Source organism: Flavobacterium sp. XS2P24 (genome assembly GCF_030010285.1).
GTDB lineage: Bacteria > Bacteroidota > Bacteroidia > Flavobacteriales > Flavobacteriaceae > Flavobacterium > Flavobacterium algoritolerans.
The window spans coordinates 57,672-102,060 of the sequence record NZ_JASCRU010000010.1 but is presented as its reverse complement, the minus strand read 5'-3'; the positions used below and the strand labels follow the sequence as shown (position 1 = coordinate 102,060).

Here is a 44,389-nt window from a genome sequence, read left to right as displayed (position 1 = left end):
ATCAAAGTAAATTTGCAGCCTAAAAAAAGCGGCTTCTTAAAAGGCCTTATTTGAATTGTGGTATCGTGAAATTTGAAGATTATATTAGAAAAAAGAGGTTTTTTCACTGCCTGACGTTCCCGCGCTACACGCAGTTTGGGACTAAATTAAGCCCATTCTTCGGATTTGCCAAATTCTCACAAATACAAACCAATTTTTCCATTAAGCCAAATCCCCAAATTGCTTGTAGCGTGTGTTGTGTGAGGTTATTTTATGAGATTGGTCTAAAAGTAACACCGCCCAACCCATCTTCTTCGGCTTCAATAAATGTCAAGTTTAAATTTATAATATTTTCATATTTTAGAATTATTACGTGACCATTAACATCTTTATATCTTCTCTTATCTATTTGTTTTCTTTGAACATCTTTAATTATTAAAAAATCAAGATGTCCTTCTGTGGCTAATTGATAATCCACCAACATTCCATTATAAATAAAAACTTTTTCACCTACTGCAACTAAGGCATCAACATATGTAATATCTACATCTTCTACTGTGTTATTATTAAGCGAAATTTGGGAACGTTCAAAATTTATGAATTTTGCAGATAATACATAATGCCAAATATTTTTATATCTAAAAAATTCAATTCTAGAGTCTAAAGATTTTCGGATAAAGTAGTTTTTTAATTGATACCCAATAAAAAAGGATATCGAATTAATTATAAATTGAAATAATAAAATTTCATTTTGAAATTTACCAACTTTATCTACAGACTGAGCGAAAAGCTTATCATTTGAAGAAATTAAACCTATCAGTGTTGTTAAATTGTATATGTAACCAATATAAAGGATTATTGGTAAGGCTATTAGATATAAAATTATGCTTGGAATAAAAGTATTTACAAATAATTGAAAGAAATCTTTTATTGTGTATTGGTTTGAGAATTCTTCAGAAAAATAGCCTTTTCTAAAAGAAATTCCTGGAAGTAATAAAATAATAATTATTAAAGCTCCTAAAGCAATTTCCATCTATTCTGCTTTAGCTAATTCAATATGCTTTAACGTGTCATCGGATAATTTTACTGTCTATTTTTTTCCTTTAATAGACGCTCGTACAGCAGTTGCAACTGCTTTTGAATCAACACTATTTATTAGTATTTTGCCAAAAGGACTACCAACAGATACAGAAGAACCTGAAAATTTTCTAACAAATATGTTTTTTGAAGTTTTCGCCATTTTAAGTAAAGGTTTTATTATATCAAATATACAACAAATTCTATTCCAAACAGATTTTTCTTCTGTGCTCATTTTTTCGTGTTTTTAGCACGTTGGTTCTTTATAATCTCACACAACTTGTATATAGGCGCTACAAAATAGCGCATATACATCTCATTTTGGGTGGATAGGCGCTACTGTGTAGCGTATTACTTTCAAATATACACTTTAATTATTATCTTACAAATCATCAAATGGACTTTTTATTTGTTGGATACTTTTGGTACTCACATGGGTGTAAATTTCTGTAGTTTTACTGCTATTATGGCCTAGTAATTCTTGTATATAACGCAAATCGGTTCCGCTTTCTAGTAAATGAGTGGCGTAACTATATCTCAACCAATGTAGTGTAGCTGGTTTTGTAAGTTGGGCTTTATGTAATGCTTGTTTGAGTACTTGTTGTAAACTCCGACCATCATAAGGAACTCCTGCTACTTGCCCTTCAAACAAATATTTTTTTGGTTTATATAAGGAGTAGTATTCTCTTAGCATATCGAGTATTTTTTGGCTTAAGGGTACAATTCTATCTTTTTTTCCTTTTGCGTTTTTAAGTAATACAATATTCCTTTTTGAGTCAATATGAACGGGCTGAAGTGCTAATAATTCACCACAACGCAATCCACAACTGTAAATTAAACACAACATCATTTTATGTTTTATATTACTGTGTGCGTTCAAGATTAATTTTACTTCCTCTTTGCTCAATACGTTAGGTAATAGCTTTGCTCTCTTAGGCCGATGAATTGTATCGATGTCAATTTTGGTTCCTCTTACTGTCATAAAAAAAAGCTTTATTGCATTAACCGTTTGGTTCTGGTAGGAAGCCGAAAGGTTATTTTTTAATATATACTCGTTATTGTAGATAATTACATCCTCGTTATTGATTTCTGTAGCGGGTTTTTCTCGGTAGAAAACCAAGAATGATTTCAAAGATTCGCTATAGGTACCAATGGTGCTTTCACTATAGCGTTTAGAGCGAAGCCATTGCTTGAATTTCTCTATTTGGGCTATCCCCTCGGGTGAAGGAATCAAATTTGCAAATGGTTTTATCTTGAAACGTTCTCTGTTTTCGATTGTATCTGGGATGTGCCAAACCGTTTTTTGCTGGCTCCATCGTGCTCCTTCTATTTGTTTTATACGGGCAATCAGGTCTTGATTTTTTTCAAAATAAACGGCAATTCTATTCTCGCTATTGTGCTTTATCAGTTTTGCTGCCCAAATCATAATGTGTTGGTTTTGTGATTGAAAGATACTGATTTTTTTACAAATATTGTTTTGTTAAGCGAAAGGTTCTCATGGTAATGAGGCTTTTTTGCGTGAGGGATAAAAGTGGAAATCCTTTTATGAAGCGTAGCGGAATAAAAGATTAAAACGGATAGCCCGACCCCATTTTTCAGCGGGTCACGCCCAAAGTTTGAATTTTAGAAAGGGAATTGGAGTTTTTGTATTACTAATTTTTAAATAAAAAGGTAGTGGACTTTGCGAAAAACTTTGCGAACTTTACGGTCAAATAAATGAATATGAAAATAAATCCAAAAAACGGAATTGATAAACTCATTTTCGGAATGAAACAAAATGATGTTACCGCTATTTACGGGAAACCAGACAGGAATTACAAGGACGAGGATGATAATGTGATTTTTGCCTACAACAAACTAAAAATGCGTTTGACTTTCTATGTGGAGGAAGAATTCAAATTGGGTTATATCGTTGCTTCGAGTCCTGAAATGGAGTTGTTTGGTAATAAAATTATCAATAGAAAAATCAGTGATGTCAAAAAAGATTTGGTAGCCAAGGGAATCACTAAATTCACACAAGAGGAATTCGACACGTTTGAAAACTATTTCAATGAAGAAAACTGGATGATTTTTCAAACGGAATTTGATGAAGTGGTGAAATTTGAGATTGGTGCAATTATCAATCAAAAAGATGAATTTGACTGGAAATTTGGAAAGAAATAATTGAAATGCCGATAACACTGATAAAACGGATTAACACCGATTTCTATTGGTGGGTCAATACGCTTCCCAAATAAACTATAAAAATAAACCCGACAGATTTTGAAGTCTGTCGGGTTTTTTATTTGTGATTTTTTTGATTTACTGTTTTGGAGCTACTTGTTTTTCCAGCATTTCTAATTCGAAAACAAGTGTTGTATTAGGTGGTATAACGCTACCGGCGCCTCTTTCTCCATACGCCAGATTTGAGGGGATGAAAACGACTGCTTTGTCTCCAAAGGACATGTTCTCTAAACCTTCAATAAATCCTGGAATCATACCGTCTTTTTTTCCGGCTTCAAAAGGGAATGCCTGATATCCGTTTTGTGAGGCACGGTTTGCATCATATTTTCCGTAGTTTTTACAAACGTCTTCATAACTGCTGTCAAAAAGGGTTCCATCTTCAAAATAACCGGCATAGTGGAAATAAAATGTAGTTCCGTTAGCAGGTTTTACGCCTGTTCCTTTTTGTGTTATTTTGTATGCTAATCCTGATGGAGTAGTGGTTGCTGTTGCTTTTGTAGCGGCTAAATACGTTTTTTTTGCAGCTACTACTGGACCGTATTTTTCAGTGTATGCTTTTTTGGCTTCGGTTTCAATTGCAGCTTGTTTTGCTTTGTTTTCAGCGTTGATTGCATCCTGTTTCTTTTGATCTTCAGATTTATTGTTGAAATAATCCGAGAACACTTTTGGGGCATCAAATTTCTTGGCTAAAACGCCTTTTCTAACGATAGTAACTTTAGTAATCACATCATTTGCAGCAATAGAGTTCACCACATTCATTCCCTCAGTAACATGACCAAAAACAGTATGTTTACCGTCTAACCAAGGCGTTTCTTTATGGGTAATGAAAAACTGGCTTCCATTGGTAGTTGGTCCGGAATTAGCCATAGATAGTATACCTGGTTTGTTGTGTTTTAAGTCGGTAATTTCATCCTTGAACGCGTAACCCGGTCCACCAGACCCGTTTCCAGAGGGATCTCCTCCTTGAATCATGAAGTCTTTAATCACACGGTGAAACTTTAAACCATCAAAAAATGGTTTTCCTTTTAGTTTTTCATTGGTTACAAAAGTATTTTTACCTTCAGCAAGCGCAATAAAGTTAGCTACGGTAACCGGAGTTTTTTTGTATGCTAATTCAAGCACAATATCTCCTTTGTTTGTGGAAATTGTTGCAAAAATTCCTTCGATTACTGCTGGTGCTTTTACTACTGGTTTCACTGCTGGTTTCACAGCAGCTTTTGCTGTTGTCACAGGTTTTTTTACCGGAACAGTTTTCTTTGTAGTTTGAGAATGCAGGTTTAACATTCCCACAAATAATAAAAACAGAATTTTAAATTTCATTTTTTAAGTATTTTAAGGTCTAACTTTTTTAATCGGTTATTGTTGAGGCATTGTTTCCAATAATTCAATTTCGAAAATGATATTGGCACCCGGAGGAATTACTCCACCAGCTCCTGCTTCACCATATCCTAATCGAGATGGGATAAAAAGTATCGCTTTATCCCCAAAAGATAATTGCTCCAATCCTTCAATGAAACCAGGAATCATGCCATCCTTTCTTCCGAATTGAAAAGGGATGGGTTGGTACCCATTTTGAGCTGCTCTGTTTTCGTCGTATTTACCAAAAGTTTTAGAAACACTTTCTACACTGGCATCAAATAATTCTCCGTCTTCCAGAAAACCAGCATAGTGTATGAAAACATTGGTACCATTAGCAGGTTTTTTGCCGCCTCCTTTCTTAGTGATTACGTATTGCAATCCAGTAGGTGTTTTTGTTGCTTTTGCTTTTAAAGTAGCAAAATAAGCAATTTTTTGTTCGCGAACTTCTTTGTATTTAGCGTCGTAGATTTTTTTGTTTTCAGCATCAATCGCTGCTTTTTTCTTTTGATTTTCAGATTCTACTGAAAAATAATCATTGAATGTTTTTACGGCATTAAACTTTTTGGCCGCTTCACCGTTTCTGATGATGGTTACTTTAGTAATGTAATCATTTTGTACAATCTTGTTCACAACATCCATTCCTTTGTCTACCACATGACCAAAAATAGTATGCTTTCCGTCTAACCAAGGTGTTGCAAGATGCGTGATGAAAAACTGACTGCTGTTAGTTGTAGGTCCGTTATTGGCCATTGCCAAAACACCGCCTTTGTCAAATCTTAAATCTGAAAACTCGTCTTTAAATTTATAACCGGTATCTCCTGATCCTGTTCCTAAAGGATCTCCCGTTTGAATCATGAATTCCGGAATTACTCGGTGAAATTTTAATCCGTCAAAAAACGGTTTGCCTTTAAGTTTTTCATTGGTGACAAATTCATTTTTTCCTTCGGCTAAAGCCACATAGTTGGCAACGGTTATAGGTGCTTTTTCGAAATCTAATTGTACAATTATTTCCCCTTTATTGGTTTCTATTTTTGCATATAAACCATCAGGAAGATTGTTGTGCTCTTCTTTACAAGAGTAAAATGAAGCAATAACTAGGAATGCGAATAGGATCTTTTTTTTCATTTCTAAATTTAATTTTTATTGGGTTATAGTGTCTTTGGGTTTTATTACGGCTTTGGTTTCCTGCTTGGCAGGAGCAGGGATTGCTTTTAGTTGGGCTTCACTTTCTTTCTTATACACTGCTTCCGACTTGAAATCACGTAAAGTTACCGTGCAAATCAAAGGTTGATTGGTGCCAATTTTTTTGTCGTCACCATGATAGCCATATCCCATATTTGATGGGAAAAGGAAACTCACTTTTTCGTTTTTTCGCATTAATTTGATACCGTCACGCAATCCCATCATGATGTTTTGTTTGTCTACATAATAGATTTGAGGCCTTAATTCCAATTCAGAATAGATAACGGCACCTTTTAAATCTTTTATTTCGTAGTCAAAAAAAGCGACATCACCTTTTTTTGGAGTAAGGGAATCAATCTCATTTTTCGTCTCATAAGTATACCAATATCCTTTTTTGGAAGCGATATATTTTACATTGGGATTGCTTTTGATTAAAGCCTCAATCTCGGTTTCTTCACTGGCAACCAGTTTTTTATTGCGCGCGATTGATTTCTTCATAAAGCTTCCCGAAGTCTGTGAAATAGGCTTTCTGGCATCCTGATGCTGCTTACAGCTTGAAGCAATTATGGATAAAAAGAATCCAAATACGATTAACGTACTAAATTTTGACATCTATTATATTTTTAGCTTTGTTACTAAATCTTCAAATTTTCGAATCGTTTCTTCCATCGATACTTCTGATTTTCCACCGGCAGCATTACGATGTCCGCCACCATTGAAATGATCTCTGGCAAATTGATTGACATCAAAATCACCTTGTGAGCGGAATGAAATCTTGATGATTTTTTCTTCTTTATTTTCGATAAATATAGCAGTAAAAACGATTCCTTTTATACTTAATCCGTAGTTTACAATTCCTTCTGTATCGCCTTTTACATAATCAAAGGCATTTAACTCGTCTTGAGTAAGCGTAGTGTATGCGGTTTGATGTTCTGTTAAGACTTTCATGTTTTGAAGCGCTCTGCCCAATAACTGTAATCTTCCAAAAGAACTGTTGTCAAATAATAAGGTTGGAATCTCCGTATTTTGAACACCTAAATCAATTAATTCAGCAATAATTCGATGGGTTGTTCCAGTTGTTTTTGGAAAACGAAAAGAACCTGAATCAGTAAGAATTCCGGTATAAATACAAGTTCCTATAGTTTTATCGATATCCTCTTTTTTTCCAAGAAATAAAATGAAGTTGTAAATCATTTCACAAGTAGATCCAAACGAGGTGTCAGAATAGGTAAATGTGGCATAATCATCTGGTTTTTGATGATGATCAATCATGATAAATGGCGCTTTTAGCTTGGCTAAAACATGCTCCATTTCACCGGTTCGGTGTAAAGCATTGAAATCTAAAGTGAAAATAAGTTCCGCTTCTTCCAGTATTTTAGTGCAGTTTTCTTTATCTTTTTCGTATATTTTTACGGTTTCTGAGCCGGGCATCCACGCCAAAAAATCAGGAAATTCATTGGGAGAAACCACAACAGGTTGGTGATTGTTTTTTAATAAAAAATGATATAATCCTAAGGTAGAGCCCATAGCATCTCCATCAGGACCTCGGTGCGGGATTATTGCAATTTTTTTTGGAGTTGATAATAACAACTGAATCGCTTGAATGTCTTGTATTTTCATAGATTGCGAAATTACATTTTTTTAATGTAATGTTGAAATCATTTCTGTAATTAACAAACTTTTACAATGTCACAAAAGTTCCATTTTTTTTCTTCTTACTTTTTGATACAGATGGTATTTTGCTCCTTTTACTATTTGAGCATTATAAATCCCCACTGACCCCGAAGAAAAATATGCGATAATACAAGCAATGCCAATAAAAACACCACTTTCTATCCCAAAAAGTTCCATTCCCATGACCGTACAAGCAATAGGAGTGTGGGTTGCTCCCGAAAAAACGGCTACAAATCCCATTCCTGCTAAAAGTGCAATAGGTAAAGGAACTACAACCGATAAAGCGCTTCCCAGTGTAGCACCAACGAAAAATAGCGGAGTCACTTCGCCACCTTTGAATCCTGCTCCGAGCGTGAATCCTGTGAATAGTATTTTTAAAATAAAATCATACGAAGCATTTGGATTAGAAAAGGAATCAACAATCTCCGGAATTCCTAAGCCGATGTATTTTGTAGTTCCAATGCAGTAAATAACCACCGCAAGAATTATTCCTCCAACGAAAGGTCGAAGCGGAGGAAAGGATATGTTTTTTGAAAATAAATGACCCCAAAAATGAGTGCTTCGAGAAAATAACATGGCTGCTAAACCAAAAAGAATACTGACTGGAATTATCCAAAATAAGGTGGTAAAACTCATTTCGGGGATAATTGGAATACTATAATGGGTATGTTTTATGTGCCAAAACTCAACAGTGAAATAAGCGATGTATGCTGTCAAAAAGGACAATGGAATGCTTTTGTAACTGATTCTGCTAAAATAAAGAACCTCCAAAGCAAACAAGGCTCCAGCCAAAGGAGTTCCAAAAACGGAAGCAAAACCTGCACTTATTCCCAGAATGATTAATGTCTTTCTGTCGGTAGTATCAAGTTTATCTCTCGACTGCGCTCGAGATGATAGTCTTGTGAATTGATCGGCGATGGCACCACCCATTTGTACTGCGGTTCCTTCACGACCCGCTGAACCTCCAAAAAGATGCGTGATTAAGGTGCCAAAAAGTACTAAGGGAGCCATTTTTAAAGGAATTATTTTTTGAGGATTCTCGTATTCTTCCAGCAATAAATTATTGCCTTTAACTACAGATTTACCCCAATAATAATAGAGCAATCCTATTATCAGTCCGCCTATTGGCAAAAGCCAAATCATCCAGTTGTTGTGTTCCCTATATTTTGTAACCCAATCCAGTGCCACTAAAAAAAAGGCAGATGCCGATCCAGAAAAAATGCCTGTCAATACACAAATGAGAATCCATTTGAGTGTGACAAGCATTATTTTTTTAGTATTTTCTAAATTCATTACCTTAATTAAAGAAGTATTTTTTACAAAAGTATTATAATCCTTCCTGAATTAATGGTTTTTCAGAAGCTATAGCTGTAAATTCGATTTCAACTAAATATTCAGGTGCTACGAGTTGATTAATTCCGTAGAACCCAGTGGTTGGTTTTATGTCTTTAAAAAACTTGGCATGAGCAGTTGCAACAGCTTCAAATGTAGAAACGTCAGTAGTAAATATGCGGGTACGAATGACATCTTTCATGCTTACATTCAGGTCTTCCAGAACTTTTTCTACGCGCTCTAAAATGTTTAGTGTTTGGGCATGAGCATCGTCAGCTTTTACTTTTTCACCATCAACAATGGCTACCGTTCCTGATACTTCAATGATGTTTCCAATGCGTACTGCACGGCAATATCCCATTTTGTCTTCCCAAGGTGAACCTGTCAATATGTTTTCTCTTTTCATTTTAATTGTGTTTAGGTATTACTTACATTGTTTAAATGCAATTTTTGGTGTGGCATAATATTTGCAATTTATAAAAAATACTGAAATGAAAAACAGTAATTTTTAATTAAAAACTTCAATTTTTACTGAGAATTGTTAGAATATTTTAGGTTCTAAAAGGCAATAAATTTAAAAATTGAATGTTATAAATGAAAGTTAAATTATGCCATAATTAGTCATTTTATATGATTAGTTTTTTATTTTTAAAATTTTACAAGCACTGATAAATTAATCTAAAAAAGTTATGAAAAGGATTTTATTTTTAATGATTGCAATAAGTATGTCTTTAAGTGGATATGCTCAGAATGAATTTAGTTCAAAATTTACGCCTATTCCACTCAAAAATAATGCCCCTAAAATTAAAAAAGTAACTCCGCCAAAAGCAGAGATTCCTCCTATAAAGACTCCGAATGTATTTAAAAATCCAGAACTTTTAAACCCGAATCCGAATCCTTCACTTTCGATTACTCCGACCACTAATTTTTCAATGACTCCGAAAAATGAATTTATTAATCCGGGAGATGTTTACAGAGATAAATTAAACAAAAAGGAAGACAATTCTGAAGGTATCGTTTACAGAAAAAATCAAAATTTAGGAAATTTTACAACAAGTTCGCTTACTGCAAAAGTAAGATACAGAGATGCGGCTTATGTGGATGGCGATAAGATTCGTGTGTACTTGAATGATAAAGTCGTTGAATATCAAGTGAATTTAGACAGTAATTTCCAGGGTTTTGAAATAGTACTGGAAAAAGGATTCAACAAGATAGACTTTGAAGCCTTGAATCAAGGAAGTTCTGGTCCAAATACTGCTGAATTTCAGATTTATGATGACAATGGCGGTTTGATTTCGGCCAGTCAATGGAATCTTGGAACTGGTTTTAAAGCAACTATTATTGTTACAAAAGAATAATTTAGCACCGCTGATTTCTTAAAATGGATCAGCGGTAACTCTGAATTTCATATCAGATTTTACACTGATGTCTTGTGTTAAACTTTCTTTGATAACAGCTTTAGTTCTTATTTTGTAAGAAGATGCTTTGATGTATTTGTCTAATTTTTGAGAAGTACACGTTAGATTTATAGTATTTGAAGTCGAATTGATTTCATCTAAATAAGCCAATTCTATTTCGTCATTTGCATCTGTTGAAATGTATAAATGAATCGATTTTAAAAAACTGAATGACTTATTGCTTGGATCTGTGATGGTCAATTTCAACTCACTTAATTTTACATCTTTTACTAATTCAGCTTTGGTATTGTTGTTTTCAAAAGTGGAACTTGAATTTGTCGTGACATCTGGAGTTACCACATTAAATGCAGTACCAAGAGGAAATCCACTTTCAATTTTAAAAGTTGTTTGATTGTCTATTGAAAAAGTCAATAAATCATCAATCACATTACATGAAGTTATTAAAAGCAGTACAGTTACTATTGACACATAAATTTTTGTTCTCATTGAAATGTTGTTTTGTCTTAAATTATTTTTTTAGAATGTATAAGTTCACTTACGAAAATTATAGGATTCGGGTTTTTTTAGGATTATTTTAATTTGATTTTAGAGGAATAATCCAAGTGAGACAAATAAAAAGAATATTTTTCAAAAATCAATTTTTCAATTCAAAATATAAAAAGTATTTTTGCGCATGCAACACAACGTACTTATTTTAGATTTCGGATCGCAATATACACAGCTTATTGCGCGTAGAGTTCGCGAATTAAATATATTCTGCGAAATTTTCCCTTACAATCATTTTCCGAGTGATTTATCATCTTATAAAGCAGTAATTCTTGGAGGAAGCCCTTTTTCTGTTAGAGGAGAAGATGCGCCGCATCCTGATTTATCTCAAATTAGAGGAAAACTACCTTTGTTAGCCGTTTGTTACGGAGCACAATATTTATCTCATTTTAGTGGAGGTGAAGTAGCAGCTTCGAATACTAGGGAATATGGTAGAGCTAATTTGTCTTTCATAAAAGAGAATGAAGTTTTCTTTGAAGGTGTTTCAGAGAACAGCCAAGTTTGGATGAGCCATAGTGATAGTATTAAGGCATTACCAACTGATGGTGTGAAAATTGCAAGCACACATGATGTGGAATTTGCAGCGTATAGAATTGAAGGAGAAACCACTTATGCAATTCAATACCACCCTGAAGTTTTCCATTCTACGGATGGATCAAAAATGCTGGAAAACTTTTTAGTGAAAATTGCAGAAGTTCCTCAAAATTTTACACCAAATGCTTTTGTTGAAGAAATGGTGGCAGAATTAAAAGAAAAATTACAAGACGATAAAGTAGTTCTTGGTCTTTCTGGTGGAGTAGATTCTACAGTAGCGGCAGTTTTATTGCATCAAGCTATTGGGAAAAACTTGTACTGTATTTTTGTAAATAATGGGTTGCTTCGTAAAAACGAATTCCAAAACGTATTAGATCAATACAAAGGAATGGGTTTAAACGTAAAAGGAGTAGATGCCGGAGATCGTTTCTTATCTGAATTAGCAGGTGTAAGTGACCCGGAAACCAAACGTAAAATTATTGGACGTGTATTTATCGAGGTTTTCGATGATGAATCACACCTTATAGAAGATGTAAAATGGTTAGCACAAGGAACAATTTATCCTGACGTTATTGAATCAGTTTCGGTAAAAGGACCTTCGGCGACTATTAAATCACACCATAATGTAGGAGGTTTGCCTGATTACATGAAATTAAAAATTGTGGAGCCTTTGCGTATGCTTTTTAAAGATGAAGTGCGCAGAGTAGGAGCTTCATTAGGAATTGACCCAGAATTATTAGGAAGACACCCTTTCCCAGGACCAGGATTGTCTATTAGAATTTTAGGAGATATCACGCCGGAGAAAGTTAGAATTTTACAAGAAGTAGATTCTGTTTTTATCGAAGGATTGAAATCTTGGGGATTATACGACAAAGTTTGGCAGGCAGGAGCAATTTTGCTTCCGGTTAATAGTGTAGGTGTAATGGGCGATGAGCGTACTTATGAAAAAGTGATTGCGCTTCGTGCAGTAGAATCTACGGATGGTATGACCGCTGACTGGGTACATTTACCGTATGATTTCTTGATGAAAGTATCTAATGATATCATCAATAAAGTAAAAGGAGTCAATAGAGTGGTGTATGACATTAGTTCAAAACCGCCAGCAACTATTGAGTGGGAATAATAATTTAGATTGTAATCTAATCTTTTGAACATCATTGTTTTTAATGTTCTCTATAAAACGGTATCAGATTTTTGGAATAAAATTTGATACCGTTCCGTTATTAATTATTGAATAATTTTATAAATAAAAATGATGAAATATTTTTTTGCGATTTGTATAACGGTTTTGTTTTTTAATTACAGCGTTTTTTCACAAGAAAAAACGACTACGCACAAAGTAGAGAAAGGAGAGACAATCAGTCAGATTGCAATAAAATACAGCGTTACTCCGTATGATATTTACCAATTAAATCCAGATGCACTAAGTGGTTTAAAACCCAATAGTGTTTTGCTGATTCCAAAAAGCAACGGGAGACAAAAAGTAGCGGTTCAAACTAAGTCAGTTGGGAAAACGGTAACCCATGAAGTAGCACCAAAAGAAACCTTGTATGGAATCGAAAAAAAATATGGTGTTTCTGACGAAGCGTTAAAACAAGCAAATCCTTTTTTGGAAAAAGATGGATTGCAAATTGGTCAAACCCTTACTATTCCTTCTGGCATTGGACAAAAAAATACTACTCCAGTGCAAACAAAAGTAGTGTATCATGATGTTCTTCCAAAAGAAACCAAATATTCTATTGCCAAGAAATATGGCATTACCATTGAAGAATTAGAGAAAAAAAATCCTGAAATAGTTTCGAATTTGCCTGTTGGGTATAAATTAGTTATCAAAGGAAATGCTCCAAAAGTGGATAAAACTGCACCGGCGGTTGAAGCTAAAAAAGAAATTGTAAAAGCCAGTCCCGAAAAAGTTTCTACTGCAGTCAATTATTTAAATTATACGGTAAAACCAAAAGAAACACTTTATAGTTTGTCAAAAATGGCAGGAATGAGTCAAGAAGGATTAATTGCTCTTAATCCTGCTTTGTCTCAAGGTGTTGTGGAAGGTATGATTTTGAAATTTCCGGCAACGATTAATATCCCACAAGAAACTAAAAAAGAATACGCTGTAATCTCAAAGAAAAGTAACGGTAGAAAGAAATTAGTGCTGCTTTTGCCTTTCAATATTTCAAAAATTGAAGGAGATACGGTCAATTCGACTGCAATGCGCTTGAAAAAAGACAAGTTCTTGAACATGACTTTAGATTTTTATGCAGGAGCTTTGGTGGCGATTGATTCTGCTAAACAACTCGGACTTGCTATAGATGTGAGTATTTTTGATTCTCAAGAAACTAAAAATACCTCTAATGTTGCTGGAATAATCAAAGAAAATAATCTCGAAAATTCAGATGCTATCATTGGACCTTTCTATCAAAATAATGTGGAGAGAACAGCTGAACTATTAAATGCAAATCAAGTGCCGGTGATTTCTCCTTTATCAAAAGATACAGGTAATTCGTTTAGCAATATGCTTCAAACGATTCCTACTGCCACAGCAGTTAAAAATGCGATGTTCGATTTCATGAGAGCAAAAAATGGGAATATTATAGCGGTAGTGGATAAGAAAAAAGAATCGGTTATTCAGTATATTAAAGAGAATCATAAAGATGTAAAATTTTCAACGCTTACTGCAAATGGTGGTGTATCTGCTGAAAATTTGAAAAGTTTATTTGTAAAAGACAGAATAAACTATGTGGTGATGGAAACTGGAAACACCGGAATGATTAAATCAACAATGGCGACTATGTTAGGTGCTATGGCTGCTTATAAAGTGCAATTGGTTATTTTGGAACCAAATGAAACATTAGATACTGATGAGATTAGTTTTGTGAATTTAACAAAATTGAAATTAATGTATCCTTCTGTTACTCGTGAAAACGAATCTCCTGAAGCTTTAGTTTTCGAAAAAGAATTTAAAAAGAAAAACAAAATTTATCCTAGTGCATTTGCAACTCGAGGTTTTGATATTACTTTTGATACCATGATGCGATTGTCACAAGACAAGAAATATCAAGAAACGATTGAAACTACAGCTACGGAGCAAGTAGATAATAAGTTCGAATTTTACAAAAAAGAAGATGGTGGCTATATTAATAAAGGAGTGTATATCTTATATTATGACACTGATTTAACTATAAAACAAGCAAACTAATGACATCAAAAGTGACATATTTAGGGGATTTAAGAACCTCTTCCATTCATTTACAATCAGGAAATGAAATTATTTCAGATGCTCCAGTAGACAATAATGGAAAAGGCGAGGCTTTTTCTCCAACGGATACCGTAGCCAATGCTTTGGCAAGTTGTATGATGACGGTTATGGGGATAAAAGCACGTGATTTAGATGTTGATTTGAAAGGCTCCACTGCTGAAGTTACTAAAATCATGAATGCCGAACCAAGACGCATCGGTGCAATCGAAATTACTTTTGAAATGTATGGAGAAGCGGATCAAAAGAATAAAACTATTTTGGAAAGAGTTGCCATGACTTGTCCTGTTTTTCTGAGTTTAAATAGTGAAATCGAAAAGCGTATTATTTTTAACTGGAAATAAAGAGGTTTGAGGAGCAAGAGGTAAGAAACAAGAAGTATTAATAGTTCTTGTTTCTTATCTCTTGCTTCTTTTTTATTAAAAAAATGGATCAAAATCAAAAACAACTCATCAAACTTGCTCATACTAAAATGCCTTTTGGTAAATACGAAGGAAAGTATCTTATTGACTTGCCTGAATATTATGTGGTTTGGTACAGCAATAAAGGATTTCCGAAAGGCGAGTTAGGGCAGCAGCTTCAACTGATTTATGAACTAAAATTGAACGGATTAGAGGAATTGATACGAAATATTAAAAAAAGATACCCGAAACCACTTTAATTTATGAATTCAATAATGTTCTGAATTTTAAATTAGAACGTTTACCAATTCTTAAATTTCCAAATTATCTCATTTTCAAATTAGCTTTTTCTCAATTTATAATTGTATTTTTGCCAAGTTTTTTACACAACTACAACACAAACAACAACAGAATGAATCAAACGAAATATATTTTTGTCACTGGCGGTGTGACTTCTTCTCTGGGGAAAGGAATCATAGCAGCATCATTGGCAAAATTGTTACAAGCCAGAGGGTATCGTACAACTATCCAAAAGTTTGACCCTTATATTAATGTAGATCCAGGAACATTAAATCCTTATGAACATGGGGAATGTTATGTTACTGATGATGGAGCAGAAACAGATTTAGATTTAGGACATTACGAGCGTTTCTTGAATGTTCCTACTTCTCAGGCGAATAATGTTACTACTGGAAGAATTTATCTTTCGGTTATTGAAAAAGAAAGAAGAGGAGAATTTCTTGGTAAAACGGTACAAGTTGTACCTCATATTACCAATGAAATTAAAGATAGAATGCAATTGCTTGGTAAATCAGGTGATTATGATATTGTAATTACGGAGATTGGTGGAACGGTAGGAGATATTGAATCTTTGCCTTACATAGAATCCGTTCGTCAATTGGTTTGGGAATTAGGGGAACACAACGGAATTGTGATTCATCTTACTTTGGTACCTTATTTGGCTGCTGCAGGAGAATTAAAGACTAAACCAACGCAACATTCCGTTAAAACTTTGATGGAAAGCGGTATTAAAGCGGACATTTTAGTTTGTAGAACAGAGCATGAAATTTCTGAAGAATTAAGAAATAAATTGGCCTTATTCTGTAATGTAAAAAGAGAAGCTGTTATTCAGTCTATTGATGCTTCGACTATTTATGAAGTACCAAATTTAATGTTGGAAGAAGGACTTGATGTAGTTGCATTAAAGAAATTAGATTTACCTAAAAAAGCGGCTCCGGATTTGAAGAACTGGAATACTTTTTTACGCAGATTGAAACATCCAAAGCATACAGTAAACATCGGTTTGATTGGTAAATATGTAGAAATGCAAGATTGTTACAAATCTATTTTGGAAGCATTCATTCACTCAGGTGCAGCAAATGAAACCAAAGTTAATGTGATTTCTATTCATTCAGAACATATTGACGCAACAAACATAAACGAGAAATTAGCCGGTTTAGACGGAATTCTTGTTGCTCCTGGTTTTGGAGAAAGAGGAATTGAAGGAAAAATCGAAGCAGTTCGTTATGCCCGTGAAAATAAAGTGCCGTTTTTCGGAATTTGTTTGGGTATGCAAATGGCAATTATCGAATATTCAAGAAATATTGTAGGCTATGCTGATGCAAATTCTACTGAAATGAACGAGCATACTTCCCATCCGGTTGTAAACCTTATGGAAGAGCAAAAAACGATTACTGATAAGGGAGGAACAATGCGTCTTGGTGCATGGAAATGTGATATCAAACAAGATTCATTGGCATATAAAATTTACGGAAAAGAGACTATTTCGGAACGTCACCGTCACCGTTATGAGTACAACAGTAATTATGTAGCGCAATTGCAAAATGCAGGATTAATAGCTTCGGGTGTGAATCCAGATACAGGATTGGTTGAGATTATAGAAATAGAAAATCATCCATTTTTCATTGGGGTACAATACCATCCGGAATACAAAAGTACGGTAGCGAATCCGCATCCTATTTTTGTGAATTTTGTAGCAGCAGCGGTTCAGGCAAAGAAAAAATAACTGGAAATGATTTGGTTCCAATAAACGGTACACTTTAAACTTTTAAACTTTTTTTAATTATAATGGAACAAAAAAAATTTGATCTCAATTCGATTATAGGTTTTGCATTAATTTTTGGTATTTTGGTTTGGATTATGTACCAAAATCAGCCAGATCCTAAAGTGGTTGCCGCTGAGAAAGCCCAAAAAGAGTTTGCAATTAAGCAGGCTAAAGCCAAAGAATTAGAGGCGAAAACTGTTGCAAAAGCTACTATTGCCGTTGCAGCGACTGGAGATTCTACACAATTGGCCCAATTGCAAAAAACATTAGGGAATTTTGCTTATTCTGCTACGCTTCCTTCAGCTACAGCTGGTTTTACAACTATTGAAAACGAATTGGTTAAATTAAAAATTGCCAATAAAGGGGGATTTATTGTTGAAGCTACTTTGAAAAAGTTTGAAAAATTCAAGAAAGGTTCTGGGCAATTAGTTGAATTGATAAAAGACAATAATGCTAATTTAAATGTACAATTGCTAACCAGCGATAACCGTACTTTAAATTCTAAAGACTTGTATTTTGAGCCTACTTTGACAAAAGTTGGAGCAGATCAAGTGTTGTCCATGAAATTAAAAGCGGGAGCTAATGAATTCTTGGAATACAAATACATATTAAAACCAAACGATTACATGATTGGTTTTGATATTCGTTCTCAAGGATTGAACAAAGTTTTAAATACAGCTAAACCGTTGGATTTAGAATGGAACTTGAAAACCTTTAGAAATGAGAAAAGTGTATCTTACGAAAACCGTTATACTGAAATTTATTTTGAGCATAAAGAAGGAAAAGTTGATTACGCTGGTTTAGGTCAATCAGAAGAATCAGGTCTTGAAAAAGCAACTTTCGTAGCTTTCAAACAGCACTTTTTCTCAACGATACTATTGTCAAAAACTCCTTTCGAAACAGCTAAAGTGAAGTCTGATAATTTGGTAAAAGATGATAAAATCGATACCACTTTTACGAAACAATTTAAAGCAAATATCCCATTAGCTTTTGAAAATGGAGAATTAGATCATAAAATGAGTTGGTACTTTGGTCCAACAGATTACAAGACTTTAAGTCATTATGATAAAAATTTAGAAAAAATCATCTCATTAGGTTGGGGAATTTTCGGATGGATCAATAAAATTATTTTTATTCCATTATTCGGATTTTTAAGTACTTATATAGCTTATGGAATTGCTATTATTATTTTTACAATAATTATAAAATTAGCAATGTCGCCTATTACATTCAAATCTTTCTTGTCACAAGCCAAGATGAAAGTATTGCGACCTGAGATTACAGAATTGGGAGAAAAATTCAAAAAAGACCCAATGAAGAAACAACAGGAAACTATGAAATTGTACAATAAAGCAGGAGTAAATCCTATGGCAGGATGTATTCCAGCCTTGATTCAGCTTCCTTTTATGTATGCCTCGTTTCAGTTTTTTCCATCAGCTTTTGAATTAAGACAAAAGAGCTTCCTTTGGGCAGATGATTTATCTTCTTTTGATGAAATAATACGTTTGCCTTTCTATATTCCTTTTTACGGAAATCACATCAGTTTGTTTCCAGTGCTTGCTTCGATTGCTATTTTCTTCTATATGAAAATGACTTCTGGTGACCAACAAATGGCGGCTCCGCAACAAGAAGGAATGCCGGATATGGCGAAGATGATGAAAATCATGATTTATGTATCGCCAATCATGATGTTGTTTTTCTTTAATAGTTATGGTGCGGGATTGAGTTTGTATAACTTTATTTCCAATCTAATTACTATTGGGATTATGATTGTCATCAAAAGATACTTTATCGATAGTGATAAGATTCATGCTCAAATTCAAGAAAATAAATTGAAAGAGCCGAAAAAACAAGGTAAATTCCAGAAAAAATTGCAGGAAGTTATGGAACAAGCCGAAGCTCAAAAAGCACAACAAAAGAAAAAGTAATAAATAAAAAAATCTCGATATATTTCGGGATTTTTTTATTTACATATAATTTAAGCGATCCAAATTCGTTATTATAAAAAAGTAATTATGAAGACATTTTGTAAAAAAGGACTGTTAGTTTTAATGTTTTTGAATGTGTTCTCTTTTTATGTACAAACAGATTTCAATAAGCTAGATGATAAAGGGAAAAAGCACGGAGTATGGAAAGGGTTTTATGAGGAATCAAAAAGACCCAGATATGAAGGGACTTTTGATCACGGAAAAGAAATTGGAGTTTTTAATTTTTACGATGATACCAAAGCTAAATCCATAATTGCCACAAGGGAATTTAATGCAAAAGACAATTCAGCGTATACCATTTTCTATGACCAGAATAAGAATAAAGTAAGTGAGGGTAAAGTGGTTAATAAATTATTTGAAGGACAATGGAAGTACTACCATCAAGCTTCAAAAAATATTATGACTACAGAAAATTACGTAAATGGTAAGCTGGAAGGTTTGCGTACCGTTTTTTATATCAGTGGAAAGATAGCAGAAGAAATCAGTTATAAAAATAATTTGAAAAACGGTTTTTATAAAAAATATACTGAAAAAGGAATTTTATTGGAAGAGTCAATTTTTAAGAATAACATCTATAGCGGTTTAGCAATTTTTAGTGATACAAATGGGAATGTAGTTTCTAAAGGACAGTTTGTAAATGGTAAAAAATCCGGAATTTGGCAGTTTTTTGAAAAAGGGAAATTAGTAAAAGAAACGAATATGAGTTTTCCGGAGAATGCAACAAAATCCAAAAATAATTAACTTTATAGTTAACAAATACTGTTGTAAATCTTTTGTAACTTTGCATCCTTGTAAAATTATAATTTTTTGAAGATGAAGCGTGTTGTTGTAGGACTTTCTGGAGGTGTAGATTCAAGTGTTGCTGCTTATTTATTGCAACAACAAGGGTATGAAGTCATAGGACTTTTTATGAAAAATTGGCATGATGATTCGGTTACTATTTCTAATGAATGTCCGTGGCTTGAAGACAGTAATGATGCTTTATTAGTTGCTGAAAAGTTAGGAATTCCTTTCCAAACAGTTGATTTGAGTGAAGAATACAAAGAGAAAATCGTGGACTATATGTTCAACGAATATGAAAAAGGACGCACTCCAAATCCTGATGTGCTTTGTAACCGCGAAATAAAATTTGATGTTTTCATGAAAATCGCTTTAAGTCTTGGTGCCGATTATGTGGCTACCGGACATTATTGCCAAAAAAGTGAAATCGAAGTAAACGGAAAAACGGTTTATCAACTGAAAGCCGGTGCTGATACTAATAAAGATCAATCGTATTTTTTGTGTCAATTATCTCAAGAGCAATTGGCAAAATCATTATTTCCTATTGGCGAATTGACAAAACCGGAAGTTCGTGAAATAGCGGCTCAAATGGATTTGATTACTGCCGAAAAGAAAGATTCACAAGGATTATGCTTTATTGGAAAAGTACGTTTGCCAGAGTTTTTACAGCAAAAATTGCAACCAAAAGACGGAATTATAATTCAAATTGATAAAAACGATCCTGTTTACAGTTTTGAAAAAGACGGCGAATTAGCTTTGGAAGATAGTTTGATGTCTGATGCACGAAAGATTCCGTACACTCCAGACATGGGTAAAGTAGTGGGAAAACATCAAGGTGCTCATTATTTCACTATTGGACAACGTAAAGGACTAAATGTTGGAGGAACAACTGATCCGTTGTTTATTATTGCCACTAATGTGGAAACCAATACTATTTATACTGGATTGACCAGCCAACATCCTGGATTATTCAAGAGCGCCTTATTTATAGAAAAAAATGAAGTGCATTGGATTCGTGAAGATTTGGCTTTGGCCAATGGAGAAACCATGGAAGTAATGGCTAGAATCCGATACAGACAACTTTTGCAGAGTGCTACCTTGCATCAATTTGAAAACGGAATGTACGTTGCCTTTGACGAACCGCAATCTGCAATAACAGAAGGGCAATTTGTGGCCTGGTATTTAGGGGAAGAATTAGTTGGTTCGGGAGTAATTTCTTAGTTTAGTACTTTATTTATAAAAAGCTCTAAAAACAAATGTTTTTCTGGGATTAAAACATCCTGAAAATCAATAATAATGATTCAATCCCAGCGATAGTTGAAGTTTTTAGGACTAAACAAATAAAGTTACTATGAAAAAAACCTACATATTTCTTTTTTTACTGATTACTTCAGCTGCTTTTTCCCAACAAGATGCTTGGGTATATTTTAATGCAAAACCCAATTCCCAATTTTATTTAGATACACCTTTGGAAATGCTAACCCAAAGAGCATTAGATAGAAGGACCAATCAAAATATTGCTATAGATTTTAAAGATGTTCCAGTTGAGGAATCCTTTATTGATCAAGTAAAATCAGCAACGGGAATTACTGTTATGGCAAAGTCCAAATGGATGAATGCGGTCCATGTTCGTGGATCACAATCAAATATAAATGGATTGGCAATGCTTTCTTTTGTCAGTAAAGTTGATTTTGCAAATAAAACACTGAATCAAACTGCAAAAATAGCGAAGCTGTCAAAAATAAAGAGGGTAAATAAAACTAAGAAAACCAAAATTGACTATGCTTATGGTACTTCATCGAATCAAATTCAGATGCTTAATGGGCATCAGTTGCACCAACAAAATTATACAGGTTCCGGTAAAATAATAGCGGTTTTAGATGCTGGATTTCCGGGAGTGAATACCATTCAGCCTTTTCAAAGATTAAGAACAAATAACCAGATTTTAGGAGGTTATAATTTTGTATTAAGAAATCCTGATTTTTATACTGGAGTTTCACACGGAACTTCGGTACTTTCTTCAATGGGTGGCTACAAAGAAAATTCGTTAGTGGGAACTGCACCAGATGCATCTTATTATTTATTCATCACCGAAGATGATACCTCAGAAAATCCTGTTGAAGAATCGCTTTGGGTTGAAGCAGCAGAAACAGCCGATAGTTTAGGAGTGGATATTATCAATACTTCTTTGGGGTATTTTGATTACGATAATGATGCGTATAGTCATACATATAGTGAAATAAATGGTACAACTGCATTCATATCCCGTGGGGCTGAAATTGCATTTAGCAGAGGTATGATTATAGTGACATCGGCTGGTAATTCAGGTGGTACATCAGATCCACATATTGCGGTTCCTGCAGATGCAGCTTCGGTAATTGCTGTTGGTGCAGTAAATTCTTCAGAAGTATTAACTTCGTTCAGTTCAGTAGGACCTTCATTTGACGGAAGAATAAAACCGGAAGTTATGGCACAAGGTCAAGCGGCAATAGTGTCAGATGCTGCGGGAAATATTGTGACTGCTAATGGAACATCTTTTTCAAGTCCTATAATGGCAGGAATGATTGCTTGTTTATGGCAGGCATTTCCCCAAAAAACAAATCGGGAAATTAGAGAATTAGTATTAAAATCAGCGGATAAATTTTCCACTCCCAATAATCAATATGGATTTGGAATTCCTGATTTTGCATTGGCCTTAAATAACCAGTTGGCTTTAGAATCCTTTTCTAAAGATGATTTTATTCTTTATCCCAATCCAGCAAGTGATACCGTTTCGGTTTCTTTACCTGCAAAATTTGATATGGGTACAGTATTTATTTATTCCATTTTAGGACAAAAAGTTTTAGAACAAGAAATAACGCCACAGGCATCTATTATTTCATTGAAATCTCTGAATGAAGGAGTGTATCTTTATAAAATGGAATCAGATGGTTTTTCTAAAACGGGAAAAATAATTAAAAAATTATAGCAGCAATAGTACATGAATAAAATCACAGAACTTTTTAAAATTAAATATCCAATTATTCAAGGAGGAATGATTTGGAATAGTGGTTATAAATTAGCAAGTGCAGTGAGTAATGCCGGAGGTTTAGGATTGATTGGCGCAGGTTCCATGTATCCTGAAGTTTTACGGGAACACATTCAAAAATGTAAAAAGGCCACTTCAAAACCTTTTGGAGTAAACGTCCCGATGTTGTATCCCAATATCGAAGAAATCATGAAAATTATTGTTGATGAAGGTGTAAAAATCGTTTTCACTTCGGCTGGGAATCCAAAAACATGGACTTCTTATTTGAAAGAAAATGGCATAACTGTTGTTCATGTAGTAAGCAGTTCTGTTTTTGCATTAAAAGCACAAGACGCAGGTGTTGATGCAGTTGTTGCCGAAGGTTTCGAAGCCGGCGGACATAATGGTAGAGAAGAAACTACTACGCTTACGCTGATTCCGATGGTAAAAGAAAAAATTACCATTCCGTTGATTGCCGCTGGTGGTATTGCAACCGGTCGTGGTATGCTAGCAACTATGGTACTGGGAGCAGATGGAGTTCAGGTAGGAAGTAGATTTGCAGCATCATTAGAATCATCGGCACATGATAATTTTAAGGAAACGATTATAAATCTTAAAGAGGGCGATACACAACTGACTTTGAAAGAACTCGCTCCTGTTCGATTGATTAAAAATAAATTTTATCAGGATGTTCAGGAATTGTATGAAAAATGTCCAACCAAAGAAGAATTAATAGATTTGCTGGGAAGAGCAAGGGCAAAACGTGGTATGTTTGAAGGCGATTTAATCGAAGGAGAATTAGAGATTGGACAAATAGCAGGATTGATTCACGATATAAAACCAGCCGCAACAATCATTCAGGAAATGATAGCCGATTTTGAAACAGCCAGAAAAGAAATAGTTAATTTTGATTTTTAATTTATTAGGAATGACAAAGACAAAAATATATATAGTATTACTTTTTTTAGTAATGGGATTACAGCATTCTTTTGGTCAAAATTATAAGTTTAAAACTTCGGGTTTTAGCGTTTTAGAAAAAACAGAAAAAGGAAAATGGGGGAAGTGGTCTGATCTAGATTTAGTCAATATTTTAGTCACATTGGATACCGATAAAAATAGAATAGTGGTGTATTCCCAAATCATTCAACTGTTTGAAATCATAGATTATCAACCTATTGAAGAGAATGATACTGATATTGTTTACTCTTTTACCTGTAAGGATAATGAAGGATTAGATTGTACCGTTTCTATCATCACCAGAAAAAAACAGGATAATAGGAAGCAATTGTATATCAATTATGAAGATCGGATTATTGTGTATAATATTTTCAATATGTGATGAATTGTGATTTATATTTTTCTTAAGTCTATAGTTTAATAAAAATAGAAGCCCAACGAATTGTTGGGCTTCTATTTTTTATTTAGTCACAATTAGAACAATTTTATTGAAATCTGCAGCGGCATTAATTACTGCTTTATAAGATTCAAAAGTAGATAAAGGATAATTTATTATATTATAAAATTCTGTGTTTTCAACTGTTATTTCTTCATTTTCTTTAATGAATTTACTGTTGAAAGCAGCTTCTGTTTTTCCATTTATATCAGTTTTGAAATCCATAACGAATTTATCTAGATTTTTGACTGACGCTCCTTTAGGGAGTATAATCTTAATTGTTCTAGTATAATAATGAGGATAATCAATTTCTACAGGTAATACCCTTTTGTTTTCCTGGTAAAATTCCATTTGTCTTCCAATGGTTTGTCCCACAGAGAATAAATAATTTTCACCTGCTTTTTGGATAAGGTCTTTTCCTTCGAAAGTTACATTCATTATAAAAGGTTTTTTTCCTACAAAATCGGTTCCGTCATTTTCAGTCGTCAAGGTTTGATATTCGGTTTCTACAGTGTAGTTTTCAGCTACGCTTTTCAACATCGTTTTGTATTGTTCTGCTGAAGCAAAATCTTTAATAGGTTGAAAATTTAAACCAGCATATCCGCCAAAAGCAATACGACTGTTTACACTAGGATTCTCTATGTCTTTAGTGAAATCAATGGTTATGTCCATAAAATCATGAGTGATTTCTGTACCTGGAATTTCGATAAAACCGATTTCACTAATTCCCATAGGTACTCCCGAAAATATTTTTTCTTTTAGAAATAAACCATTGTTATTGGCTAGTCTTACAGGAATAAGAGGAATACGATATTCAATTTCTGTTGGAGTTAAATACTTTTTGATTGTTGGGAAATAAATTAAAAGGTCACTCAGGTTTTCATAACTCTCAAAATCTTTATCAAATGGAATTTTATATCTGTTAGAAGTAAAAACAACGTTATTTTCTATCTTAAAATTTTTAAAAACTGCTAAGTAAAGTTTTAGAATATCAATTTCGCTTGCTTGTTTAGATGCAATTACATCAGATAGGGTTGTTTTTTGGTCTATATATTTACCATAAGCAATTGTTTTTTTGATTTTGTTTTCAATATTCCAAATCTGTTCTTGTAGATCGTTTGATTTGGCAATACTTTTGCAAAAATCATCAATCGCTTTTATTTCTTTTTTATCCAATGTAGGATTCAGTCTTTCGTGTAAATTGGTTGCAAATTCTTTAAAATTATATAAATTATTTGCTCCGCTATAAGTGTTCCCATCTAGTTTGTAACGGAATAATTTTAACTTAACATCCCAATTAGAATATTGTTCATCGTCATTTAAGGCAATTATATTTTTTTCAGAAATACTAAGTACCGATTTTTTTTCAAATTTTTTGCTGTCTATTATTGGTTCAGCTAATCCATTATAATTTTTTGTTTTGAAAATTAAATGTTCTGGATAAATTAATTCAAAATTCAAGTTTGCTATTGGATATTGGTCTTGCATTTTGTAAGTTTTCCCATTTAGGTCAGGTGTCTCCTCTAATAAATAAAACTTTTCTATAACTGCTCCTTTTTCTAGCCCGTTAATGGCAAAGTAGTTGTATTTAACTCCTTTCTCTTCATCATTTTCTTCTTTTATGTCGTTCTTGTCTAAAGTAATAATTTTGCCATTTTTCAGGATAACTCTCGCTTTATTGGCAATGACATTTTCATTTTTGCCAAACGGAATGTAAATTTTATTATTTCGTTCTATCGCATCATCAGAATTAATGAATATTTTTTCATGTAATAAGCGATATTGTTTGACATTTTTGCCAGCTACCGCTATTTCAATCTTCATAATACGATCCAGAATTACCTCTTTTTCATTTTTGTACTGTTCTGGGATTTCAATACTTGCTTTTTCATTCCAATCATAGTTTTTGAAAGTGTATTCATGTTCTTGGGCATAAAACATGCTACAATTTAGTATTGTTGCAAAAATAAAAATTCTTTTTAGGATGTTTTGTTTCATTATTTTTCTAATAAAATTAAAGTTTCGGTATAGTTGTTTTTTAGTTTTTTGATGGTTTCATTCCAAAGCTGGAAATCAGTGTTTTCAAGTAGGATTTTCTTTTGTTTCAGTTGAATGTTTAACAATAATGTGTTGTTTTTTATTTCATAGATAAAGTCGGCCTTTAAAAGTTCATTATCTAAAGTGAAGTTTTTTGGAAGGTATTTTATACTGCAATTTTGAGGGATTTCTAATTCATATCTCGTATTGAAATACGTTAGAAATTCAAATTCATATTTTGAAATACGACCTTTCTCAATAATCATTTTGTCATAAATCTTATCTAAAAAAAGATTAATGTATATTTCTTTATCAACTTTTACAATATAATTATCTAAATCAAAATTGAAGTTGATTACATAGGGTTTATCTCTTTCTTCTTGGTTTTCTTCGGAATATTCTTTTAGGTTGAATTTATTATTACCTTTTAAAACCATCTCTTTAATCATTTCAAAGCGGGTTTTATTTGATGCATCACCTATTCTGGACAACGTATGGCTTCGGTTATATCCTTGAAGTTCTAATTTTCCGGAACCTATTAGTTTATTTTTTTCAATAGCCAATTTGACCACTTCTTTGATTTCATTTTTTTCGGCAGCAACAACAGGTACAGATATAATTTTATAACTTCCGTTTTCATTAAGCATAGCTTCTTTTCCTTGGATAAAAGCCGTAGGAATACCATATCGGGTTTCTTTGTCTGTTGCGTCTAAAAACAAATAATCTTCGCCATCCTTAAAAATAGCTATCATATGATTGTCTACTGATGGTGTTGGTATTTCTGCATAGGAATATGGAATTGTTCTTGTGCCAATCCATGCAAGATTCACATTTTTAATGTTAGCATATTTTGCCATACTGGATATGATACTCGCCATGTCCTTACAGTCTCCAAATTTTCTTTCGAAAACAAAATTAGCTTCTCGAGGGATAAAACCTTCGTAACCGTTCTCAAAAGCAATGTATTTAATGTTGTTTTTTACCCAATAAAAAATGCTTTTAATTTTGTCAGCATCATTTATATGGTTTTTTGTGAGGTCTAATGACAAAGCTTTTAAATCAACATTTTCTTTTTGGTTCAAATTTTTCACAAAACCTTTGTAATACTCAAATAATTTGTTTTCATTGCCTAATACTTCAATTACTTTGTTGTCTATTATATAGTCTTTGATGTAGATATTGATATGGGGTACAATGTATAAGAACCCAGGAGAATTATTTTCAAATTTTAACGGTGTTATATTTTTCAAAGTCCATTTATAAATCCATTTTCCTTTTTTTTCTGTTTTTGAAAAAATAATATTGTTGTTAGGATCATTGAAAATTTTGTAGCCAATAGTAATTTCTTTATCCGTTTTAATTTCTAAACTGGAATTTTGGATGGGGATATTGTTGCCAAAAATAAATTTGTGTAAAAGATAGGGATCCATAAATTCTGTTTGATAATCGTAAACTTTTTTAGATCCTGCCTCTAGATTTGGGAAGGTAAGTACCCGTTCCTTTACATCATTATAAAAAACGGAACTTTCTTGAGCTTGTTTTTCAGTAGTTTGAGTAACTTTAATTTTTCTTTCTTTTCCGTTTTCATTGATAATAGAATAGGCATCATAACTTTTTAATTTTATTAATTCTGAATAGGAAAAAGATTCTTTATTATTCTGTATCCCATTCGCTGTTAAAATGATAGATTCATAATGATTATCCTGAATGATTTTTAGCTTTTTATCTTCAATAGTTATGTTGTAATTTTGAACATCATTTACAACGAGTTCATTATAATTAGGGTAGATGTTTTTATATTCTTGTAGTGTATTTTGTGCATTGGTAGTGAAAAGACAAAAACTATAAAGCCCCATGCAAAAAAAAGTTTTATTTAATAATTTCAACCAATTCATCTGAATCATATTTTTTTGTTAGTACTAACTTTCCATCATTGTAAATTAAAGTGTTTCCGTGTAATTCATCATTTTTATACATTGCAGTCAGCCATGGTTTTTTGTCTTCTTTGAAGTATTCTTGAGAACCTTCATAGTTGTTTTTGATGAAATGTTCTTTTTTATAAATAGCGCCATTTGCATAATATTCTATTCGTTCTCCATTCAATAAATTAGTCGTATAAGCACATTCAAATTCTGGTTTCCCTTCGTTGTTGTTAATGATAAATTCCCCTTCTAAACTCCCTTTTACAAACTGCATTTGAATGGCTGTTTTTCCATTTGGATACAAAGAAATAATTTCAGCAGTTTCTCCAATAACTTCTATCTTTTCATCCAACGCACCTGTTTTACTTTTACGAATATAATATGAAAGGTTATTGCTATTATATCCCAAAATTAAAATAGCATCCCCTTTTTGATTGTAATATACTTGTTCACCTTCGACAACTCCATTTATTATATTGTATTCTGTCATTTTTGATTTTGTATGATAATAACGGGTAGTCTTTCCGTTTTCTTCACCAAATGTATTCTCGTCACTTAATCGTATATTGCCTACCAAGTCATTTTGTTTATATGTCCCATTAATTTTTCCGCAATAGTAAATTCTTTCTGAATGTATAGTTCCAAGCGGATTGTAGGTTTTGTAAGTATTGTTTAATAAGCCATTTGCATATTCGTATTCAGCAATTGGCATATTGAGCTTGTCTTTGATTGTATACTTCCCATTTAATTTTCCGTTTACCATATTACAAACTTCTATAATTGTCCCATTATTATAGCTAAAGGTGAATTTTCCTGTTTTGTTTTTGTAATTGAAATCATTTTCTAATTCTCCCTTTGTGTTATAGCTAAGAAGCGACGATTTGTAATTATTGATGTAATTTTCTTTTTTGGCTACAGAACCATTTTGCCAATATGTCCTTTTTTCAAAATTCAAATTACCATCTGTAAAATATCCTTCTGTTTTTATTCTTCCGTCCGCATAAAAGGTCTTGGACGGACCATTCTGATATCCTTTGACATAGTTAAAAGTTTGATCTAATAATCCTTCTTCATACACTTCATATGTTCCATTAATAGTATCATTAGTGTAGTTTTTAATACTGTTTAACAAGCTGTTTTTGTAGTAATCAGTACTAAGTCCATTTCGTTTTCCGTTACTGTAAAATTCTTTTAATCTCAATACCCCTGATTCGTAATTATGGTTCCATTCATTAGCTTTTTTACCTTTTTCGAATGTTCCGGAAACTAATAATACCCCTTTGAAATTGTTTAGTTCAAAGGTGTTTTTAGTTAAATTGATTGCTACAGGTTTTAGATTGCTTTCAGAAAATTGAAGTCCGGATTTTAATTCTCCAGATTTATATTTTTCCTCAAAATATTTATTGTTATCGGTGTCGAAATAACTGTAGGATTCCAGTTCTTCATTCTCATTGTATAACGATTCGGTCGATTTTTTTCCATTTGCAAAAAAATCAGTTGCAGTTTTTATTTTCCCGTTTTCAAAAGTGTTTTCTTTTTCTAAAATGCTATTACTGTAAAAACTTTTATAGGAATTTTTATTTTTTCCATTGCTATATGAAGATTGTGTTTTAATCGTTTTTCCATCGTAATATTCAAAATAATCTCCTTCGATTTGATCGCTTATGTAATTAGAACTATCAATTAAATCGCCTAATTCATTATAGTTCAAAACGGCACCGTTCAATTTGCCTTTTGAGTACAGCATATTTGATTTTTGTGTTCCGTTTTCATACAGACAAATAAATTTTCCGTCCCGCTCACCATTTGTGAAATTAATTTCACATTGTTTTCCACCATTTGGGTAATACGATGTGCTAATTCCTTCCAATAAATCGTCTTTGTAATTTTCAATTAAATTAACTGAACCATTAGAGAAATAGGTAGTCCTTGTTCCGTTTAGTTTATTATTAGAAAAAGATTTTTCTTCCGTCAGATTTCCTTTTTCGTCATAATATTTTTGTATTCCCTCCAAAGCATCATTTTGAAAATTCAGATCCCCATTTAGATTACCATCTTCATTCAGGTATTTATATTTTCCTTCTTTTTTACCGTTTATTTGCGCACCAATAAGGTATGGTTTGTTGTTTTTTAAACTGACAATAACTTCTTGAGAATTTCCAAAAAGATTCAGGGTTCTTTTTGCATAAAAAGACCAAAATTCTTTCAACACATAATCTTCATTAAAAGTGTTTATCTTTTTCTTTTGCTCGCTAAGTTTTTTTCCTAATTTACTTTCCATTGAAAGGAGCATGTAATATGAAAATCCTTCAAATTGATTTCGCTGTATGAGATTTTTGACCCAAGGAATGTAAGTCGTTTCAAAAAAACCGTCTCCCATTTTATGTTCTAAGGTATATTCTGCGACAGCTTGTACTTGACGAATAACAACATCATCAATTTTTGATTTTATTTTATAAGCGCTTTTTAAAGGCAATTGATTTCTAAGAATAGTTTCTATTTCTTCAAAATTATCACCTGATTTAGAAAAAACTAATTTGTTATCTGCTAAATAATTTTCACCAAATTTAGCATTCAATTTTAATATTGCTTTTTCTGCATTACGCCCATTAGGAGCAATAATTAAATAACTCATTAAAGCTAATGTACCTTCTGTTATTTTTCCGTTATCAAATGCAATTAATCCTAATAGATAATGTGAAGAAGCATGATTTGGATCATTTGTTATGACACGTTTTAAAAGATTGACGCATTTTTGATTTTCTTCTTTTCTAAGATATAAAAGCGCAAAATTGTATAGAAAATTAGAAGAATTTGAAAGGTATTTTTCTCCTTCTTCAAAGATTTTTTCTGATTTTTCGTATTCTTTTTCATCGCTCAAGAAGCTTCCGTAAAGGGTGTAAAGTGAAGGAAGTTCATGCATTTTATCCTTTTTGTACAGATCTTCTAAAAGTACTTTTAATTCCTCTTTTTTTTCTAAAGCAGAAAGAGATAATATTTTTTCATATTGTGCATTGAGAAATTTAGGATCAATTGACATGATTTTATCAAATTCAATTATTGCCTCATTGTATTTTTCTGTATCGTAAAGTGTAATGCCTTTATTTATTATTGCATCATTATCGTATACAATGGAGTAGTCAGTTTGAGAATACGTTTTCGAAAAATAGCCGATAAGTATGGCAAAAAATATTTTTTTCATTTAGGATAGGAGTTTATCAAATATAAAAAAAATACTGACATTTGTAAGAAAATAAATGTTTTTATAAAGGTGTGTTACACAATATCCTTTATAAAATCATCATACTCTGAATAAAACAATTCCAGAGCATTCATTTTTTCATTGTAGAAGTCAAATATTTCATCCCAATAGTTGCGATTACTCACACCGACTCCTAGTTTCTCAACCCAAATTCTACTGATTGTTTTGCCACTTTCCAGTGTGTATTCTTTTTCGAAAACCAAGTCTTTGATGAAATCCTCGTCGAGAATAGTTCTTAGCGCTTCCAGTTTTTCAAAATAAGCAATTCTTTTTTCATCACTTCGATGTTCAATATCTATTAAAACTTGAGCTTTTTTATTGTCTACATAAAATTTAAAAGAAAAATCCTTGATTTTAGTATCGTATAATACCCATTTTCTAGGATATTTCTCTGCGAATGCAACCCAGAATTCTCGTTTTAATCTTTGTGTTTCTTCTTTGCTGTACATTTGTAATGACTTTTTGGTTATAGAAAAACTTGTGCAATTGTATTTTCTAAACTATATTTATATGCTGTTTTATATGCAAAAATAGACTTTGATTATGGATTTTCAAGAATTTTTACAGTATGTTCCTAAATTAATTGAAGCAAGGCTTCCAGCTTTTGATGCACATGTAAAAATGGCGCCTTTAGAACGATTGGAAAGCTTAAAGAGTATTAATATTGAAGATAAAAAGCCAAGAATTGCAGCAGTAATGATGCTTTTTTATCCTAAAAATGACACGACACATTTGGTGTTAATCGTCCGAAATTCCTATAAAGGAGTTCATTCTGCTCAAATTGCATTTCCGGGAGGTAAGTACGAACTGGAAGATGAAAATTTTGCTAAAACGGCACTTCGGGAAACGCATGAAGAGGTAGGAATTCATCCGGATAAAATTGAAATCCTTAAACCGTTTACAGAATTATATATTCCGCCAAGTAACTTTATGGTACATCCTTTTTTGGGTATCAGTAAAGAAGAATTGGTGTTTATACCGCAACCTTCTGAAGTGGCAAATATTATCGAGTTGCCTTTGTCAGTTTTTTTAGACGATGCACTTGTAGTAGATACAAATTTGACAACTTCTTACGCTGACAACATCAGTATTCCGGCTTTTAAAATTGAGGAGCATATTGTTTGGGGCGCTACAGCGATGATGTTGAGTGAGTTAAAAGAGGTGTTGAAAGAGGTTCTTGGAGAGTAAATTTTAATATTCTGCGTTAGAAAAGAGCGAATTAATTGGTTGGGTTTTTCAAATTGTTCTGTTGAATTCAAAGACCAACTTCAAATATAAATTTCGTAAGTTTGTAATCCAAATTCACAAAAAAATACACAATTTTATGGGATTGTTGAAGAGAAATCCTTTCGGACACATATTATTTATAAAAAAATGGCTAATCCGAATCTTTGGAGCCATGACACATAGACGCTATAGAGGATTTAATGAATTACAAATTGAAGGTTCGGAAATTATTAGAAATTTACCAGACAATAACGTACTTTTTATTTCCAATCACCAAACCTATTTTGCTGATGTTGTTGCTATGTTTCATGTTTTTAATGCAAGTTTGAGTGGCCGCGATGATACGATTAAGAATGTTTGCTATTTGTGGCAACCTAAAATGAATATCTATTATGTTGCTGCCAAAGAAACTATGCAGGCGGGATTATTGCCAAGAATCATGGCGTATGCCGGAGCAATTTCTGTAGAGCGTACTTGGCGTGCTAAAGGAGTTGATGTCCAGAAAAAAAAAGATATTAACCCTAACGATACTGAGAATATTAAAATTGCTCTAGCGGATGGTTGGGTAATCACTTTCCCGCAAGGGACAACAAAATCGTTTAAACCGGTTCGTAAAGGAACTGCTCATATTATCAAACAACACAGGCCTATTGTGGTGCCTATCGTTATTGACGGTTTCCGTCGTTCGTTTGACAAAAAGGGATTTCGTATGAAGAAAAAAGGAATTCTGCAGTCCTTTATTATCAAAGAACCTCTTGATATTGATTACGATAATGATACAATCGAGGAAATTGTAGAAAAAGTAGAATATGCAATTGAGCAACATCCTTCATTTTTAAAAGTTATTCCATCTGAAATTATAAAGGAGCAAGAAGAATTGAACCGATTAAGAAAATGGGAATATTAAAAATTTAGTCATAAAGTCAAAAGTCTTAAAATTCAATATTATATGACGTTGAATTTTAAGACTTTTTCTCTTGGACTTAAAGATCTATTTTCTTTAGTTCCTTATAATTGGTATACAAACGACGTAGTAAAGTGCCATATAATACTCGATAAAACAACCAAAGTAAGCCAAATAACGCAATACTAAAAATACTTAAAACTCCAATTGTAATGGCCATAATCTTTGCACTACTATTTATTTGCTGCTTGAAAGCATCCATTTCAGGATTGTAGGCAAAAGCAATAATAAATCCTACGATTAAACTAAACACTAACATTCCTAAATTATACCAAACATAATATTGAACTGTTTTTCTGGTCTTCAGGATATCCTGCATCAATTGTTTGGTTGTGGCAATTGTAGATATTACTTTATATCTTTTATAAAAAGAATAAATAAAAATCAAAATCACAGCATAATTGGCGTAATTTAGTAGCTCAAAATAGCTAATTAATTCAGAATGTTGGATGTTTTTTAAGTACCCATCTGAGTCAAAACAAAAACTCAAACACGTCCACAATAAAACCTCCAAAATACTTATAATCAAAATCCACTTCACAATCGAAGATGATTTTTTATGGATCATTTTGTAAATCTCGATTTCCGAAACTTGCTCAAAAGAATTAGTACTCTTCTGCCAGTCTTTTTTTAATAAATCCAACTCTTTCATACGCCTAATGGATTTAATATTTTTTTTAATTTTCCTTTAATTCTATTCATTTTCACCCTTGCATTTACTTCACTAATTCCCAATGTTTCTGATATTTCCTGATAATCTTTATCTTCCAGATACATAAATATCAACGCTTTTTCAATATCATTCAGCTGGTAAACTGCTTTATACATTAATTTTAATTGTTCTTCCTCCTCATAATCATATTCCACATCATTCAGGAAATGTTGTCGCCCTTCAAATTCAATAGTATTTATGGATCGTTTTGTTTTTCGGTACAAAGTAATCGCTGTATTCAGCGCGACTCGATAGGCCCATGTAGAAAATTTACTGTCGCCCCTGAATTTTGGAAAAGCCTTCCATAACTGAATCGTAATTTCCTGAAACAAATCCTTATGAGCATCATCGCCATTAGTATACAACCTACAAATCTTGTGGATTATATTCTGATTTTCCTGCAACTGCTTTACAAAAGAATGTTCTAGATTATCACTCATATATACGTTAGTAAGCCAATACTGGTTTTTGTTACAAAGTAGCACTTTTTTTTGAGGAGCACACCACTATTCATTTCATAATTAATACTCGTCCCGCTGTACCTTGCAATCTTTATTTTCTGAAAAAACCAGAAAAATAAAGGATTTCCATTACCATCGGGGCTAATTTACATGTTTATTTTTTCTAAGGAACTTTTGCAAAAACAAAAATTTCGATACTATTTGATGAAATTCAAAAGTAGAAAACATTGTATCTTTGAGTATCAACAATTCAGAACTTTTTTAAATATGAACATCCCAAATTCAACTTTACCCAGAATAGTAATCATTGGCGGAGGTTTCGCAGGAATCGCATTAGCGAAAAAGCTAAAAAATAAAAAAGTGCAGGTTGTTCTTTTAGACAAACACAATTACCATACTTTTCAGCCTCTATTATATCAAGTTGCTACAGGCGGGCTCGAAGCAGGTTCTATAGCGTACCCAATCCGAAAAGTAATTCAAGAATACGATGACGTTTACTTTAGGCTCACCAATGTCCAGGAAATCGATACTACAAATCAAAAAATAATCACCGAAATTGGTGAATTAAAGTATGATTATTTAGTCATTGCCACTGGTTCTAAAACTAATTATTTTGGTAACAAAGAAATTGAGCGTAACAGTATGGCCATGAAAACCATACCGCAATCGCTCAATATTCGAAGTCTGATTCTTGAAAATTTTGAACAAGCTGTTTTAACCACCGATGTAGCCGAACAAAATAGCCTGATTAATTTTGTATTAGTAGGTGGCGGACCAACAGGAGTAGAGCTTTCCGGCGCATTGGCCGAAATGAAAAAAGCCATTCTGCAAAAAGATTATCCAGATCTTGATATAACCAAAATGGAAATCAATCTGATTCAAAGTGGGGATAGAATTCTAAATACGATGAGTGAAGAATCCTCTCAAGCTGCCGAAAAATTTCTAATCAGTTTAGGTGTAAAAATCTGGAAAAACGTCCGCGTCACTAATTATGATGGGCGCACCATAACCACAAATTCCGATTTATCTTTTGAAACCGCCACAGTAATCTGGACTGCGGGTGTTCAAGGTGCTCTTGTTGCGGGATTAGATGCAGAATCTTTGGTTGAAAAAGTTGAACGCATTCGGGTAAATGAATACAATCAGGTTGCAGGATATAGTAATATTTTTGCCGTAGGCGATATTGCTTCTATGGAATCTGAAATGTATCCACAAGGACATCCCATGATGGCGCAACCTGCAATGCAACAAGGGGAATTATTAGGAGAGAATTTAATAAAATTAATTGAAAACAAACCCATGCAAGCTTTTGAATACAATGATAAAGGTTCTATGGCAACCATAGGAAGGAATAAAGCGGTAGTAGATTTACCTAAATACCATTTCAACGGCGTTTTCGCATGGTTTGTGTGGATGTTTGTACACTTGTTTTCACTTATTGGATTCAAAAATAAAGCTGTAGTTTTCTTAAATTGGGTCTATAATTACATTCGTTTTGATCGTGAAGGGCGTTTGATTATCAGGCCTTATAAAAAGAAAAGTTTCACCACATTTACAAGTGATGAAGTTTAATTAATTTTTAAAAAGCAGGAAAATTTATACTTTAAAAACAACAGCTCTAGTGTTGTGTTTTTATTCTTACATACTTGATAATCAGTGGTTAATGATTGTGTAGAGTAATTCTTATAACTGTATGGTATTCAGTTTTTTAACAAAATTATAATATACATAAGTAATTGTAAATCAATTACTTATGTATTTAAAAAATTGCATTTTTATTAATTTGATTTTTTTGAATGATTTTTGATTTAATTTTATATTTCAATTAAAATTCAAAAGTTAATGAAAAGCGTTATACTTTCCAATTTTCATCCAATTTTAGTGGGTAAATTGATAGATCAAAAAAAGCTAAATCAATACACAAAATTCCTGTATTATCATTTTCAAAATCTTCCAAAATCTAGTGTAACTGGAAATGGAGCTTATGATAATGAACCTATTACTTTTGAACTTATATCTGATCAAGTGGATAAGTATGCCGTTTCTTCCGAAAATATAAATAGTAGACAAAGTATTATTTTTGAGGAAGTGGAGGATTTTATTGAACATATTATGGAAGTTACGTCGCCTTCAGGATATCATTTTCCTGCTGGTTTCGAAGTCAAATCCGGAAATCTTTATGGGCCTAAAATTGAGGTTCGGATGGAATGGTTCAAAAGGAAAATGGGATATGTTTTCGATCAATTTTATTTAAAAACAAATACAAGTCCGGAAAATTTGATACACGTCACTTGTTCCGGATATTCTTCGCCAAGTGTAGCTCAAGAAGCCGTTATAGAAAGAGATTGGGAAACAGTACAAGTCACACATTCCTATCACATGGGTTGTTATGGAGCTTTTCCTGCAATTCGTACAGGAAGAAGTTTACTGTGTACCAGTGCAACTAAAGGTAGAGTAGATGTAGTTCACACAGAATTATTATCGGCGCACTTAAATCTGACCGAATTTTCGAATTCAAATATTATGATTTGCTCTCTTTTTGCAGATGGATTTATTGGTTATTCCTTATTTGATGAAGAATCTTTCCTGAATGATGATTCGTTTCCTGAGAAAAAAGGACTGCGAATTATTGCCTCTCATGAAGTCATTATACCGGATTCATTAGAGGATATGTCTTGGGATTTAGGGGAATATAATTTTTTGATGACCTTGTCTAAGAGAGTACCTGTTTTCATACGTAAAAATATCAAACCTTTTTTGACTGCACTTTGTAAAAAAGGGAATGTTGATCTTGAACAGCAAAAAGGGAATATGCATTTTGCTATACATCCGGGCGGACCAAAAATCATTGATTATGTTATAGATGCAATTGGATTGGCTAAAGAACAAGCGAATTGGTCTTATGAGATTTTACGCCGTCAAGGGAACATGTCTTCGGCCACGATTCCTCATATTTTTAACGAAATTGTAAACGATCCAAACATTGAATCAGGCAAGAAAATTGTAGCAATGGCATTTGGACCTGGACTTACAGCTACAGGTTTGTTACTGGAAAAAATATAATTTTTTAAGAGTTAAGCTAGGCTTTAAATGGTATGAAAATTTATAACTCATAATCCATAACTCATAACTTTTTTTCCTGATAATAATTCACCATCAAATTTACAAATTTACTATAGCCTTCTAAACCGTCTTTTTGCTGGTTTATTTTCAGAAATCTATCGTAAAAAGCATGAAAACCTTTGTCTATTATAGTGTCATACTGTTTCCAAAAATGCTCACTTTCTTTATAGTTTTTCAAAATTCCTGGATGAATTGTTTTTAGTAGTTCTTTGAAAATTTTTTCGTCTCGAACTTGCCAATTACCCAAACAATACCGCAAAGCCATGCTGTAGCCTGAATATTGAATGTAAGCATTTTCATTTTTTATGGAAGCTAAAAAACCAATAAAGTTGCATTCACTTTCGCTGGCAAAACCCATTTGATGCGCCATTTCATGATTGGTAGTCATGGGGAAACTGTACATTGGACCCAGATAATTAACCTGTGCTTCATTGGTAAACGGATTTAGATAACCACCAAAACCCATGTAGGTCAAAGGCAAACTGATAAGTGATTTCTTGGTGCTTAAATGGTTATAAGTGAAATACGAATATTCTTCAGCTAGTTTTTTGTAACCATTCAAATTCATCTTAAAAACCTGATCTTGTGTGTATGGGAATACTACTTTTAAACTATCATTTTTTGTAATCTGTTTTTGAATAGCGTTTGTTTTAGCGATTAACTTTTTGGTGAAAACCAATAAATCAGTATCTGAATAGTCTTTTTTAATCTCCATTTTTTCAAAAAGAGGTTGGCGGTAATAATTAAATGCCCACAGTGAATGAAACAAGAAATAGAACACTGAAACAAAACTTAATATGGATAATATATTGCTTTTCCATTTTGACTTCCAAGATTTTCGTTGGTTCCAAAACCATTTTAAAACAAAAGCAATGACAATAATATACATTACATCTCCCAAAGAAAATGGAATGCTTCCCAACGCTAATCTTGAGAATTTTGAAAGTATCGGATAAAAACCATTACTGTAAAACTGTTCTACTTGTAGCGGAAAATAAGGTAGTACCTGCAAAATTAATATTTGGACAAAAAGAAAGAAAGAAAGGAAATATTTTGTTCGCACAGCATGAATTTTAGTAGTGTAAATATAATTACAATATCAATTAGTATCGATAAAGAATTTAAACTTTGTAACTTTGGGCTTTGTAAATGTTAAACCTCAAACAAAAATAAATGAGTCAAGAAATAAGAAATCTGGAACCAAAAGCACTTTGGAATAAGTTTGCCGATTTAAACGCTGTACCGCGTCCTTCTAAAAAAGAAGAGCGTGTGATTGAGTTTATGAAAAACTTCGGAAATAGCCTTGGATTAGAGACTTTTGAAGATGAAATTCGCAACGTAATTATCCGTAAACCGGCAACTGCTGGAATGGAAAACCGAAAAGCAATTGTGCTTCAAGGACATTTGGATATGGTGCATCAAAAAAATTCGGATACCGTTTTTGATTTTGACACACAAGGAATCGATATGTATGTAGATGGAGATTGGGTTCGTGCTCGTGGAACAACTCTTGGTGCTGATAACGGTCTTGGAGTTGCTGCTATCATGGCAATCTTAGAAAGTACGGATATTCCACATCCTGCTATTGAAGCTTTGTTTACTATTGACGAGGAAACAGGAATGACAGGAGCGTTGAACTTAAAAGGAGGTATTTTACAAGGTCAAATTCTTTTGAATTTAGATACCGAAGAAGACGATGAGATAGATATTGGTTGTGCGGGAGGAATTGATGTGACGGCTACTGCTGAATATGATGAAGAGGAAACTCCGGAAGGTTCTGTAGGATATACGATTACTGTAAAAGGCTTGAAAGGTGGACATTCCGGAATGGATATTCACAAAGGGTTGGGTAATGCCAATAAAATCATGAACCGATTGTTATTTGATGGTTTTGATAATTTTGGTTTACAAATTTCTGAAATAAAAGGTGGAAGTTTACGTAATGCGATTCCACGTGAAAGTCAAGCAAAAGTAATTATTGCCGAAGTGTATGATGAGGCTTTTGTTTTTGACATGCAGCAAATTGTAAACGAAATCAAAACGGAGTTAAAAACGACGGAGCCTAATTTAGAAGTTGTTTTTGAAAAAATGGATGCAACTCCTGCTAAAGTAATGCCCTCAATTGCTCAATTTTACTTTGTAAGAGCAATGTATACAGCTCATAATGGCGTTTATAGAATGAGTGCTGATTTTGATAACTTGGTGGAAACATCGAATAATATTGCTAAAGTAATTGTTGGCGAAGGGCAACTTTCGGTACAATGTTTAACACGTTCTTCGGTAGAAACCTCCAAATTTGATTTGGCTAATGCTTTGCGTTCCGCTTTTGAATTAATGGGTTGTGAAGTTGAGTTTTCGGGAGCATATCCGGGTTGGACACCAAATTCTGAATCAGAGATTTTGGATGTTTTAGTTCCAATTTACGAAAAACAAAACGGTGAAAAACCAAAAGTAGTGGCATGTCACGCAGGATTAGAATGTGGAATTCTGGGAACGAATTATCCTGATATGGATATGATTTCTTTTGGACCAACGATTCACGGAGCACATTCCCCTGATGAAAGAGCCAGTATTTCTTCTTCTCAGAAATTTTGGAAATTTGTATTGGAAATTTTAGCTAACATTCCTGTGAAATAGTATTCAGTGTTCAGTGTAAAAAAAATAGTGTTCAGTTATAAACGAAACTGAACACTATTTTTTTTGGATACTGAATACTAAATTTTTAGTCTCTTTTAGGACTGTTTTTCTTATCTCTTTTTTCTTCTTTCTTTTCTTTAGCCGTTTTTAAAGGTTCTTTTTTTACGGTCTTCTTAGCGTCTTGACTTTTTGCCATGATATAGGTATTTAATTTTGTTTTTAATTTTGATGTAAGTAAATGTATATAATATTTTGATTGATTTTAAAGATTATTTCAAAAAATCCCCATCTATGATTAATAATTCAACTCCATTAGTGGATATAGAGCGATGGGAACTTGCGTCATCTGAAACTACATAAGTCATTCCTTTTGAAAGCTGGACTTGTTCTCCTGATTCTAATTCACTAATAAAATCACCTTCAAGGCAATGCACAATATGTCCTTTTTGGCACCAATGGTCTGCCAGATAATCTTTGGAATAGGTTACTTTACGAATTCTAAGTCCACCTAATTGAGTTGTTTGCCAATGCGCTATTCCTGTTGTTCCGATATGTTCAGTTTTTTCTATTGAATCCCAATTAATAGTTTGAAAAGGTATAGTAGACATAGATTTTACTTTTAGAGTATTAAAACTTAAATTTAACTGCTTTAAAATAAAAATCCCCAACTACTTTCGGAATCGGGGATTAAATTATTTTTTTTATTCCAAAATAACTAGTTGTTTGAGTAATGGAATATTGGGTTTATTTTTTCTTCAAGACTTTGTATTCCTCATAACAGCCACTTATAGCATCCATAATTTGTAAATCATTAGCCGTTTTTATAAACGATTCAGAGTAGTTACAGCGTTGCAGAATTTCGGCAATTTCATTTTTGTCAACACCTAAAAGAACTGATATTGTTTCTCTGTCAAATTTAGATTCCAAAAGATTTCGTACCGTATCATCTTTCTTCATTTCTTTTAGTTTCTTGAGCTCTTTTGGATTCTTCCCAAAGAAATTATAGAGCATGTCCGCTGGATTGAATATAGAACCAAGTACTCTTCCAAAAGCATTTGGAGAATATTCCCCTGCTTCATAACCTTGTGTTAAACCGGAAATACTATACCTGTAGTTTTCTCTAACGGGGATAATTTTAGTGTCTACTTCAAGATATCCTGTTAGATTAAAGGGTCTGATTACCACTTCTTCAAGTGCAATTGCTTTTTCAGTAAGTTGAATTTTGGTGCTTTTGTTTTTTATCCAGTCATTGGTTACGCGAACGCGAAGCGATTGAAATCCTAAACTTGTAATGTGAAGCGTGTCGTTCAGTTGTACATCTATTTCAAAATATCCTCCTGAATCGGTAGTTGCACCTCTAACTTTATTGATATTAATGATATTTACACTAGATAATGCTTGTCTAGTTGTATTGCTGATAATGATACCATTAACTTTTTGGGAGGGTTCTTTAACTTGCGCAAAAGCAGTTGCGGATAGTACTAAAAAAAAGAAAACTACAAAATATTTCATAAACTGGTTTAAGACTTTAAAAGTAATAAAACAGGATTAAATATTTTGTAGTTACAGTATATAATTATAAGAAAATTAACAATGAATGTTAGTCTCTTCTTGGTCTTCTTGGTCTTGGTGAGTCACCAAAGCTTTCAGAACGTCTTGGTGCTCTGTCAGACGAACCTTCAGTTCTAGGTCTGTCAGATGAAAAACCACCTTCTCTTCTTGGAGCAGGTCCTCTGTCGCTTCTGAAACCACCTTCTCTTGGAGCTGAGTTTCTGTCGCTTCTAAATCCACCACCTGAACCTTCTCTTCTTGGAGCAAAGCTTCCTTCTCTTCTTGGAGCTGAACTTCTTCCACCGCCAAAACTTCCACCAGAACTTCTTCCATTATGGTCACGTCTTCCGCCACCGTCATTTTTAGAAATTTCAACATTGATTCTACGTCCTTCTAATTGTACGTTGTTCAATACTTCCATTACTTTATCAGTATGTTCCGGATCAGTGTTAAAGAAAGAGAAACCTTCTTTTACGTCTACTTTGAAAACATCATCACGACCTAAGTCTAATGTTTCTTTCAAGTAATCCTTCAATGACATCCAATCAAAGTTATCTCTAGAACCTATGTTCACAAAATATCTTGTTGCACCACCATTGTTGTTTTCTCTTGGAGCACCATCTCTATCATCACGATCACGTCTTTCAGAACCTGAAGATTGATTAGAAATATCTCTTGTTTTCTTGTAGTAATTGATAAAACGATTAAATTCAACCGATACCATTTTCTTGATTAATTCTTCTTTCGATAAACCTTCAAGAACGCTGTTAATTGCAGGAAGATAGTTGTCAATTTCGTGATCAACTTCTGTATCTTTAATTTTATTAGCTAAGTGTAACAATTGGATTTCGCAGATTTCAATTCCAGAAGGGATTGTTTTTTCTTCGAATTTTTGTTTGATGATTCTTTCGATTGAAGAAATCTTACGCAATTCACTTTTAGTAACAATTACGATAGAAGTTCCTAATTTTCCAGCACGACCTGTACGACCAGAACGGTGGTTGTACGTTTCGATTTCGTCAGGTAATTGATAATTCACTACGTGAGTAATGTTATCTACGTCAATTCCACGAGCAGCAACGTCAGTAGCTACAAGCATTTGGATTTGTCTTCCTCTAAAAGATTTCATTACACCATCACGTTGCGCTTGAGATAAATCTCCGTGCAATGCAGCAGCGCTGTATCCATCTTCAATCAATTTTTCAGCAACAGCTTGCGTATCTCTTTTGGTACGACAGAAAACTACTGAGAAAATGTCTGGATTAGCATCCGCTAAACGCTTCAAAGCTTCGTAACGGTCACGAGCGTTAACAAGGTAAAATTCGTGAGAAACGGTAGCAGAACCTGAGTTTTTAGCACCAACTGTAATTTCAATTGGGTCTTTCATGAATTGTTTTCCTATACGTGCTACTTCAGCAGGCATTGTTGCAGAGAATAACCATGTGTTTTTTTCGTCTGGCGTAGTAGAAAGGATGTTTACGATATCTTCGTAGAAACCCATGTTCAACATTTCGTCAGCTTCGTCAAGAATACAAAAACTAATCTGAGAGATGTTTACCAATCCTCTATTAATCATGTCTTGCATTCTTCCTGGAGTTGCCACAATAATTTGTGCGCCTCTCTTTATGTCTCTCGCTTGTTCTGTAATGCTAGCTCCACCGTAAACTGCTACCACATTAATACCTTTTTCGTATTTAGAGTAGTTTTTAATTTCGTTGGTAATCTGCAAACAAAGTTCGCGTGTTGGAGATAAAATTAATGCTTGTGTATTTCTGTTGTTGGCATCAATTTTCTGAATAACTGGAAAACCAAAAGCTGCCGTTTTCCCTGTCCCTGTCTGAGCCAACGCAACCATATCTGTGTCTTTTTCCAATAATAGGGGAATCGCTTTCTCCTGTACTTCGGTCGGATTTTCAAATCCTAGATCTAAAATCGCCTTCAGTAACGATTCACTCAATCCTAATTGTTCAAATTTATTCATATGTATTTTTAAAATAGGGTGCAAAATTACTGTTAATAATCGATATAAACTAATGCTATTTTAAGATTTAATGTTTTATTATAATTTGATTATCAGAAAGTTATATTTTTTATTTGCGAATTGTGCGTTTTGATTTAGGATTTTAGTGTGAAATTACACCTTGAAATTTGTTTTTTTGTTATAAAAATGTTCTATTTTAAGGCGTTTATTTATTCAGTTTTAAAAAATCAATTAATTGCTGTGTAGCTTTTCCTCTGTGGCTGATTTTATTTTTAATAGCCAATGATAATTGTGCAAAAGTTTC

At 33.1% G+C, this 44,389-nt stretch carries 39 protein-coding genes (1 of these 39 running past the window's edge); 18 read left to right on the top strand and 21 right to left on the bottom strand.

The window, feature by feature from the left end; translation table 11 throughout:
* Positions 1 to 250: 250 nt before the first annotated feature.
* From QLS31_RS09135 to QLS31_RS09125, 3 genes are all read right to left on the bottom strand, one after another.
* Positions 251 to 1,012, bottom strand: coding sequence for a hypothetical protein (locus tag QLS31_RS09135; protein ID WP_282743601.1), 762 nt, complete (start codon positions 1,010 to 1,012; stop codon positions 251 to 253).
* A gap of 57 nt (positions 1,013 to 1,069) precedes the next feature.
* Positions 1,070 to 1,291, bottom strand: a complete 222-nt coding sequence (locus tag QLS31_RS09130) for a hypothetical protein (RefSeq protein ID WP_282743600.1) — start codon at positions 1,289 to 1,291, stop codon at positions 1,070 to 1,072.
* 147 nt (positions 1,292 to 1,438) lie between these two features.
* Positions 1,439 to 2,482 carry a site-specific integrase gene (locus QLS31_RS09125; protein WP_282743599.1) on the bottom strand — a complete coding sequence of 348 codons (1,044 nt, stop codon included), beginning with the start codon at positions 2,480 to 2,482 and terminating at the stop codon, positions 1,439 to 1,441.
* A gap of 296 nt (positions 2,483 to 2,778) precedes the next feature.
* Here QLS31_RS09125 and QLS31_RS09120 point away from each other — a divergent pair, with 296 nt between their 5' ends.
* The gene (locus QLS31_RS09120; RefSeq protein ID WP_282743598.1) at positions 2,779 to 3,219 is read left to right on the top strand and encodes a hypothetical protein; all 441 of its coding nucleotides are present in this window, start codon (positions 2,779 to 2,781) and stop codon (positions 3,217 to 3,219) included.
* A 138-nt stretch (positions 3,220 to 3,357) separates the two neighbouring features.
* Here the strand turns inward: QLS31_RS09120 and QLS31_RS09115 are convergent, their stop codons facing one another.
* The 6 genes from QLS31_RS09115 to QLS31_RS09090 form a co-directional block, all read right to left on the bottom strand.
* Positions 3,358 to 4,599 carry a peptidylprolyl isomerase gene (locus QLS31_RS09115; RefSeq protein WP_282743597.1) on the bottom strand — a complete coding sequence of 414 codons (1,242 nt, stop codon included), beginning with the start codon at positions 4,597 to 4,599 and terminating at the stop codon, positions 3,358 to 3,360.
* Between the two features lie 36 nt (positions 4,600 to 4,635).
* Complete coding sequence (locus QLS31_RS09110) at positions 4,636 to 5,763, bottom strand: peptidylprolyl isomerase (protein WP_282743596.1); 1,128 nt, start codon at positions 5,761 to 5,763, stop codon at positions 4,636 to 4,638.
* Between the two features lie 15 nt (positions 5,764 to 5,778).
* The gene (gldI, locus tag QLS31_RS09105; RefSeq protein WP_282743594.1) at positions 5,779 to 6,432 is read right to left on the bottom strand and encodes a gliding motility-associated peptidyl-prolyl isomerase GldI; all 654 of its coding nucleotides are present in this window, start codon (positions 6,430 to 6,432) and stop codon (positions 5,779 to 5,781) included.
* Between the two features lie 3 nt (positions 6,433 to 6,435).
* Positions 6,436 to 7,440: a bifunctional oligoribonuclease/PAP phosphatase NrnA gene (locus tag QLS31_RS09100; RefSeq protein ID WP_282743593.1), complete on the bottom strand. Its 1,005-nt coding sequence runs from the start codon at positions 7,438 to 7,440 to the stop codon at positions 6,436 to 6,438.
* Positions 7,441 to 7,509: 69 nt separating this feature from the next.
* A complete protein-coding gene (locus QLS31_RS09095; RefSeq protein ID WP_282743592.1) occupies positions 7,510 to 8,787 on the bottom strand; it encodes a voltage-gated chloride channel family protein in 1,278 nt (425 codons plus the stop codon).
* Positions 8,788 to 8,821: 34 nt separating this feature from the next.
* Complete coding sequence (locus QLS31_RS09090; protein WP_099714710.1) at positions 8,822 to 9,232, bottom strand: RidA family protein; 411 nt, start codon at positions 9,230 to 9,232, stop codon at positions 8,822 to 8,824.
* Between the two features lie 283 nt (positions 9,233 to 9,515).
* On the opposite strand from QLS31_RS09090, the gene QLS31_RS09085 reads away from it, so the two are divergent.
* On the top strand, positions 9,516 to 10,184 hold the full coding sequence (locus QLS31_RS09085) for a hypothetical protein (RefSeq protein WP_282743591.1): 669 nt from the start codon (positions 9,516 to 9,518) through the stop codon (positions 10,182 to 10,184).
* A gap of 18 nt (positions 10,185 to 10,202) precedes the next feature.
* Here QLS31_RS09085 and QLS31_RS09080 read toward each other — a convergent pair whose 3' ends face one another.
* Positions 10,203 to 10,730 carry a hypothetical protein gene (locus QLS31_RS09080; RefSeq protein WP_099714712.1) on the bottom strand — a complete coding sequence of 176 codons (528 nt, stop codon included), beginning with the start codon at positions 10,728 to 10,730 and terminating at the stop codon, positions 10,203 to 10,205.
* Between the two features lie 187 nt (positions 10,731 to 10,917).
* On the opposite strand from QLS31_RS09080, the gene guaA reads away from it, so the two are divergent.
* The 11 genes from guaA to QLS31_RS09025 all read left to right on the top strand — a co-directional run bounded on the left by guaA (position 10,918) and on the right by QLS31_RS09025 (position 24,154).
* Positions 10,918 to 12,447 (top strand): glutamine-hydrolyzing GMP synthase, encoded by a 1,530-nt coding sequence (gene guaA, locus QLS31_RS09075; RefSeq protein WP_282715929.1) that lies wholly within the window; start codon positions 10,918 to 10,920, stop codon positions 12,445 to 12,447.
* A gap of 129 nt (positions 12,448 to 12,576) precedes the next feature.
* Positions 12,577 to 14,517, top strand: coding sequence for a LysM peptidoglycan-binding domain-containing protein (locus QLS31_RS09070; protein ID WP_282743590.1), 1,941 nt, complete (start codon positions 12,577 to 12,579; stop codon positions 14,515 to 14,517).
* A complete protein-coding gene (locus QLS31_RS09065; RefSeq protein ID WP_282743589.1) occupies positions 14,517 to 14,918 on the top strand; it encodes an OsmC family protein in 402 nt (133 codons plus the stop codon). The genes QLS31_RS09070 and QLS31_RS09065 overlap by 1 nt, the downstream gene beginning before the upstream one ends.
* Before the next feature lie 83 nt (positions 14,919 to 15,001).
* Positions 15,002 to 15,235, top strand: coding sequence for a DUF3820 family protein (locus QLS31_RS09060; protein WP_099714715.1), 234 nt, complete (start codon positions 15,002 to 15,004; stop codon positions 15,233 to 15,235).
* A 152-nt stretch (positions 15,236 to 15,387) separates the two neighbouring features.
* Positions 15,388 to 17,001 (top strand): CTP synthase, encoded by a 1,614-nt coding sequence (locus QLS31_RS09055; protein WP_099714716.1) that lies wholly within the window; start codon positions 15,388 to 15,390, stop codon positions 16,999 to 17,001.
* A 62-nt stretch (positions 17,002 to 17,063) separates the two neighbouring features.
* Complete coding sequence (yidC, locus tag QLS31_RS09050) at positions 17,064 to 18,968, top strand: membrane protein insertase YidC (RefSeq protein ID WP_282743588.1); 1,905 nt, start codon at positions 17,064 to 17,066, stop codon at positions 18,966 to 18,968.
* An 87-nt stretch (positions 18,969 to 19,055) separates the two neighbouring features.
* Complete coding sequence (locus QLS31_RS09045) at positions 19,056 to 19,769, top strand: hypothetical protein (RefSeq protein ID WP_282743587.1); 714 nt, start codon at positions 19,056 to 19,058, stop codon at positions 19,767 to 19,769.
* Between the two features lie 72 nt (positions 19,770 to 19,841).
* A complete protein-coding gene (gene mnmA / locus QLS31_RS09040) occupies positions 19,842 to 21,029 on the top strand; it encodes a tRNA 2-thiouridine(34) synthase MnmA (protein WP_282743585.1) in 1,188 nt (395 codons plus the stop codon).
* Positions 21,030 to 21,159: 130 nt separating this feature from the next.
* Positions 21,160 to 22,776: a S8 family serine peptidase gene (locus QLS31_RS09035; RefSeq protein WP_282743584.1), complete on the top strand. Its 1,617-nt coding sequence runs from the start codon at positions 21,160 to 21,162 to the stop codon at positions 22,774 to 22,776.
* A 12-nt stretch (positions 22,777 to 22,788) separates the two neighbouring features.
* Positions 22,789 to 23,733, top strand: a complete 945-nt coding sequence (locus QLS31_RS09030) for a nitronate monooxygenase (RefSeq protein ID WP_282743583.1) — start codon at positions 22,789 to 22,791, stop codon at positions 23,731 to 23,733.
* Positions 23,734 to 23,743: 10 nt separating this feature from the next.
* A complete protein-coding gene (locus QLS31_RS09025; RefSeq protein ID WP_099716289.1) occupies positions 23,744 to 24,154 on the top strand; it encodes a hypothetical protein in 411 nt (136 codons plus the stop codon).
* Positions 24,155 to 24,232: 78 nt separating this feature from the next.
* On the opposite strand, the gene QLS31_RS09020 is transcribed toward QLS31_RS09025, so the two are convergent.
* The 4 genes from QLS31_RS09020 to QLS31_RS09005 all read right to left on the bottom strand — a co-directional run bounded on the left by QLS31_RS09020 (position 24,233) and on the right by QLS31_RS09005 (position 31,878).
* Positions 24,233 to 26,206 (bottom strand): DUF3857 domain-containing protein, encoded by a 1,974-nt coding sequence (locus QLS31_RS09020; protein WP_282743582.1) that lies wholly within the window; start codon positions 26,204 to 26,206, stop codon positions 24,233 to 24,235.
* Positions 26,206 to 28,101 carry a DUF3857 and transglutaminase domain-containing protein gene (locus tag QLS31_RS09015; protein ID WP_282743581.1) on the bottom strand — a complete coding sequence of 632 codons (1,896 nt, stop codon included), beginning with the start codon at positions 28,099 to 28,101 and terminating at the stop codon, positions 26,206 to 26,208. Before QLS31_RS09015 ends, QLS31_RS09020 begins: the two co-directional genes overlap by 1 nt.
* Before the next feature lie 13 nt (positions 28,102 to 28,114).
* A complete protein-coding gene (locus QLS31_RS09010) occupies positions 28,115 to 31,369 on the bottom strand; it encodes a CDC27 family protein (RefSeq protein WP_282743580.1) in 3,255 nt (1,084 codons plus the stop codon).
* A gap of 74 nt (positions 31,370 to 31,443) precedes the next feature.
* The gene (locus QLS31_RS09005) at positions 31,444 to 31,878 is read right to left on the bottom strand and encodes a DUF4268 domain-containing protein (RefSeq protein ID WP_282743579.1); all 435 of its coding nucleotides are present in this window, start codon (positions 31,876 to 31,878) and stop codon (positions 31,444 to 31,446) included.
* 94 nt (positions 31,879 to 31,972) lie between these two features.
* Here QLS31_RS09005 and QLS31_RS09000 point away from each other — a divergent pair, with 94 nt between their 5' ends.
* The gene (locus QLS31_RS09000) at positions 31,973 to 32,617 is read left to right on the top strand and encodes a CoA pyrophosphatase (protein WP_282743578.1); all 645 of its coding nucleotides are present in this window, start codon (positions 31,973 to 31,975) and stop codon (positions 32,615 to 32,617) included.
* 136 nt (positions 32,618 to 32,753) lie between these two features.
* The gene (locus QLS31_RS08995; protein ID WP_282743577.1) at positions 32,754 to 33,563 is read left to right on the top strand and encodes a lysophospholipid acyltransferase family protein; all 810 of its coding nucleotides are present in this window, start codon (positions 32,754 to 32,756) and stop codon (positions 33,561 to 33,563) included.
* 76 nt (positions 33,564 to 33,639) lie between these two features.
* On the opposite strand, the gene QLS31_RS08990 is transcribed toward QLS31_RS08995, so the two are convergent.
* A complete protein-coding gene (locus QLS31_RS08990) occupies positions 33,640 to 34,272 on the bottom strand; it encodes a hypothetical protein (RefSeq protein ID WP_282743576.1) in 633 nt (210 codons plus the stop codon).
* Entirely contained in the window at positions 34,269 to 34,772 is a 504-nt protein-coding gene (locus QLS31_RS08985) for a sigma-70 family RNA polymerase sigma factor (RefSeq protein WP_099714727.1), read from the bottom strand. The genes QLS31_RS08990 and QLS31_RS08985 overlap by 4 nt, the downstream gene beginning before the upstream one ends.
* 288 nt (positions 34,773 to 35,060) lie before the next feature.
* Between QLS31_RS08985 and QLS31_RS08980 the strand changes: the two genes are divergently transcribed.
* Together QLS31_RS08980 and QLS31_RS08975 are read left to right on the top strand one after the other, a co-directional pair.
* Positions 35,061 to 36,365 carry an NAD(P)/FAD-dependent oxidoreductase gene (locus QLS31_RS08980; RefSeq protein WP_282743575.1) on the top strand — a complete coding sequence of 435 codons (1,305 nt, stop codon included), beginning with the start codon at positions 35,061 to 35,063 and terminating at the stop codon, positions 36,363 to 36,365.
* A gap of 270 nt (positions 36,366 to 36,635) precedes the next feature.
* Positions 36,636 to 37,856: a 3-oxoacyl-[acyl-carrier-protein] synthase III C-terminal domain-containing protein gene (locus tag QLS31_RS08975; protein WP_282743574.1), complete on the top strand. Its 1,221-nt coding sequence runs from the start codon at positions 36,636 to 36,638 to the stop codon at positions 37,854 to 37,856.
* A gap of 61 nt (positions 37,857 to 37,917) precedes the next feature.
* On the opposite strand, the gene QLS31_RS08970 is transcribed toward QLS31_RS08975, so the two are convergent.
* On the bottom strand, positions 37,918 to 38,979 hold the full coding sequence (locus tag QLS31_RS08970; protein ID WP_282715955.1) for a DUF3810 domain-containing protein: 1,062 nt from the start codon (positions 38,977 to 38,979) through the stop codon (positions 37,918 to 37,920).
* Between the two features lie 110 nt (positions 38,980 to 39,089).
* Between QLS31_RS08970 and QLS31_RS08965 the strand changes: the two genes are divergently transcribed.
* On the top strand, positions 39,090 to 40,553 hold the full coding sequence (locus QLS31_RS08965; protein WP_282743573.1) for an aminoacyl-histidine dipeptidase: 1,464 nt from the start codon (positions 39,090 to 39,092) through the stop codon (positions 40,551 to 40,553).
* A gap of 269 nt (positions 40,554 to 40,822) precedes the next feature.
* On the opposite strand, the gene QLS31_RS08960 is transcribed toward QLS31_RS08965, so the two are convergent.
* The 4 genes from QLS31_RS08960 to QLS31_RS08945 all read right to left on the bottom strand — a co-directional run.
* Entirely contained in the window at positions 40,823 to 41,161 is a 339-nt protein-coding gene (locus tag QLS31_RS08960) for a DHCW motif cupin fold protein (protein ID WP_099714732.1), read from the bottom strand.
* Positions 41,162 to 41,297: 136 nt separating this feature from the next.
* Positions 41,298 to 42,065 carry a carboxypeptidase-like regulatory domain-containing protein gene (locus QLS31_RS08955; protein WP_099714733.1) on the bottom strand — a complete coding sequence of 256 codons (768 nt, stop codon included), beginning with the start codon at positions 42,063 to 42,065 and terminating at the stop codon, positions 41,298 to 41,300.
* A gap of 88 nt (positions 42,066 to 42,153) precedes the next feature.
* The gene (locus QLS31_RS08950) at positions 42,154 to 44,085 is read right to left on the bottom strand and encodes a DEAD/DEAH box helicase (RefSeq protein WP_099714734.1); all 1,932 of its coding nucleotides are present in this window, start codon (positions 44,083 to 44,085) and stop codon (positions 42,154 to 42,156) included.
* Between the two features lie 205 nt (positions 44,086 to 44,290).
* Positions 44,291 to 44,389, bottom strand: the end of a protein-coding gene (locus QLS31_RS08945) for a non-canonical purine NTP diphosphatase (RefSeq protein WP_282743572.1). The gene runs 480 nt beyond the window's last position; the window shows 99 of its 579 coding nt (coding positions 481-579); the start codon falls outside the window, past its right edge; it ends in the stop codon at positions 44,291 to 44,293.

Coding starts and splice junctions, on each gene's coding strand:
- QLS31_RS08965 (WP_282743573.1), top strand. CDS start 39,090: ATGAGTCAAGAAATAAGAAATCTGGAACCAAAAGCACTTTGGAATAAG.
- QLS31_RS09025 (WP_099716289.1), top strand. CDS start 23,744: ATGACAAAGACAAAAATATATATAGTATTACTTTTTTTAGTAATGGGA.
- QLS31_RS09125 (WP_282743599.1), bottom strand. CDS start 2,482: ATGATTTGGGCAGCAAAACTGATAAAGCACAATAGCGAGAATAGAATT.
- QLS31_RS09100 (WP_282743593.1), bottom strand. CDS start 7,440: ATGAAAATACAAGACATTCAAGCGATTCAGTTGTTATTATCAACTCCA.
- QLS31_RS09015 (WP_282743581.1), bottom strand. CDS start 28,101: ATGGGGCTTTATAGTTTTTGTCTTTTCACTACCAATGCACAAAATACA.
- QLS31_RS09000 (WP_282743578.1), top strand. CDS start 31,973: ATGGATTTTCAAGAATTTTTACAGTATGTTCCTAAATTAATTGAAGCA.
- yidC (WP_282743588.1), top strand. CDS start 17,064: ATGGAACAAAAAAAATTTGATCTCAATTCGATTATAGGTTTTGCATTA.
- QLS31_RS09055 (WP_099714716.1), top strand. CDS start 15,388: ATGAATCAAACGAAATATATTTTTGTCACTGGCGGTGTGACTTCTTCT.
- QLS31_RS09115 (WP_282743597.1), bottom strand. CDS start 4,599: ATGAAATTTAAAATTCTGTTTTTATTATTTGTGGGAATGTTAAACCTG.
- QLS31_RS09020 (WP_282743582.1), bottom strand. CDS start 26,206: ATGAAACAAAACATCCTAAAAAGAATTTTTATTTTTGCAACAATACTA.
- QLS31_RS09035 (WP_282743584.1), top strand. CDS start 21,160: ATGAAAAAAACCTACATATTTCTTTTTTTACTGATTACTTCAGCTGCT.
- QLS31_RS09135 (WP_282743601.1), bottom strand. CDS start 1,012: ATGGAAATTGCTTTAGGAGCTTTAATAATTATTATTTTATTACTTCCA.
- QLS31_RS08955 (WP_099714733.1), bottom strand. CDS start 42,065: ATGAAATATTTTGTAGTTTTCTTTTTTTTAGTACTATCCGCAACTGCT.
- QLS31_RS09060 (WP_099714715.1), top strand. CDS start 15,002: ATGGATCAAAATCAAAAACAACTCATCAAACTTGCTCATACTAAAATG.
- QLS31_RS09045 (WP_282743587.1), top strand. CDS start 19,056: ATGAAGACATTTTGTAAAAAAGGACTGTTAGTTTTAATGTTTTTGAAT.
- QLS31_RS09080 (WP_099714712.1), bottom strand. CDS start 10,730: ATGAGAACAAAAATTTATGTGTCAATAGTAACTGTACTGCTTTTAATA.
- QLS31_RS09030 (WP_282743583.1), top strand. CDS start 22,789: ATGAATAAAATCACAGAACTTTTTAAAATTAAATATCCAATTATTCAA.
- QLS31_RS09130 (WP_282743600.1), bottom strand. CDS start 1,291: ATGAGCACAGAAGAAAAATCTGTTTGGAATAGAATTTGTTGTATATTT.
- QLS31_RS09090 (WP_099714710.1), bottom strand. CDS start 9,232: ATGAAAAGAGAAAACATATTGACAGGTTCACCTTGGGAAGACAAAATG.
- QLS31_RS08960 (WP_099714732.1), bottom strand. CDS start 41,161: ATGTCTACTATACCTTTTCAAACTATTAATTGGGATTCAATAGAAAAA.
- QLS31_RS08995 (WP_282743577.1), top strand. CDS start 32,754: ATGGGATTGTTGAAGAGAAATCCTTTCGGACACATATTATTTATAAAA.
- QLS31_RS08985 (WP_099714727.1), bottom strand. CDS start 34,772: ATGAGTGATAATCTAGAACATTCTTTTGTAAAGCAGTTGCAGGAAAAT.
- QLS31_RS09085 (WP_282743591.1), top strand. CDS start 9,516: ATGAAAAGGATTTTATTTTTAATGATTGCAATAAGTATGTCTTTAAGT.
- QLS31_RS08950 (WP_099714734.1), bottom strand. CDS start 44,085: ATGAATAAATTTGAACAATTAGGATTGAGTGAATCGTTACTGAAGGCG.
- gldI (WP_282743594.1), bottom strand. CDS start 6,432: ATGTCAAAATTTAGTACGTTAATCGTATTTGGATTCTTTTTATCCATA.
- QLS31_RS09010 (WP_282743580.1), bottom strand. CDS start 31,369: ATGAAAAAAATATTTTTTGCCATACTTATCGGCTATTTTTCGAAAACG.
- QLS31_RS09065 (WP_282743589.1), top strand. CDS start 14,517: ATGACATCAAAAGTGACATATTTAGGGGATTTAAGAACCTCTTCCATT.
- QLS31_RS09070 (WP_282743590.1), top strand. CDS start 12,577: ATGATGAAATATTTTTTTGCGATTTGTATAACGGTTTTGTTTTTTAAT.
- mnmA (WP_282743585.1), top strand. CDS start 19,842: ATGAAGCGTGTTGTTGTAGGACTTTCTGGAGGTGTAGATTCAAGTGTT.
- QLS31_RS09005 (WP_282743579.1), bottom strand. CDS start 31,878: ATGTACAGCAAAGAAGAAACACAAAGATTAAAACGAGAATTCTGGGTT.
- QLS31_RS08990 (WP_282743576.1), bottom strand. CDS start 34,272: ATGAAAGAGTTGGATTTATTAAAAAAAGACTGGCAGAAGAGTACTAAT.
- QLS31_RS09120 (WP_282743598.1), top strand. CDS start 2,779: ATGAAAATAAATCCAAAAAACGGAATTGATAAACTCATTTTCGGAATG.
- QLS31_RS09095 (WP_282743592.1), bottom strand. CDS start 8,787: ATGAATTTAGAAAATACTAAAAAAATAATGCTTGTCACACTCAAATGG.
- QLS31_RS09110 (WP_282743596.1), bottom strand. CDS start 5,763: ATGAAAAAAAAGATCCTATTCGCATTCCTAGTTATTGCTTCATTTTAC.
- QLS31_RS08980 (WP_282743575.1), top strand. CDS start 35,061: ATGAACATCCCAAATTCAACTTTACCCAGAATAGTAATCATTGGCGGA.
- QLS31_RS08975 (WP_282743574.1), top strand. CDS start 36,636: ATGAAAAGCGTTATACTTTCCAATTTTCATCCAATTTTAGTGGGTAAA.
- guaA (WP_282715929.1), top strand. CDS start 10,918: ATGCAACACAACGTACTTATTTTAGATTTCGGATCGCAATATACACAG.